The organism is Delftia sp. Cs1-4 (genome assembly GCF_000214395.1).
Classification (GTDB): domain Bacteria; phylum Pseudomonadota; class Gammaproteobacteria; order Burkholderiales; family Burkholderiaceae_C; genus Comamonas; species Comamonas acidovorans.
Map to the genome: position 1 here is coordinate 4063366 of NC_015563.1, position 55428 is coordinate 4118793.

52 protein-coding genes (1 of these 52 only partly in view) are annotated in these 55428 nt (G+C 64.8%); 28 read left to right on the plus strand and 24 right to left on the minus strand.

Features of this window, described 5'->3' with window-relative positions; translation table 11 throughout:
- Positions 1-196: 196 nt before the first annotated feature.
- The gene (locus tag DELCS14_RS17735; RefSeq protein ID WP_043796286.1) at positions 197-1585 is read right to left on the minus strand and encodes a gluconate:H+ symporter; all 1389 of its coding nucleotides are present in this window, start codon (positions 1583-1585) and stop codon (positions 197-199) included.
- Between the two features lie 215 nt (positions 1586-1800).
- Between DELCS14_RS17735 and DELCS14_RS17740 the strand changes: the two genes are divergently transcribed.
- The 8 genes from DELCS14_RS17740 to DELCS14_RS17775 all read left to right on the plus strand — a co-directional run bounded on the left by DELCS14_RS17740 (position 1801) and on the right by DELCS14_RS17775 (position 8940).
- Complete coding sequence (locus DELCS14_RS17740) at positions 1801-2340, plus strand: GNAT family protein (RefSeq protein ID WP_013802891.1); 540 nt, start codon at positions 1801-1803, stop codon at positions 2338-2340.
- 25 nt (positions 2341-2365) lie between these two features.
- The gene (locus tag DELCS14_RS17745) at positions 2366-3154 is read left to right on the plus strand and encodes a nucleotidyltransferase domain-containing protein (RefSeq protein WP_013802892.1); all 789 of its coding nucleotides are present in this window, start codon (positions 2366-2368) and stop codon (positions 3152-3154) included.
- 127 nt (positions 3155-3281) lie between these two features.
- Complete coding sequence (locus DELCS14_RS17750; RefSeq protein ID WP_013802893.1) at positions 3282-4271, plus strand: LacI family DNA-binding transcriptional regulator; 990 nt, start codon at positions 3282-3284, stop codon at positions 4269-4271.
- Between the two features lie 79 nt (positions 4272-4350).
- Complete coding sequence (locus DELCS14_RS17755; protein WP_013802894.1) at positions 4351-5388, plus strand: ABC transporter substrate-binding protein; 1038 nt, start codon at positions 4351-4353, stop codon at positions 5386-5388.
- Positions 5385-6242, plus strand: a complete 858-nt coding sequence (locus DELCS14_RS17760; RefSeq protein WP_013802895.1) for an ABC transporter permease subunit — start codon at positions 5385-5387, stop codon at positions 6240-6242. Before DELCS14_RS17755 ends, DELCS14_RS17760 begins: the two co-directional genes overlap by 4 nt.
- A 2-nt stretch (positions 6243-6244) precedes the next feature.
- Positions 6245-7042: an ABC transporter permease subunit gene (locus DELCS14_RS17765; protein WP_043796289.1), complete on the plus strand. Its 798-nt coding sequence runs from the start codon at positions 6245-6247 to the stop codon at positions 7040-7042.
- Positions 7032-8093, plus strand: coding sequence for an ABC transporter ATP-binding protein (locus DELCS14_RS17770; RefSeq protein ID WP_013802897.1), 1062 nt, complete (start codon positions 7032-7034; stop codon positions 8091-8093). The genes DELCS14_RS17765 and DELCS14_RS17770 overlap by 11 nt, the downstream gene beginning before the upstream one ends.
- Positions 8080-8940, plus strand: coding sequence for a phosphodiesterase (locus DELCS14_RS17775; RefSeq protein WP_013802898.1), 861 nt, complete (start codon positions 8080-8082; stop codon positions 8938-8940). Before DELCS14_RS17770 ends, DELCS14_RS17775 begins: the two co-directional genes overlap by 14 nt.
- A 26-nt stretch (positions 8941-8966) precedes the next feature.
- Here DELCS14_RS17775 and DELCS14_RS17780 read toward each other — a convergent pair whose 3' ends face one another.
- Both DELCS14_RS17780 and DELCS14_RS17785 read right to left on the minus strand, forming a co-directional pair.
- Complete coding sequence (locus DELCS14_RS17780; protein WP_013802899.1) at positions 8967-10196, minus strand: IPTL-CTERM sorting domain-containing protein; 1230 nt, start codon at positions 10194-10196, stop codon at positions 8967-8969.
- Between the two features lie 332 nt (positions 10197-10528).
- Positions 10529-11014: a winged helix-turn-helix transcriptional regulator gene (locus DELCS14_RS17785; protein WP_013802900.1), complete on the minus strand. Its 486-nt coding sequence runs from the start codon at positions 11012-11014 to the stop codon at positions 10529-10531.
- A gap of 114 nt (positions 11015-11128) precedes the next feature.
- Here DELCS14_RS17785 and DELCS14_RS17790 point away from each other — a divergent pair, with 114 nt between their 5' ends.
- Positions 11129-12427, plus strand: coding sequence for a D-amino acid dehydrogenase (locus DELCS14_RS17790; RefSeq protein WP_013802901.1), 1299 nt, complete (start codon positions 11129-11131; stop codon positions 12425-12427).
- 56 nt (positions 12428-12483) lie between these two features.
- On the opposite strand, the gene DELCS14_RS17795 is transcribed toward DELCS14_RS17790, so the two are convergent.
- Positions 12484-13380, minus strand: coding sequence for a LysR family transcriptional regulator (locus tag DELCS14_RS17795; protein WP_013802902.1), 897 nt, complete (start codon positions 13378-13380; stop codon positions 12484-12486).
- A gap of 150 nt (positions 13381-13530) precedes the next feature.
- Here DELCS14_RS17795 and DELCS14_RS17800 point away from each other — a divergent pair, with 150 nt between their 5' ends.
- On the plus strand, positions 13531-14853 hold the full coding sequence (locus tag DELCS14_RS17800) for an arylsulfatase (protein WP_013802903.1): 1323 nt from the start codon (positions 13531-13533) through the stop codon (positions 14851-14853).
- On the plus strand, positions 14850-15872 hold the full coding sequence (locus DELCS14_RS17805; RefSeq protein ID WP_013802904.1) for a tripartite tricarboxylate transporter substrate binding protein: 1023 nt from the start codon (positions 14850-14852) through the stop codon (positions 15870-15872). The genes DELCS14_RS17800 and DELCS14_RS17805 overlap by 4 nt, the downstream gene beginning before the upstream one ends.
- A gap of 63 nt (positions 15873-15935) precedes the next feature.
- Here DELCS14_RS17805 and DELCS14_RS17810 read toward each other — a convergent pair whose 3' ends face one another.
- From DELCS14_RS17810 to nikR, 3 genes are all read right to left on the minus strand, one after another.
- Positions 15936-16652, minus strand: coding sequence for a DUF4198 domain-containing protein (locus DELCS14_RS17810; RefSeq protein WP_013802905.1), 717 nt, complete (start codon positions 16650-16652; stop codon positions 15936-15938).
- Between the two features lie 9 nt (positions 16653-16661).
- Positions 16662-18686: a TonB-dependent receptor gene (locus DELCS14_RS17815; RefSeq protein ID WP_228676786.1), complete on the minus strand. Its 2025-nt coding sequence runs from the start codon at positions 18684-18686 to the stop codon at positions 16662-16664.
- 127 nt (positions 18687-18813) lie between these two features.
- Positions 18814-19308: a nickel-responsive transcriptional regulator NikR gene (nikR, locus tag DELCS14_RS17820; RefSeq protein WP_043796807.1), complete on the minus strand. Its 495-nt coding sequence runs from the start codon at positions 19306-19308 to the stop codon at positions 18814-18816.
- A 247-nt stretch (positions 19309-19555) separates the two neighbouring features.
- Here nikR and DELCS14_RS17825 point away from each other — a divergent pair, with 247 nt between their 5' ends.
- Positions 19556-19915 carry a hypothetical protein gene (locus DELCS14_RS17825; protein ID WP_013802908.1) on the plus strand — a complete coding sequence of 120 codons (360 nt, stop codon included), beginning with the start codon at positions 19556-19558 and terminating at the stop codon, positions 19913-19915.
- On the opposite strand, the gene DELCS14_RS17830 is transcribed toward DELCS14_RS17825, so the two are convergent.
- Complete coding sequence (locus tag DELCS14_RS17830) at positions 19908-21461, minus strand: MFS transporter (RefSeq protein ID WP_013802909.1); 1554 nt, start codon at positions 21459-21461, stop codon at positions 19908-19910. The genes DELCS14_RS17825 and DELCS14_RS17830 overlap by 8 nt on opposite strands.
- A 139-nt stretch (positions 21462-21600) precedes the next feature.
- Between DELCS14_RS17830 and DELCS14_RS17835 the strand changes: the two genes are divergently transcribed.
- Positions 21601-22488: a LysR family transcriptional regulator gene (locus DELCS14_RS17835; protein ID WP_043796809.1), complete on the plus strand. Its 888-nt coding sequence runs from the start codon at positions 21601-21603 to the stop codon at positions 22486-22488.
- 19 nt (positions 22489-22507) lie between these two features.
- Here the strand turns inward: DELCS14_RS17835 and DELCS14_RS17840 are convergent, their stop codons facing one another.
- Positions 22508-23008, minus strand: coding sequence for a DUF2938 domain-containing protein (locus DELCS14_RS17840; protein ID WP_013802911.1), 501 nt, complete (start codon positions 23006-23008; stop codon positions 22508-22510).
- A 114-nt stretch (positions 23009-23122) separates the two neighbouring features.
- Here DELCS14_RS17840 and DELCS14_RS17845 point away from each other — a divergent pair, with 114 nt between their 5' ends.
- Positions 23123-23794 (plus strand): metalloregulator ArsR/SmtB family transcription factor, encoded by a 672-nt coding sequence (locus DELCS14_RS17845; protein WP_013802912.1) that lies wholly within the window; start codon positions 23123-23125, stop codon positions 23792-23794.
- Here DELCS14_RS17845 and DELCS14_RS17850 read toward each other — a convergent pair.
- The 4 genes from DELCS14_RS17850 to DELCS14_RS17865 all read right to left on the minus strand — a co-directional run bounded on the left by DELCS14_RS17850 (position 23791) and on the right by DELCS14_RS17865 (position 26658).
- Complete coding sequence (locus DELCS14_RS17850; protein WP_013802913.1) at positions 23791-24387, minus strand: TetR/AcrR family transcriptional regulator; 597 nt, start codon at positions 24385-24387, stop codon at positions 23791-23793. The two genes, DELCS14_RS17845 and DELCS14_RS17850, sit on opposite strands and share 4 nt — an antisense overlap.
- Positions 24380-25003 carry a dihydrofolate reductase family protein gene (locus DELCS14_RS17855; protein ID WP_013802914.1) on the minus strand — a complete coding sequence of 208 codons (624 nt, stop codon included), beginning with the start codon at positions 25001-25003 and terminating at the stop codon, positions 24380-24382. The genes DELCS14_RS17850 and DELCS14_RS17855 overlap by 8 nt, the downstream gene beginning before the upstream one ends.
- Positions 25004-25078: 75 nt before the next feature.
- Positions 25079-25714, minus strand: coding sequence for a nitroreductase family protein (locus DELCS14_RS17860; RefSeq protein ID WP_012204946.1), 636 nt, complete (start codon positions 25712-25714; stop codon positions 25079-25081).
- A gap of 44 nt (positions 25715-25758) precedes the next feature.
- The gene (locus tag DELCS14_RS17865) at positions 25759-26658 is read right to left on the minus strand and encodes an EamA family transporter (RefSeq protein ID WP_013802915.1); all 900 of its coding nucleotides are present in this window, start codon (positions 26656-26658) and stop codon (positions 25759-25761) included.
- 61 nt (positions 26659-26719) lie between these two features.
- On the opposite strand from DELCS14_RS17865, the gene DELCS14_RS17870 reads away from it, so the two are divergent.
- From DELCS14_RS17870 to DELCS14_RS17885, 5 genes are all read left to right on the plus strand, one after another.
- Positions 26720-27262 carry a MarR family transcriptional regulator gene (locus DELCS14_RS17870; protein WP_013802916.1) on the plus strand — a complete coding sequence of 181 codons (543 nt, stop codon included), beginning with the start codon at positions 26720-26722 and terminating at the stop codon, positions 27260-27262.
- 97 nt (positions 27263-27359) lie between these two features.
- On the plus strand, positions 27360-27575 hold the full coding sequence (locus tag DELCS14_RS30730) for a hypothetical protein (RefSeq protein WP_157158297.1): 216 nt from the start codon (positions 27360-27362) through the stop codon (positions 27573-27575).
- A 378-nt stretch (positions 27576-27953) separates the two neighbouring features.
- Positions 27954-28445, plus strand: a complete 492-nt coding sequence (locus DELCS14_RS17875) for a LuxR C-terminal-related transcriptional regulator (RefSeq protein ID WP_013802917.1) — start codon at positions 27954-27956, stop codon at positions 28443-28445.
- 449 nt (positions 28446-28894) lie between these two features.
- Positions 28895-30208 carry a hypothetical protein gene (locus tag DELCS14_RS17880; RefSeq protein WP_013802918.1) on the plus strand — a complete coding sequence of 438 codons (1314 nt, stop codon included), beginning with the start codon at positions 28895-28897 and terminating at the stop codon, positions 30206-30208.
- 76 nt (positions 30209-30284) lie between these two features.
- Entirely contained in the window at positions 30285-31295 is a 1011-nt protein-coding gene (locus DELCS14_RS17885; protein WP_013802919.1) for a hypothetical protein, read from the plus strand.
- A gap of 56 nt (positions 31296-31351) precedes the next feature.
- On the opposite strand, the gene DELCS14_RS17890 is transcribed toward DELCS14_RS17885, so the two are convergent.
- From DELCS14_RS17890 to gstA, 4 genes are all read right to left on the minus strand, one after another.
- Complete coding sequence (locus DELCS14_RS17890) at positions 31352-33838, minus strand: TonB-dependent siderophore receptor (RefSeq protein ID WP_013802920.1); 2487 nt, start codon at positions 33836-33838, stop codon at positions 31352-31354.
- 98 nt (positions 33839-33936) lie between these two features.
- Positions 33937-34986 (minus strand): FecR domain-containing protein, encoded by a 1050-nt coding sequence (locus DELCS14_RS17895; protein ID WP_228676787.1) that lies wholly within the window; start codon positions 34984-34986, stop codon positions 33937-33939.
- Positions 34976-35512 carry a sigma-70 family RNA polymerase sigma factor gene (locus tag DELCS14_RS17900; protein ID WP_043796297.1) on the minus strand — a complete coding sequence of 179 codons (537 nt, stop codon included), beginning with the start codon at positions 35510-35512 and terminating at the stop codon, positions 34976-34978. Before DELCS14_RS17900 ends, DELCS14_RS17895 begins: the two co-directional genes overlap by 11 nt.
- Before the next feature lie 204 nt (positions 35513-35716).
- Positions 35717-36349, minus strand: coding sequence for a glutathione transferase GstA (gstA, locus tag DELCS14_RS17905; protein ID WP_013802923.1), 633 nt, complete (start codon positions 36347-36349; stop codon positions 35717-35719).
- Positions 36350-36499: 150 nt separating this feature from the next.
- Here gstA and DELCS14_RS17910 point away from each other — a divergent pair, with 150 nt between their 5' ends.
- Together DELCS14_RS17910 and DELCS14_RS17915 are read left to right on the plus strand one after the other, a co-directional pair.
- A complete protein-coding gene (locus DELCS14_RS17910) occupies positions 36500-36823 on the plus strand; it encodes a helix-turn-helix domain-containing protein (RefSeq protein WP_013802924.1) in 324 nt (107 codons plus the stop codon).
- Between the two features lie 92 nt (positions 36824-36915).
- A complete protein-coding gene (locus tag DELCS14_RS17915) occupies positions 36916-37896 on the plus strand; it encodes a GyrI-like domain-containing protein (protein WP_013802925.1) in 981 nt (326 codons plus the stop codon).
- Positions 37897-38207: 311 nt separating this feature from the next.
- Here DELCS14_RS17915 and DELCS14_RS30735 read toward each other — a convergent pair whose 3' ends face one another.
- The 3 genes from DELCS14_RS30735 to DELCS14_RS17925 all read right to left on the minus strand — a co-directional run bounded on the left by DELCS14_RS30735 (position 38208) and on the right by DELCS14_RS17925 (position 42983).
- Positions 38208-38879 carry a hypothetical protein gene (locus tag DELCS14_RS30735; protein WP_013802926.1) on the minus strand — a complete coding sequence of 224 codons (672 nt, stop codon included), beginning with the start codon at positions 38877-38879 and terminating at the stop codon, positions 38208-38210.
- 553 nt (positions 38880-39432) lie between these two features.
- Positions 39433-42207, minus strand: a complete 2775-nt coding sequence (locus DELCS14_RS17920; protein WP_083829097.1) for an NACHT domain-containing protein — start codon at positions 42205-42207, stop codon at positions 39433-39435.
- 152 nt (positions 42208-42359) lie between these two features.
- Positions 42360-42983: a tyrosine-type recombinase/integrase gene (locus DELCS14_RS17925; protein WP_013802928.1), complete on the minus strand. Its 624-nt coding sequence runs from the start codon at positions 42981-42983 to the stop codon at positions 42360-42362.
- Between the two features lie 410 nt (positions 42984-43393).
- On the opposite strand from DELCS14_RS17925, the gene DELCS14_RS30090 reads away from it, so the two are divergent.
- The 4 genes from DELCS14_RS30090 (at position 43394) to DELCS14_RS31420 (ending at position 46902) form a co-directional block, all read left to right on the plus strand.
- Positions 43394-44161 (plus strand): DUF4276 family protein, encoded by a 768-nt coding sequence (locus DELCS14_RS30090; RefSeq protein ID WP_013802929.1) that lies wholly within the window; start codon positions 43394-43396, stop codon positions 44159-44161.
- On the plus strand, positions 44158-44805 hold the full coding sequence (locus DELCS14_RS30740) for a hypothetical protein (RefSeq protein WP_013802930.1): 648 nt from the start codon (positions 44158-44160) through the stop codon (positions 44803-44805). Before DELCS14_RS30090 ends, DELCS14_RS30740 begins: the two co-directional genes overlap by 4 nt.
- 874 nt (positions 44806-45679) lie before the next feature.
- The gene (locus tag DELCS14_RS17930; RefSeq protein ID WP_013802931.1) at positions 45680-46636 is read left to right on the plus strand and encodes a Bro-N domain-containing protein; all 957 of its coding nucleotides are present in this window, start codon (positions 45680-45682) and stop codon (positions 46634-46636) included.
- 143 nt (positions 46637-46779) lie between these two features.
- A complete protein-coding gene (locus DELCS14_RS31420) occupies positions 46780-46902 on the plus strand; it encodes a hypothetical protein (RefSeq protein ID WP_013802932.1) in 123 nt (40 codons plus the stop codon).
- A 39-nt stretch (positions 46903-46941) separates the two neighbouring features.
- On the opposite strand, the gene DELCS14_RS17935 is transcribed toward DELCS14_RS31420, so the two are convergent.
- Positions 46942-47226, minus strand: a complete 285-nt coding sequence (locus DELCS14_RS17935) for an immunity protein Tsi6 family protein (RefSeq protein ID WP_013802933.1) — start codon at positions 47224-47226, stop codon at positions 46942-46944.
- 133 nt (positions 47227-47359) lie between these two features.
- Positions 47360-49519: a methyl-accepting chemotaxis protein gene (locus tag DELCS14_RS17940; RefSeq protein ID WP_013802934.1), complete on the minus strand. Its 2160-nt coding sequence runs from the start codon at positions 49517-49519 to the stop codon at positions 47360-47362.
- A 257-nt stretch (positions 49520-49776) separates the two neighbouring features.
- Between DELCS14_RS17940 and DELCS14_RS17945 the strand changes: the two genes are divergently transcribed.
- The 3 genes from DELCS14_RS17945 (at position 49777) to DELCS14_RS17955 (ending at position 52281) form a co-directional block, all read left to right on the plus strand.
- Entirely contained in the window at positions 49777-50640 is an 864-nt protein-coding gene (locus DELCS14_RS17945; RefSeq protein WP_013802935.1) for a LysR family transcriptional regulator, read from the plus strand.
- 243 nt (positions 50641-50883) lie between these two features.
- Entirely contained in the window at positions 50884-51894 is a 1011-nt protein-coding gene (locus tag DELCS14_RS17950; RefSeq protein WP_228676905.1) for an agmatine deiminase family protein, read from the plus strand.
- A 108-nt stretch (positions 51895-52002) separates the two neighbouring features.
- Complete coding sequence (locus DELCS14_RS17955; protein WP_013802937.1) at positions 52003-52281, plus strand: hypothetical protein; 279 nt, start codon at positions 52003-52005, stop codon at positions 52279-52281.
- A gap of 25 nt (positions 52282-52306) precedes the next feature.
- Here DELCS14_RS17955 and DELCS14_RS17960 read toward each other — a convergent pair whose 3' ends face one another.
- Both DELCS14_RS17960 and DELCS14_RS17965 read right to left on the minus strand, forming a co-directional pair.
- On the minus strand, positions 52307-52960 hold the full coding sequence (locus tag DELCS14_RS17960; RefSeq protein WP_012204925.1) for a response regulator transcription factor: 654 nt from the start codon (positions 52958-52960) through the stop codon (positions 52307-52309).
- Positions 52961-52978: 18 nt separating this feature from the next.
- Positions 52979-55428, minus strand: partial view of a hybrid sensor histidine kinase/response regulator gene (locus DELCS14_RS17965; protein ID WP_013802938.1) — the 3' portion only. Its footprint extends 808 nt past the window's final position; 2450 of the gene's 3258 nt are visible here — the last part of the coding sequence; the start codon falls outside the window, past its right edge; its stop codon occupies positions 52979-52981.

Consider the following 55428-nt stretch of genomic DNA (forward strand, 5'->3'; position numbering starts at 1 on the left):
ACAAGGACAGCACCTCCATCAGTATAGGTGAATTGCCGGCCGCGCGTTGAAGCGGCGCCGGGTACCGCACCTGTACGGGGCGGCATTTTCCCTGTCGCGACTGGGGCAATTCGCAGTCGAACCGGAAGTAGTGCCCTCTCTTGGTGGTTGCGGCGGCATCGAAGCGGCCGCAGGCGGCCCGCCTCATGCCTTTCACCTATCCCAGCTTGGGCAGCAGATTGAACAGGAGCACCATCAGCAGGCCCACAAAGGACACGATGGACTGGACCACGGTAATCGTCTTGGTGGCCTCGCCCATGCTCATGCCGAAGGACTCCTTCACCATCCAGAAGCCCGCGTGGTTGGCATAGTTGAAGAACAGCGAGCCGCAGCCGATGGCCAGCGCCAGCAGCGGCACGTTCAGCGAAGGATCGGAGGCCGCCAGCGGCGCCAGCAGGCCCGCCGCGCCCACGATGCCCACGGTGGCCGAGCCGGTGGACACCGACAGCAGCATGGCGATCATCCAGCCCAGCACCAGCGGAGGCAGGGCGAACTGCTGGGTCATGTGGACGATGGCATCGCCCACCTTGGCGCTGGTCAGGATCTGCTGGAAGGCACCGCCGCCCGCAATGATGAGCATGATGCCGGCGATGGGCTTGAGGCTCTGGCCCAGCGCGTCGCGCAGCTTCTCGGCATCGGCGCCGCGCAGATAGCCCAGGGTGATGGAGGCAAACACCACGCCCAGCAGCATGGCCACCAGCGGATTGCCCAGGAAGGCCGCCGCATGCAGCAGGCCCGAATCCTTGGGCAGCAGCACCTCGGCCAGCGCATGCACCAGCATCAGCAGCGCGGGCAGCAAGGCGCACAGCACGCCCATGCCGATGCTGGGCGCACTGCCCTCCCCGCCTTCCTTCTTGCCTGATGTGAACTGCTCCAGCAGGGCTGCATCGGGGCGCGTGCTCATGCGCGGCGTGATGAAGGCGCCGTACAGCGGGCCACCCAGCACCATCGCGGGAATCACGGCCAGAAAGCCGTACAGCATGGTCGGGCCGACCGTGGTGTGCAGCGTGGCAATGGCGGTGAGAGGGCCGGGGTGCGGCGGCACCATGCCGTGCATGGCGGCCAGCGCGGCGATCACGGGCACGCCCACATAGACATAGGCCGATCCCTTGAAGCGCTCACTGCTTTCCAGCTTGCGCGCCACGCTGAAGATCAGCGGCAGCATGACCACCAGCCCCACCTCGAAGAACATGGGAATGCCGATCACGAATGCCACCAGGGTCATGGCCCAGGGAATCATGCGCTCGGAGGTGCGCTGCAGGATGGCACTGGCCAGCCGCTCGGTGGTGCCGGAGTCCGCCAGGATCTTGCCCAGCATGGCGCCCAGGGCAATGACCACGCCCACCGCGCCCAGCGTCTTGCCGGCCCCGTTGGTGAGGTTCTTGACAATCTCGCCCGGCGCCATGCCGGTGGCAAAGCCCACGCCAATGGAAACCACCAGCAGGGCCAGCAGGGGATGAAGACGGATGCGCGAGACGATCAGCGCGACGAGGACCAGCACGCTGGCCAGCGCGATGAGCAGCAGTTGGGTATCGAATGAAGACATAGGAAGCTTGGAGTTGTGATTCTTGGCCTTGGACCTCGCCTGCGCGCTTGCGGCATGCGGCATGCCGCAAGCGGTGGGCGGTTTCCAATCGCTACAAATCGTATGCCTGGGCCTGTCGGCGGGTTGTAGGTTTCAGGCTTGTTCACAGAGTTCGCGCTGGCGCCGGTCCACAATCGTGTCTGCCGGGCAAGCCCGGCGCTGCCATCCCGGAACCCATGCGCATACACCATCCCCCCGTACCGGAGCTGCCCGGAATCTCCCTTCGCCAGATCGAACGCTCGGACATCGGCGCCTGGTACGCCTACCTGAGGCTGCCCGCCGTCACCGAGCACACCAGTTGGAACCTCGCCTCAGGCGACGACCTGCTGCCGCTGTTCGATGCGTTCGAGTCCCCGTCCGCCGACTCCCAGCGCCGCCTGGCCGTCGTCGATGCCCGCAGTGGCCGGATGGTGGGCAGCATCGGCTTTCACACCATCTCCGGCGTGAACCGCACCGCCGAAATCGCCTACGACCTCGCCCCGGAGTACTGGGGACGCGGCATAGCCAAGGCCCTGTGCGCGACAGTGACCCGATGGGCCTTTCAGGAATACGGCTTCATCCGCATCCAGGCTGCGGTGCTGGAGTCGAACCAGGCCTCGGCCAAGGTCGTGCAGGCCTGCGGGTACCGGCATGAGGGGCTGCTGCGTTCGTTCAGGCTGGTTCGCGGAATGCCCAGGGACTATGCGCTCTATGCGCGGCTTGCGGCAGACGAATGAGCGGGCGATAAGCCAAGGCCTTCCCATGCACTCCTGCAGCGATCCTCACGCGCCCCGCACTCTGGACCTCATCCCCAACGATCCTGTCCAGCCCGAGTTCCAGCGCCTGGTGGACGATGCGCGCGCAGCCATCGCCAGCGACCTTGGCGAGGCGCTGGACAGCCTCTATCTGTATGGCAGCGTGGCGCGCGGCTGCGCGAGGGCGGGCTTCTCGGACCTGGACCTGACGATCGTGCTGGCCCGCCCGCTGTCCAGGCAGGAGAGCGCCCGGCTGGAGCAGCGGCGCCAGGACCTGCAACTACGTCACAAAGAAGTCGCGAAGATCGATTTCGATCTGGGCACTCTGCAAGAGGTGCTGGACCCGGCCCATCTTTACAGCTGGGGCTACTGGCTCAAGCATGAGTGCCGCTGCATCCACGGCGCGGACCTGGCGCAGCAGTTTGAGGCGTTCGAGCCGTCCAGGGCGATTGCACAGGCCGTCAATGGCGACTACGTGCAGGTGCTGAACGACTACCTGCAGCGCATTGCTGCAACCCGGGACGACATGGAGGCCCTGCGCCTGCAACGCGAAGCCGCACGCAAGCTGATCCGGGCCACCAATGTGCTGCGCCCCTGCTCAGGCGGCTTCTGGCCGCGCACGCTGGAGGAGTTCGCCGATTGCTTTGCGCAGCTCCATCCGGAAATGGCGCAGTCCATGGCTTTCTTTCTGGCGCAGTCAAGGACGCCCGAGGCACCCAGAGCTCGTTTCAACGCAGAGCTTTCGGCCTTCATCAGCTGGATTCGGCGCCAGCGGGCTGCATCTACGGCAGTCTAGGTACCGGGCAACGCCAGGGCCTCAGCCGCCAAACGCCTGAACTGCCACAAAAGCTTCAAATCTCCGTCACCGCACCGTCACGCGCAGCGGGTGCAATGTAAACGTTTTCAAGAAATCGTTTACATCCATGAGCATCACCGAGGTTGCACGCCGCGCGGGACTGTCCGTCGCCACTGTTTCGCGGGTTTTCAATTCGCCGGAGGTGGTCAATGCGCAAACGCGCAGCACGGTGCTGCGCGTGGCGCAGGAAGTGGGCTATGTGGCCAATGCCAGCGCACGCACGCTGCGCACGCGCAGCAGCAAGGTGCTGGGCGTGGTGCTGCCCACGCTCACCAATCCGGTGTTTGCCGAGTTCCTGCAGGGCATTGCCTCACAGGCGGCGCTGCGCGGCTATGCGATTTCGCCTTGCACCACCGAATACGACCACGCCGGTGAAGACGCGGCCACCACGCGGCTGCTGGCCAGCGGGGTGGATGCGCTGGTGCTGGTGGTCTCCAACCCTGGCGATTCGGCGGCGCTGGCGCGTGTGCGCCAGGCCGGCAAGCCCTATGTGCTGGCCTATCACCACACCCATGAGCATGCCTGCGTGGGCGTGGACAACACGGGCGCCGTCAGGGAACTGGTGCTGCGCCTGGCTGCGGCAGGCCACAGCCGCATCGGCATGGTCACGGGCCAGTTGCGCGCGTCCGACCGCGCCCAGCAGCGCTGCCGTGGCTATGCGCTGGGCATGCAGGCCGCAGGCCTGTCGCCGCTGCCCGTCTGGGAGGTGCCCTTTGCCGCCACGGCCGTGCAGATGCTGCAGCAGCACCTGAGCGAGCAGGCTCCGCCCACGGCCATTGTCTGCAGCAACGATCTGCTGGCGATACGCACCATCCGCGCGGCATCGCTGGCCGGGTTCCGCGTGCCTGCGGACCTGAGCGTGGTCGGCTTTGACGGGATTGCCATGGCGGGCGATCTCACGCCTTCGCTGGCCTCGATTTCCCAGCCCAACCACGAGATCGGCTCGGCCTGCGTGCGCCTGCTGTGCGATGCGCTGGCGGGCAAGAAAACACTGGCCGCGCAGGACAGCCTGTGCCTGCCGCATGGCTGGCGCAGCGGCGAGTCCTGCCGGCTTTGAAACCAACAACAGCGGCCCGCGCAAGCCAAGGCCGCGCCCTTCCCTTCCCAACGCTCCCCCACCTCTTCGAGTACGCACCATGAAACTGACTGCCCTTCCCTTCAAGCTCCCCTTCAATCCCTCCTTCAAGCGCCTTGCCCTGCTGGCCGCCACCACCGCCGTCTGCGGCACGGCCCTGGCCCAGAGCGCCATCTGCTACAACTGCCCGCCCGAATGGGCCGACTGGGGCACGCAGATCAAGGCCATCAAGGCCGATACCGGCATCACCGTGCCGCCCGACAACAAGAACTCCGGCCAGTCGCTGGCCCAGCTGGTGGCCGAGAAGGCCAGCCCCGTGGCCGATGTGACCTACCTGGGCGTGACCTTCGCCATCCAGGCGCAGAAAGACGGTGTGGTCGCCGCCTACAAGCCCGCCAACTGGGACCAGATTCCCGCCGGCCTCAAGGACCCCAAGGGCGAGTGGGTGACCATCCACTCGGGCACGCTTGGCTTCATGGTCAACAAGGCGGCGCTGGGCGGCAAGCCCGTGCCGCAGTCCTGGGCAGACCTGCTCAAGCCCGAATACAAGGGCCTGGTGGGCTACCTGGACCCGGCCTCGGCCTTCGTGGGCTATGTGGGCGCCGTGGCGGTGAACCAGGCCATGGGCGGCACGCTGGACAACTTCCAGCCCGCCATCGACTACTTCAAGAAGCTGCAGAAGAACGAGCCCATCGTGCCCAAGCAGACCTCGTATGCGCGCCTGCTGTCGGGCGAGATCGGCATCCTGCTGGACTACGACTTCAACGCCTACCGCGCCCGCTACAAGGACAAGGCCGACGTGGACTTCGTGATCCCCAAGGAAGGCACCGTGGTCATGCCCTATGTGATGAGCCTGGTGAACAAGGCGCCGCACACGGACAACGGCAAGAAGGTGCTGGACTATGTGCTGTCCGACAAGGGCCAGTCCATCTGGGCCAACGCCTACCTGCGCCCCGTGCGCGACGTGGCCCTGCCCAAGGAAGTGGCCGGCCATTTCCTGCCCGCCAGCGAGTACGCACGCGCCACCTCGGTGGACTACCAGAAGATGGCCGATGTGCAAAAGGGCTTCTCCACGCGCTACCTGCGTGAAGTGCGTTGAGCCAGGCGGACTGCATCGTGGGCATTCCCTCCCAAGCGCCAGGCGACTGGCGCGCCCGCGCGCTGCTGCTGGCCTGCAGCGCGCCGGCCGTGGCCTTCTTTGCCGCGTTCTGGCTGCTGCCGGCCGGCCTGCTGCTGGCGCTGCCTGCGCGTGAAGGCTGGCGCACCTACTTCGCCACGCTGACCGACGCGCTGTACCTGCAAAGCCTGCTGCAGACGCTGGCCCTGTCGCTGGCCGTGACCCTGGCCACGCTGCTGATCGGCGCGGTGATGGGCATTGCGCTGGCGCGCCACCGCTTCACGGGGCGCGGCCTGCTGCTGTCGCTGCTGACGCTGCCGCTGTCGTTTCCGGGCGTGATCATCGGCTTTTTCATCATCCTGCTGGGCGGGCGCCAGGGCGCGCTGGCCGACCTGTCGGTGGCCCTGGGCGGCGAGCGGATCACCTTCGCCTACGGGCTGCTGGGCCTGTTCCTGGGCTATCTGTACTTTTCGCTGCCGCGTGCCATTGCCTCCTACACGGCAGCGGCCGAGGCGCTGGACCCGCACCTGGAAGAGGCCGCGCGCTCGCTGGGCGGCAATGGCTGGCGCGTGGCGCGCGATGTGTGGTGGCCGCAGCTGCTGCCCACCACGCTGGCCTGCGGTGCCATCGTGTTCGCCACGTCGGTAGGGGCCTTCGGCACGGCCTTCACGCTGTCGAGCAAGTTCGAGGTGCTGCCCATCACCATCTACAACGAGTTCACCAACTACGCCAACTTCGCCCTGGCCGCCAGCCTGTCGATCAGCCTGGGGCTGATCACCTGGCTGGTGCTGTGGCTGTCGCGGCGCTGGGCCGGTCCGGCTGCCTCGGGAATCTGACCATGCGGACCACACAAAAAATGCCACCACTGATGTGGCTGGTGACGGCCACCGTCACCCTGTTCATGCTGGCGCCCATGCTGCTGTCGGTGCTGGCCGGGCTGGTGCAGAACTACGGCCAGGGCCTGTCCAGCGGATTGACCATGCGCTGGCTGGCCGAGGTCTGGGCCGGCTACGGCAATACCGTGCTGATGTCGCTGCTGCTGGCCTGCGCCTGCGTGGCCATGACCTTGATGCTGGGCGTGCCCTGCGCCTATGCGCTGGCGCGCAGCCGCTCGCCCTGGGCCCGGCATTTCGAGGAGCTGCTGACGCTGCCCGTGGCCATTCCGGGCCTGGCCAGCGCCCTGGCCCTGCTGCTGGCCTATGGCAGCGTGGCCGCCTTCCGCCAGAGCTTTGCCTTCATCCTGGTGGGCCATGTGGTGTTCACCCTGCCCTTCATGGTGCGCATGGTGGGCTCGGCGCTGCGCCGCCAGGAGCTGGTGGCGCTGGAGGAGGCTGCGCGCAGCCTGGGCGCCTCGTTCACGCAGCGCTTCCTGGGCGTGCTGGTGCCTGCCGTGCTGCCCGCCATCGTGGCCGCCTGCCTGATGGTGTTCACCCTGTCCATGGGCGAGTTCAACCTGACCTGGATGCTGCACACGCCGCTGACGCGCACCCTGCCCGTGGGCCTGGCCGACAGCTATGCGTCCATGCGCATCGAGGTGGGCTCGGCCTACACCCTCATCTTCCTCATCGTCATCCTGCCCGTGATGTGGCTGCTGCAGGCGCTGGGGCATTTCATCGAGAAGCATTATGGAAAGTAACAGCGTCGCCATCGACATCCGGCAATGCGCCAAGACCTATGCCGACGGAACGCGCGGCCTGCAGGCCACCGACCTGCGCGTGGAGCCCGGCGAGGTGCTGGCCCTGCTCGGCCCCTCGGGCTGCGGCAAGACCACGCTGCTGCGCATCATCGCGGGACTGGAGACGCCGGATGCGGGCAGCCGCATCGCCTTCGGCGACACCGACGTCACCCGCGTGCCCATAGAAAAGCGCCAGGTGGGCATGGTGTTCCAGCACTACGCGCTGTTCCCGCAGATGAGCGTGCAGGCCAACATTGGCTACGGCCTGCGCATACGCGGCGTGTCCGAGCAGGAGCAGCGCCGCGTGGTGGGCGAACTGGTGGACCTGGTGCGCCTGAACGGCCTGGAGCACAAGCGCCCGGCCGAACTGTCCGGCGGCCAGCGCCAGCGCGTGGCCCTGGCCCGCGCCGTGGCCTCGCGCCCGCGCGTGCTGCTGCTGGACGAGCCGCTGACCGCGCTGGACGCCAAGCTCAAGGAAACCCTGCGCGACGAGCTGGCCCAGCTGCTGCGCCAGCTGCGCATCACCGCCGTCCACGTCACGCACGACCAGCAGGAGGCCATGGCCATTGCCGACCGCATGGCCGTCATGCAGGCAGGCCGCATCCTGCAGGTGGGCGACGGTGAGAGCCTGTACCGCCGACCGGCCCATCCGTTTGTCGCCACCTTCCTGGGGCGCGTGAACCAGGTCGAACGCAGCGAAGACGATGCGCGCAGCAACCGGCTGGCGCTGGCCGGCATGGAGCTGGCCTGCCCGGCCGAATGCACGGGCGCGGCCCGGCTGCTGCTGCGCCCTGAAGACATCGAGGTCTGCGCCGCCGGCACGCCGGGCGCCGTGCCGGCATCCGTGGCGCGCCGCGTCTTCCTGGGCGACCGCCTGCAGCTCACGCTGGAACTGGCGGGCCACACGCCGCTGATGGCCGACGTGGCCCGCGACCACGCCGCGCAATCGGGCGACCGCGTGGCCTTGCGCATCGCCCCCCACCAATGGATGCCCAACCATGCCCAAGCCTGAAACCCTGCGCCCCTCCATGACCACCTTCCTGGCCCAGCTCACCGACCTGCATATCCGCGAACCCGGCCGCCTGACCTACCGCCGCATCGATACCGCCCAATACCTGGAGCGCACGGTGCAAAGCGTGCTGGCCCTGCCGCAGCAGCCGCACGCCGTCGTGATCACCGGCGACCTGACCGACTTCGGCCGGCCCGCCGAATACGCCCACCTGCGCAGCCTGCTGGCGCCGCTGGGCACACTTCCCATCTACCTGCTGCCCGGCAACCACGATGACCGCGACGCGCTGCGCACCGCCTTTCCCGAGCACACCTGGCTGCGCAGCGAAGGCTTCATCCAGTACGCGGTGGACATTGGCGATCTGCGGCTGATCGCGCTGGACACCGTGGTGCCGGGCCATAGCGAGGGCGCGTTGTGCGAGGAACGCCTGCAATGGCTGGAGCTGCAACTGGCCGCCAGCGAAGGCCGCCCCGTGGTGATCGCCATGCACCACCCGCCCTTCGAGACCCTGATAGGCCACATGGACAAGATCGGCCTGCTGCAGGGTGCCCAGGCACTCGAAGACCTGGTGCGCCGCCACCCCAACGTGCAGCGCGTGATCTGCGGCCACCTGCACCGCAGCATCCAGGTCGCCTTCGGCGGCACGGTGGCCATGACCTCGCCCGCGCCCGCCCACCAGGTCTGCCTGGACCTGGCGCCCGATGCGGCATCGGCCTGGACGCTGGAGCCGCCCGGCTTCATGCTGCACGCCCTGCCGCACGGCGGCCGACTGGTCAGCCATGCCGTGGCCAGCGGGCAATTCGACGGGCCGCATCCGTTCTGGGATGCGGACGGGCGGTTGATCGACTGAGCCCTGGCCGGCGCGCCCTGGCCGCGTCAGCGGCCCGCGCCGACCCGCTGGCGCCGCCCCAGCCCCATCCATCCGATGGCTGCAGCCAGCAGGCTCAGGACCACAAGGGCTGTGTGCTGCAGCGTCGGCACGGGGGTCACCTGGCCACCGCCGGGGGGAGCCGCCACCGTATTGATGGACGCGGAAGCCATGCACGGCACCGTTCCCACGACCTGCCCTGCTTGCATGCACTGCACCGACGGGTCCCCGGCATTCACGGTGGCCACATTGGTAATGGTTGCGGGCGCCGGGTTGGACACGCTGGCCATCACGGTGAAAACCAGCGAGTCTCCTGCCGCGAACACGGGCACCGTGACTGCCAGCGATCCGGAGCCTGACGCCACGGGACATGGCGTGCTGGCACCGGGCGTACAGGTCCAGATGGCGCGCTCCAGGCCGGCAGGCAGGCTGTCGGCAATCTGCGCCTGGGTGGCGGCCACGGTCCCCGTATTCCTGACGGTGATGGTGTAGCGCACCTCCTGCCCCGCCTGCACCTGGCCTGCGGGCGAGATGCTGTGGGTCAACGACAGGGCTGGATGCACGGCCTCCCTGTGCCAGGACATGACGTTCTGGTTTTGCACGGGCGCCCCGGTCCACGCAACGGACACGCCGTTGCCGGGTATCTCATAGGTGCCCAAACAGGTGTCGCTTTCCCCCGAATAACTGACCTGCTGGGATGTTTCCGAGAACAACGAAGCGCACATCGCGTTGTTCATGGCACCCACCTGTTCCGTGGCCATTTCAAACCGGCTCAGCATATCCACATCATTGGGAGATCCACCCGGGCCAATTTGATTGATGGAGCGGTGCGGATTGTTTCCCGTCAGCCAGCGTTGAAGGTGGATTCTGTTTCTCACGATATTGGACCCACTGTCCGTGGAAACCCTGAATATGAATGCGCGCACATCCGGATCGGAACTGCTGTAGGTGTTCAGTCCGTCCGAGAAACTATAGGAAGTCACCAGCGCCCTTATTTCGCTCTCGTCCAGATTGGGCTGCAAGGGTGCGGCCGTTTCAAACCAGCCGGCCAGACGGGCGGTCCTCGGAAAATCCTGGCATGAGCCGTGAGACCCCAGGGGACAAGCCGTGCGATCCTGGAAATCCGAGTAGGAGGTTCTCATCTCCCCGTAGTAACGGGTCACTTGCGCGCTGGCGAGGGGGCAGGCCGAGAGTGCTGCGCCGGCCATCAAGGCAGCCATGAGGGCGTGATTTTTCATAGAACTCCCAGTGATAGATAGATTTGCGCTATCAAGGTATCACTGGTATTGAACTTTAAAAATCACCAATCCCCTACAGCCACCATCCAATGACAAATATTTGCAATCCCGCCATTGGAATGGAACTCCAAGTTGTCGTCCTGCCTACTTTTCAACGGAGAGCGCCGATGAATGCGGAACTGCATAACAACCCATCTGCCGCCCAATATCTTTCTTGATTGGAATGCACAATACCCAATTTGAATCGAATATATTGTGACAAAAGTTTCAAATAGCAAATGACAGTGATGAATGGCGGTAGATCCGAACCTGGAACGCCGAGGACGGCACCCTCACCGGTCCACAGGCAGCGCCAGCGTCTCCTTGACCTCTTCCATCACCACATAGCTGTGCGACTCGGCCGGCACGGGCAGTTTCTTGAGGATGTCGCCCAGCAGGCGGCGGTACTCGCGCATGCCGCCCAGGCGGGCCTTGACCAGGTAGTCGAAGCTGCCCGAGACCAGGAAGCACTCCAGCACGTCGGGCACGTGCAGCAGTTCCTGGCGCACCTTGTCGAAGACCTCGCCCGACTTGGACGAGAGCTTGATCTCCACGAACACCAGCAGCGTCTTGCCCAGCGCCTCGGGCGAGAGGTGGGCGTGGTAGCCGGTGATCACGCCATCGCGCTCCAGGCGGCGCACGCGCTCCGAACAGGGCGTGGCCGAGAGGCTGACCTGCTCGGCGAGATCGGTCATGGAGATGCGGCCGTCGCGCTGCAGGATGTCGAGGATCTTGCGGTCGGTGCGGTCGAGCACGCGGTTTTCACTTTTGGCGGCCATGGCGGCGATTCCCGGGGCTTATCAATCACTGGAGAGTAGCAATATTTCAGTGGTTTCCACTGCCTCATCGTCAATAGACTTTGATTTCATCTTGTTGATCTGGCGGTGAATCGTATGAAAGTCCTTGTTCTTGGCGGCGGTGTCATCGGCGTGACCAGTGCGTACTACCTGGCGCGCGCCGGTGCCGAGGTCACGGTGCTGGACCGGCAGGATGCGCCCGCGTCCGAAACCAGCTTTGCCAACGCGGGCCAGGTCTCGCCCGGCTACTCCACGCCCTGGGCGGCGCCCGGCATTCCGCTCAAGGCCCTGAAGTGGATGCTGCAGGAACACGCGCCGCTGGCCGTGCGCCTGGACGGCAGCCTGTTCCAGCTGCGCTGGATGGCGCAGATGCTGCGCAACTGCTCTGCCCAGCGCTACGCCGTCAACAAGGAACGCATGATGCGCGTGGCCGAGTACAGCCGCAGCTGCCTGCAGCAGTTGCGCGCCGACACCGGCATCGCCTACGAGCAGCGCACGGGCGGCACCTTGCAACTGTTCCGCACCCAGGCCCAGCTGGACGCCGTGGAGCGTGACGTGGCCGTGCTGCGCGAATGCGCCGTGCCCTTCGAGCTGCTGGACCGCGACCAGCTGGCCCAGGTGGAACCCGCCCTGGCCCAGGCGCGCGACCGGCTGACGGGCGGCCTGCGCCTGCCCAAGGACGAGACCGGCGACTGCCACCGCTTCACCAATGAATTGGCCCGCATCGCCACCGGCCTGGGCGTGGAGTTGCGCTTCAACCAGAACGTGGATGGCCTGGTGGTCGAAGGCGGCCGCATTGCCGGCGTGCGCGTCAATGGCGAGCTGCTGACCGCCGACCGCTATGTGATGGCCTTCGGCAGCTACTCGCGCCAGGCGCTGGAGCCGCTGGGGCTGGACCTGCCCGTCTACCCCGTCAAGGGCTATTCGCTCACCGTGCCGCTGGGCAACCCGGCGCTGGCGCCGCAGTCCACCGTGCTGGACGAGACCTACAAGATTGCCGTCACCCGCTTTGACGACCGCATCCGCGTGGGCGGCATGGCCGAGCTGGGCGGGTTCGACCTGCGCCTGGACCCGCGCCGCCGCGCCACGCTGGAGCTGGTGGTCAACGACCTGTTCCCGGGCGGCGATGTGGCGCGCGCCAGCTTCTGGACCGGGCTGCGGCCCATGACGCCGGACGGCACGCCCATCATCGGCGCCACGCGCTACTCCAACCTGTTCCTGAACACCGGCCACGGCACGCTGGGCTGGACCATGGCCTGCGGCTCGGGCCGCCTGATCGCCGACCTGATCACCGGCCGCAGCCCGGAAATCAGCACGGACGGCCTGGCCCTGGACCGCTACACGCACCGACCGGCCCGGCACCTGGGGGGCAGCTCCACCCCCGTGTCCGCCTGAGCGCAAGACACCTTGAACACTTGAGGCGGCCTGCCCCGGCCCTGCTGAACGGGCCGCTACCCCAGCGTCAGGTCCCGCAGCGCGGACATCAGCGGCGACCAATGGGCCTTGGGGTGGCTGATGAGAAGCCAGCTGCGGCGCGTGCGCAGCTCGGGGATGGGCAGGGACTGCAGGCGCTCGGGATTGCTGCGCAGCACATGGCTGGGCACGTAGCACAGCAGATCGGTCTGGCCCACGATGTCGATGGTGGCCTCGGTGTTGTGCTGGATCTCCAGGGCCACGGTGGGCGCGCCCAGGCCCTGGGCCGCGAAGGCCTCGTCCACCACCTTGCGCACGGCGGCGCCCGGTGCCGGCAAGGCCCAGGAGTAGCCCTGCAAATGCCCGAACCTCAGGCCCTGCTCCAGCGCCAGCTGGAACAGCGGGTGGCGCGGCCGTGCGGCGGCCCATAGCTCGTCCTCGCCGATGACCACCTGGGCGCAGCGCGTGGCATGGCCCGGGTAGGACGGCACCACGGCCAGGTCCAGGCTGCCGTCAAGCAGCGCGCGCTCCAGGTCGTCGGACTTGCCCACGGTCAGCCGCACGCGCAGGCCGGGGCGGCGACGCAGCAGCTCGGCCACGGCCCGGGTGGCGCGGCTTTCCGAAGTGGCCTGCGTGAAGCCCAGGCGGATCAGGCCCACATGCTGGGCCTGGATGTCGCTGGCGGCGCGCATCGTCTCCTCATGCCGCAGCACCAGTTGGCGCGCGGGCTCCATGAACAGCTGGCCGCTGCTGGTCAGCGCCACGCCATGCGTTCCGCGCGTGAACAGCGCCGCTCCCACCCCCTGCTCCACGCGGCGCACGATCTTGGAGACGGCCGGCTGTGTCAGTTGCAGGGCAGCGGCCGCACGCCCGAAATGGCCATGCTCGGCCACGGCCAGAAAGCAGGCCAGCTCGTTATAGGCAAATCCCGTCATGCCATTCCTTGTCAACGAAGAAAAACGAGAAAGCTTGCTACCTTGCCGAGCAAAGCCATTCCAGATGTGCATCGATTTTCGCTGGTTTGGTTATCACCAAGACAGGGCTTGTGGCTAGAGTTTTGGCATGGAAACTTTTTGAGCCACATCATGAACCCACCAAACATCGTGCTCATCGTCGCGGACAACCTGGGCTGGGGCGAGCTGGGCTGCTACGGCGGCGGTGCGCTGCGCGGCGCGCCCACTCCGCGCATCGACCAGCTGGCCTGCGAGGGACTGCTGCTGCAGAACTTCAACGTGGAAAGCGACTGCGTGCCCACGCGCTCGGCCCTGATGACGGGACGCCACCCCATCCGCACGGGTGCCCTGCAATCGGTGCCGGCCGGGCTGCCCCAGGGCCTGACGCGCGGCGAGACCACGCTGGCGCAGTTGCTGTCGGCCCAGGGATATGCCACGGCGCATTTCGGCAAATGGCATCTGGGGGACATTCCGGGCCGTTATCCCTCGGACCGGGGTTTCGACGAGTGGTACGGCATTCCGCGCACCACGGACGAAAGCCAGTTCACCGCGACCACGGGCTACGACCCCCTGGTGGCGCCCCTGCCACACATCATGGAAGGCCGCGCGGGCGCGCCCTCGGACGATGTCAAGGTCTATGACCTGGAATCGCGGCGCAACATCGATGCCGAGCTGGTGGAGCGCTCGCTGGACTTCATGCGCCGCAACCACGGCCGGGACCGCCGCTTCTTCCTGTACCTGCCCCTGGTGCACCTGCACTTTCCCACGCTGCCGCATGCGGATTTCGCGGGCCGCACCGGCCAGGGCGACTTTGCCGACTCCATGGTGGAGATGGACCACCGCGTGGGCCAGATCTCGGACGAGATCGACCGGCTCGGCCTGCGCGAGGACACCCTGTTCATCTTCTGCAGCGACAACGGCCCCGAGTTCCGCCAGCCCTACCGCGGCACGGCCGGCCCCTGGCGCGGCACCTACCACACGGCCATGGAGGGCAGCCTGCGCGTGCCCTTCATCGCACGCTGGCCGGGCCGCATCCAGGCCGGGCGCACCAGCAATGAAATCATGCACGTGACCGACATCTTCTCCACCCTGGCGGCGGTGGCGGGCGCTGCCGTGCCGCAGGACCGGCCCATCGACGGTCTGGACCAGACGGCCTTCCTGCTGGGCGAGCCCCGGTCCGCGCGCGAGGGCTTTCTCTTCTACATCAAGGACCAGCTGCGGGCCGCGAAGTGGCGCGACTGGAAGCTGCATTTCTACTGGGAGCCCGAGGTCAACGAGAGCAAGGGCAAGCTGGAGTCCCCCTACCTGTTCAACATCGTGCGCGATCCCAAGGAGGAGCATGACGTGCTGATCTTCAACACCTGGGTGCTCAACCCCATGCTGACCATGGTCCAGCGCTTCAACGAAAGCTGCAAGGCACACCCCAACACCGCGCCCGGCGCCCCCGACCAATGACCTGCGCACCCCTACCCGCCCCGCAGGCCAGCGGCCGCCTGCCGACCACCCGCCGCCATGCACTGCGCCCCCTGGCCGCCGCAGCCCTGCTGGCCCTTGCACTGCCCACGGCCCGCGCGGCCGAGCCGGCGGCGCACGCGCCCCAGGGCAAGCCCATCACCTGGATCGTGGGCTTTGCGCCCGGCGGCAGCCTGGACGTGCTGACCCGCCATGTGGCCCGGCAACTGGAGGCCAGGGCCGGTGTCAGCGTGGTGGTGGAAAACCGGCCGGGCGCCTCGGGCGCGATCAGCCTGCAGGCGGCAGCCAAGGCGCCTGCAGATGGCCTGACCCTGGTCTCCGTGCCCGGACCGCAGCTGTCCGGCCCACGCCAGCCCGAGGTGGGCCGCGAGCTGACCGCCGTGGCCGTGATGGCCCGGGGCGCCATGGTGCTGGTGGGCCCTGCCCCGGGTGCGGCCGGCAGCCTGGGCGAACTGGTAGCCGCCATGAAAGCCAAACCGGGCCAATGGAGCTACGCCAGTTCGGGCACGGGCACCTCCCAGCATCTGGCGGGCGAACTGCTCAACGCCCTGGCGGCCACCAGCATGGTGCATGTGCCGTACAAGGGCGGCGGCCAGGCCGTGACCGATGTGGTGGGCGGGCAGATCCCCCTGGCCATGCTGGGCGTGACGCCCGTGCTGCCGCACATCCAGTCGGGCCGGCTGAAGGCCTATGCCGTGACCAGCGCCACGCGCATAGACAGCCTGCCTGATGTACCGACCATGCGCGAGGCCGGCGTGCCCGGCTACGAGGCCACCCAGTGGTATGCCGTGGCCGTGCCCTCCGGCACGCCCCCCGAGCGGCTGGCCCAGCTCAATCAGTGGATCAACCAGGCCATACAGTCGCCGGAGCTGCGCCCCACGCTGCAGGCCGCCGGGGCCGTGGCCACGCCCATGTCCCTGCCCGAGATCCAGCGCTTCATGTCCCAGGACAACGCCAAGTGGAAGAAGCTGGCTGCAGACCGGCGCCTGGCGCTGGACTGACCCCACAGCGCCGGGCCACGCCAGGCCGGGCCACGCCGGGCAGGGCCGGGCCGCCAGCCCCTTTCAATGCGCCGAGAACCCCAGCAGGTATTCGTAGCTGAGGCTGGTGGTGCGCGCATCGCCTGCCACGGGCAGGCGCACGATGGCCAGCAGCTGGTTCATGCCGGCACGCGGTGTGACGGTCACCAGGCCGTCGGCATCGGTTGCCAGTGGCGGGCCGCTTTCTCCCAGCGACACGCGCACGCCGGCCCGGGGCTGGCCGTTCAGCAGCACCTGGAATTGCTGGGGCTCGCCCGCGTGGGGCGAGCGGCGGGTCCGGGCGACGATCTCCAGGGTCTGGCCCAGCTTCTCGCGGGTGACCGGGCCCCATTCGAGGATGGTCTTGTGGAACTTGAGCGCATGCACGCCGCTGGTGGCACCGGGGTTCTCGGTCATGGGCTTTTCGACCATCGGCCCCTCGCCCACGCGGCTGAAAAAGCCGTTGTCGAAATGCGCGGCCAGCAGCGCTGCCTTGCGGGCCGGCGTGGCGCGGGCGCCGCCGGGCACGGGCTGCACGGCCACGTCGATGCGGCGGCCGCGCGCGTCATAGGCCTCAACGCTCTTGAGCTTGCCGGCCGCAAAGTTCTCCAGCTGGCCCTCATGGCCGCCGAACTGCACGGTGTAGGCGCCGTCGGCATCGGGCTCCAGCCAGACGTTATGGGCCTGGGCCAGCGGCGCGCAGGCCAGCAGGACCACGAATGCGGCGGTTGCAACGGATGTGAAACAGGGGTTGGATTTCATTTTTCCTCCTCAAAACTGTGTCTGCACGCCGACCTTGAGCGTGCGCGGCGCGCCGGGCGCGAACAGCGGCACGCCGCGGATGACCGAGGCCGACGTGGCATAGGCCTTGTCCCCCAGGTTGGAGACCACAGCGTAGATGCGGCTGCGCGCCGAAGGCAGGCGCCAGCTCAGGCCCAGGTCCCAGGTGGCGTAGCCGCCGTAGAACACGCTGTTGTCGGCCGTGACCGCATAGCGGCCCACGCGGCGCCAGGTCAGCGTGCCCTCCCACTGCGCCAGCGGGCGCCAGGCCAGGCCCACGGTGGCGGTCTGCCGGGGCACGCCGGCCACCTGGTTGCCGACCAGGGCCGGGTTGCCGTTTTCGGTCACGCGCGAATGGGCGCTGCCCCAGGCCAGTTGCAGGTCCAGGTTCCTGCGCACGGCCCACAGCGCGCTGGCCTCCACGCCCGTGCGGCGCGTGGCGCCGAAGTTCTCGTACACGCCGGGCGCCACGTTGCGGATCTCGCCCGAGGACTGCAGGCGATAGGCGGCCACATCCAGCACCAGGCCCGGCATGGGCTTGATCTGCGCGCCCACTTCGGTCTGCCGAAAGATGTTGGGATCGAGCCGCGCGGCGCCCAGCGCGTACTTGGCGAAATCGCTGGCCAGCGCAAATCCTTCGGACCAGTTGGCGCGCAGCAGCACGCCGGGCGCCACCTGCGAGCGCAGGCCCAGCTTGGGGCTGGCATGCGAGGTGCGCGCCAGCGGGCCGCAGGGGTCGCTGCCCGTCTCGGGGCCATTGGGACGGCAGCCGCCCGTGAAGCGATCCCAGCGCAGGCCGGCGGACAGCTGCAGCAGGCTGTGAACGGGCGCATCCACCTCGGCAAAGGCCGAGAGGGTGTTGAGCCTGGAATTGCGGTCGTCAATGGCTGCGCCCGTGCGCTCGCGCCACTGCAGGCCGTCGTAGAACTGGTAGTCGGTGGATTCGCGCACGGCCTCCAGCCCGGCCACCCAGTTGAGCGGGGTCAGCGCCGTGACATGGCGGCCATTGAGGCTGGTGCCGGCGCCGTAGACGGCGCGGTCATAGCTTTCCTCGCGCTGGCGCCACTGCAGTGCGTCGATGGGCCGGCTGAACCAGCGCGTGAAGCTCTGCTGCGTGGTGTAGGCATGGCCCAGCCAGGTCAGCCGGGGCGAAAGCGCGTACTGCACATCGGCCCGCAGCGTGGCGAAGTTCTTGCGCGTGCCATCGTTCATGGCGCGCGGGTCCATTCCTTGCGGAGCGCGCGCGAACTGCCCCGCCGTCAGGTACGACGGCGAGTCGCCCTCGCCGTGGTGCAGCCGTGCCGACAGCGCCACTTCCAGCTGCGGCGTAAGCCGCTTGCTCCAGCGCAGGGATGCCGTGCTGCGCTGCATTTGCGACTGCGCGCGGAAACCGTCCGTGCGGTAGTGCTGGGCCGCCAGGTTCAGGAACTCGCCATCGCCCGGCTTCAGCCCCAGCGCCGCCTGAGCGTCCAGCGTGCCGTGCGAGGCCAGGCTCACGTCGGCCTCGCGGTAGGGGGTGTAGTCGCCCTGCTTGCGCGTCTCTATCGCCATCAGCCCTGCGCGGTTGAAGTTGCCGTACAGCGCGGACACGGGACCCTTGTAGATGCTGATGCGCTCCATCTCCAGCGGCACGATCACGCCCAGGTCCACATAGCCGTCGGCATGCGACATGGCCTCGTTCAGGGGAATGCCGTCCAGCACCACGCCCACGTCGCCGCCATGGCCGCCACCGCCGAAGCCGCGCATGACGATGGCGTCACCCACGCCCGACAGCTGGTAGTTCTGCACGTTCATGCCGGGCACCTGGCGCAGCAGCTCCTGCGGATGGCTGACATGGGCGTTGGCGATGTCCTCTGCCTCGATCACCGTGGTGGTGTAGGCGGCCGAGGCGCCGCGCGCGGTCTGGCCCTTGACCTCGACAGGCTGCAGGCTGGCCGAGGCATCCGTCGCCTGCTGTGCACCAGCCTGGGGAATGGCGGCCAGGCCCAGCAGGCCGGCCGCCGCAATCTGGTGCAAGGCGCAGGGCCGAGAAAGAAATTTCAGAGGATGTGTCATGCAGGTCCAGGAGTTGTATGAAGAAAAAAGCAAACTTCATACCGACCTGCATGACAGAGGCTGGGCAAGGCGCCCGCCCTGGCTTCAATCAGTCGCCGTGAGCGTGTGAATGGGGATGCGGATGCGGATGCGGATGGGAATGGGGATCGGGTTGCGCGTGCTCATGCCCGCCAGGCTCCCCCCGGCGCGCCATCACCACGTTGAGCTGGCCATGGTGCACGCCGCGCTCGGCCGTGATGGTGTCGGCAAATCGCCGCACGGCGCTGGCCGGGCCGCGCAGCATCACCGTCTCTATGCACTGCTCATGGTCCAGGTGCACGTGGGTGGTGGCCATGTGCAGTTCGTGGTGGTCATGCTGCAAGCTGGCCAGGCGCTCGGACAGGTCGCGCTCGTGGTGGTTGTAGACATAGGACAGGTTGGCCACGCACAGGCCGTCGGCGTCCTCGCGCTCGCGCACCTGGGCCAGGTGGGCGCGCAGCACGTCGCGGATGGCCTCGGAGCGGTTGTCGTAGCCGCGCGCGGCGATCCATGCGTCGAAATCACGGGCCAGGTCGTCGTCGATGGAGATGGTGAAGCGTTCCATGGGCAGCAGAAGTGGGGGAAACAAATGGCGGGAACAAAAAAGGTCGGCATCACGCAGGATGTGCCCGGCCATTGTCCGGCCATCCAGGCCGGTGCCCTGCATGCAACACCCGCGCCAATCACTGTCGGCGCAGGCTGGCAATAGCGACAAACCACCACGGTCATGCTTTGTTCACATTCGCGCAATATCCGGTTACCCTGATCGAGGTTGCGCAGTGCGCACCGTCGATCGCTGAAAGGGGCGCGGCATGCAGTATTCATTCGATCAGCTTCTGGACATGCTGCTGTCCCTGCTGGAGGCTGCGCCCGCCTGTTCCTCGCGCGAACAGTCCTTCGAGCAGCTGCGCACGCTGTGGCTTCAGACCCACAGCTATTTCGCGGCCCCCGAGACCGAGCTGCGCCGCATCGGTACACGCCGGCTGGAAGACTTTCACGGCTGGAAGGACCTGGACAAAGACCCCTGCTACCTGGACCACGATCCCGGCAACGGCAGCGCCCTGCGCATCTACCTGCACCGCGATGGCGGCATGGTGATACAGCGCCTGCAGGGCGATGGCCGGCAGATCCTGTTCTCGCGCCTGGGCGTGCAGTTGCAGCCTGCTAGCTGAGCATGCGCCCGGCCTGCAGGGCCAGTTGCTCCGGGGAAGACAGGGCCCGGCCCTTGCGCTCCAGCAGCCACAGCACGGCCAGCGCCGTGACCACCGCCAGCCCCGCCAGCAGCAGCAACAGATCGTGGAAGGCCGCGCCGTACACCTGCGCAAGCAAGCCGTCCTGCCCCGGCAGCGCCTGGGCGGCGCGCGCCAGATCGGCCTGGGCCAGCTGCCCGGCCATCTCGCGCCGCAGGCCCGCATCGGGCGACAGCCCGCCAAGCCGCCCCTCCACCAGCACCGACAGCACGGCGCCCGCCACGGCCAGGGCCACGCCGTCCGCCGAGATGCGCACGGTGTTGAAGATGCCCGTGGCCATGCCCACGCGGTCTGGCGCCACGGTGCTCACGGCCAGCCCGTCCATCAGGCCCCAGGGCAGGCCAATGCCGGTGCCTATCAGCAGCAAGGGCAGCGCCAACGCCGGACCGGCGCCCTGCCCGAAGGCAGCCGCCAGCCACCACAGGCCCGCCGCGGCCAGCAGCAGACCGGCCGCCGACAGCCGGCCCGGGCTGATCCAGCGCGACAACAGGCCCACCAGCAGGGCCGCCAGCAGCGGCACCACCAGCAAGGGCGCCGCCAGCCAGCCCATCATGCGGCCCGCCGCCAGCGGGCTGAGCCCCTCCACGCCAATGAAGCGCCCGGGCAGCATGACCACCAGAGAGATGAACAGAAACGCCGGTGACGCCGCCAGCAGCTGCACGCCCAGAAAGCGTGGCTGCGAAAACAGCGACAGATCCAGCAACGGACGGGCCACGCGCCGCTGCACCGCCACGAAGACCACGAACAGCACGGCGGACAGCGCCAGCGGCCCCAGCACCTCGGCATGGAGCCAGCCGCGCTCGGACACCATCAACACGCCGTAGGTGAAGCCGCCCAGGGCCAGGGTGAACAGGGCTGCGCCCAGCCAGTCGGGCCGGTCGGCAGACACGGCTTCATCGCGCCGCGCGCTGGCCATCACCATGGGCAGGCCCAGCAGCGCCACCAGCCCCGTCCCATGGAACACCCAGCGCCAGCCCAGGCTGTCCACCATCAGGCCAGACACCCAGGGGCCGAAGGCCAGGCCCAGGCCAAAGGTCGTGCCCAGCAGGCTGAAGGCCCGCATGCGCGCCGCGCCCTCGAACAGCGGCGCCAGCGAGGACATGGCCGCCGCAAAGGCCACCGCCCCGCCCAGCCCCTGCAGCAGGCGCAGCCCATCGGCCCAGCGCAGATCGGTTGCCAGGCCCACGCCAAAGCTCAGCAGGCCGAACCAGGCCAGCCCCAGCAGCCACAGGCGGCGCCGGCCATGGATGTCGGTCAGGCTGCCGGCCACCATCATGGCGCTGCCGTAGCTCAGGATGTAGGCATTCATGATCCAGCCCAGCTGGGAGGGCGTGCCGCCCAGCTCGGCATGGATGGAAGGCAGGGCCACGGCCGGGCCCGTGAAGCTCAGGGGAATCAGCAGCCCCGTCAGGCAGACGGCCAGCAGTTGCAGCCATTTGAGGGGGCTGCCGCGAGAGAGGGAAGACATGGTTTGTGCGCCATTTCAAGAAACGACCGCCAGCGTAGGCCCGTCTTCATCTGAGACAATCCATCTTCATTTCCAAACACTTGAGACACCTGAGTCTCAAATCATCTTCTTCACACGCCTCTTCACACAGCACATGGAAATAGATAGCCTGGGCAGCATCGGCCTCTTTGTGCGCGTGGCCGAGCGGCTGGGCTTCTCTGCCGTGGCGCGCGAACTGGGGCTGTCGCCCTCGGCCGTGGGCAAGGCCGTGGCGCGGCTGGAGGAGCGCCTGGGCGTGCGCCTGTTCAACCGCAGCACGCGCACGCTGGCACTGACGGCCGAGGGCGAACGCTTTCTGGAGCGGTGCCGGCGCATCCTCTGCGAGGTCGAGGCCGCCCAGCAGGAACTGCGCCATGCGGGCGAGCGGCCCCAGGGCCGGCTCAAGGTCAGCCTGCCACGCCACTGCGGTTTGTTCGAGCAGGCGCTCTCGGACTTCCTGCTGGAATACCCCGAAGTCGAACTGGACCTGAACTTCTCGGACCATCTGGTCGATGTGATCGGCGACGGCTTTGACGTGGCCATACGCGCCGCGCCGCTGCAGGACTCGGGCCTCAAGCACCGGCGGCTGGGCGGCTTCCGGCGCGTGCTGGTGGGCTCGCCGGCCTATTTCCAGCGCCATGGCAGGCCGGCGCAACCTGCCGACCTGGCCCACCACCAATGCCTGCACTACCGCTATCCGGCCACCGGCCGGCTGGAGCGCTGGCCCTTGGGAAACGACGACGACACCGCCCCGCCCGCGCTGCCCTCCAGCGTGGTCTGCAACAGCGTGGAGATGCGCATCTTCCTGGCGCTGCGCGGCCAGGGCATTGCCTGCCTGCCGGACTTCACCGTGGCCCGCCAGCTGGAGCAGGGCCTGCTGCAGACCGTGCTCGACCCGTTCACCGCCAACGCCCAGGGCACGGTCTGGATGGTCTGGCCCCCGGGCCGCGACCTCTCGCCCAAGGTCAGGGCCTTTCTCGAATTCATGGCGCACAGGCTGTTTGCCTGAACCGGGTCAGCGCATCCGCTCAGCCCCTCAGTTGCGAGACGGCCCAGGCCGCGATGAACAGGCCCAGGCCGAACACCGTGTGCGCCATCAGGCTGCGCAGCCGCGCCACGGCGGGCTTGGGTGTCTTGCGGGCAAACAGCCCCGCCCCCATGCAAGGCTGCAGCGCAAGGAACGGTGCGGCCACGGTGAACACGCCCCAGGCCAGGGCCGGCCACAGCGTGGGCGCCCGGGCCCAGCCCTCACCCGCCAGGGCCAGCAGGGCCGCCGCAAAGGCCACGCCGATCGCATAGTGCGCCACCCAGCCCAGGGCCTTCTCACCCGCCACCGGCGCGGACCGGCCGATTCCGGCATGCACCAGCCGGCCGCGCGGCAAATGGCCCAGCCAGCGGCCCACCATGGCGTAGTCCAGCGAAGGCACGCCCCACAGACGCTGCAGCAGCAGCGCCCACACATCCATCACCAAGGTCGCGCCTGCGCCCGTCAGCACGGCGCGCAGCAGGAATTCCGGCACATCCAGCATGTCTCTTCACTCTCTTGCAGGTTTGCAGCGGCCTCCTTGGATGCCACCGCATGCACAATGAACAATACATTCAATTAATTGATTTAATGTTTGCGCGATGCTAGGCTATCCCCCATGAATCCGTCAAGCAGCCCTGTACCGATCGAGGCCTTCCCCGACTTGGCCGACCTGGCGCGCACCCTGGGTCATGCCCACCGCCTCACCTTGCTGAGCCATGCGGCCGAAGGCGAGCAGCCCGTGGAGCGCCTGGCCGAGCTGTGCGGGCTGTCCGTGGCCAACACCTCCCAGCACCTGCAGCACCTCAAGCGCGCGGGCATGGTGCTCACACGGCGCGAGGGCAAGCATGTGCTGTACCGGCTGGGTGACGGGCCCATCACCGGCATCATCGATGCGCTGCACGACTATCTGCGATTCCGCCACGCCGAGATCCGCGCCGTGGTCTCCGACAGCCTGCGCCAGCGTGACCGCCTGCAAGCCGTTGCGCTGGACGAGCTGCTGCAGCGCATGCAGATGGACGACACCATCGTGCTGGACGTGCGTCCGCCAGCGGAATTCGCCCAGGGCCACCTGCCCGGGGCCGTCAACATTCCCCTGGAAACGCTGGAAGGCGAGCTGGACGCGCTGCCGCCCGACAAGGACATCGTGGCCTATTGCGGTGGCCAGTACTGCGTGCTCTCGGCCAATGCCGTCACGGCGCTGCGCGCCAGCGGCCGGGAGGCGCGGCGCTTCGAGGCAGGCTTCACCGGCTGGCAGCAGGCCGGCCTGCGCGTGGAGGCCGGCGCCTAGCGCAGCAGCCGCGCCAGCCCCTGCTCGAACCGGCCATGCAAGGCCTGCGCGCCCTCGCCCGACAGGGCCAGAGCCAGCGCATGGCCATGCGTGTAATCGATCAGCAAGTCCAGCAGCACGGCGGCAGCGCCCTCGTTTTCGCCGGGCTCGCACTGCTGCACCTCGCCGCGCAGCCGCTGCGTGAAGGCGGCCAGCGAATCGGTGAACAGGGCCGGGTCGCCCAGAATGCACACCGTCAGCGCCGGATGGCGGCGCACGCGCTCCATGTAGCCCGCCAGCAGCGCCTGCACGCGCTGCGCCGGCGCAAGGCCGGGCTGCGGTTCGGCCAGCGGCTGGCCATGCACGCGCTCCACCAGGCTGCGCATCAATTCCTGCTGGTCGCCCACATGGTGGATCACCGACATGGGCGTAATGCCCAGCTGCCGCGCCAGCGGCCGCAGGCCAAAGCCCTGCGCGCCCACGGCCTCCAGCAAGGCCAGCCCGGCATCCAGCACCTGATCGCGGCTGAGCGAGCGCCCGGCCGAGGGGCGCCCGCGCCGTGCAGCCTGTGCAGTCGATACAGCCGGTACAGCCGATACAGCCGGCTCACTCATCGCCGCCACCGTTGCGCACCATGACCCGGCCACCCGCCTCCACCCGGTAGCGCGTGCTCACCATGCCGCTGGGATAGGCCTGGGAGGCCAGGCACGTCAACCGCAGATCGCAGCCGATATCACCAAACAGCGGCCGCCCCGCGCCGATCAGCACGGGCACGCGGGTGATGGTCATCTCGCCAATCTCGCCGGCCGCCAGAAACGCGCGGATCACGGCGCCGCCGTCGATATAGGCACTGCCCCAGCCCTCGGCCCGCAGCTCGGCCACCAGCTGGGCAGGCTGGGCGGACGTGATGCGCAACTTGCCGCGCAGGTGGGCAGGCACATCGCCCGCGCCCAGCGTGCGGCTCATCACCACCACGGGCTTGTCGAACGGCCAGGACTCGAAGCCGAGCACGCTTTCGTAGGTGGAGCGGCCCATGACGATGCCATCCACCGTCTTCATGAAGGCCGCGTAGCCGTAGTCCTCGCCGCCATCGCCCCCGGCCGGCAGCCAGTCCAGCGAACCATCGGGCCGGGCGATGAAGCCATCGACCGAAGTGGCGATGAAGACCTTGCCGAATGCATTGCCGAACGCATTGCCGTGTGCTTTTGCGGGTGTCCTGTCGGGTGCCATGGCAGTCTCTCCATCCAATTAAACATACACCGTATGATAATTAATCTGCGGCACCCTGGCTACCGATGGCCGTGCTCAGGCATAGGCCAGGATGTCGGCCAGCGGCCTGCGCGCCTTCTGGGGGCGTGGCGTGCCTGCCGCGTGGCCCACGGCGACCAGCATCACGGGCAGTTCGTGGGCCTGCAGGCCAAAGCCCGCTGCCAGCAGTTCCGCATCGAATCCCACCATGGGGCAGCTGGCCAGCCCCAGGCCCTGGGCGGACAGCATCAGCGTCATGGCCGCCAGCGAGGCCGAGCGCACAGCCTCGTCGCGCTGCAGTTGCAGGTTGTCCGCGTGCGCGGCCTGGGCCTGGGCAACCCAGCCATCGGCCGTGCGCTGGCTCATCAGCCCGCCGTCCACACTGGGCTGCAAGAACTCCGCCAGCCGCGCATGCGCGGCCAGCGTGCCGCAGACGATGAAGACTGCAGAGGCGTCCTCCACCTTCTGCTGCCCATAGGCGGCGGCCTTCAGGCGCGCCTTGGCCTCGGGTGTGCGCACGGCAATGAAGCGCCAGTTCTGCAGGTTGTAGGCCGACGGGGACAGCGAGGCCTGGGCCACCAGCGCGGCCAGCGTCTCATCGGCCAGCGCGCAGCCCGGCTCGAAACGGTCTGCGGAAATGCGCGAAGCGATGGCCTGCCCGATGGGCATGGAGGAAAGTTCGGAAGAAGTCATGTGAAACGCTCGGTGGGAAAAAGAGGAACCTCGATGCCAGAAACTCAGGCGCCGCGCGAAGCAGACCACTGCACCGCCAGCACGCTGGCCAGCACCACCAGCAGGCCCAGGAAGGACATGCCCGTCATGGACTGCGACAGCAGCGCCCAGCCCAGGACCACGGCAGTGAGCGGGCTCAGCAGGCCCAGCGAAGACACGGCCACCGACGGCAGGCGCCCGATGCCGCGAAACCACAGCACATAGGCCAGCAGCGCGCCGGCAAGACACAGGTAGGCATAGGCGCCCAGCTGGGTGGGCGACAGCGCGGGCAGCGGCGCATCCACCCACCAGGCCAGCGGCAGCAGCATCAGCCCACCAAACAGCAGTTGCCAGCCCGTCAGCGCCAGCACCGGCAAGTCCACGCGCCAGCGCCGCGTGAGCCAGGTGCCGGCCGCCATGCACACCGCGCCCGCCAATGCCGCCGCCATGCCCACAGGCTCGAACACCGTCTGCGGCGACAGCAGCAGCACTGCCATGCCCGCAATGCCGGCCACGGCGGCCCACAGCGTCAGCCGCGCGGGGACGCGCCCGTCCACCCCCCAGGCAAGCGCCATCACCAGCAGTGGCTGCACGGCCCCCAGCACGGCCGCCAGCCCGCCCGGCAGCCGGTAGGCCGCCACGAACAACAGCGCCTGGAACACGCCGATGTTCAGCGCGCCCAGCACCAGCAGCCGCCACCAGCCCGAGCCCACAGGCAGCCGCCGCGTGAACAGCACCAGCAGCAACCCGGCCGGCAGCACGCGGATCAGCGCAGCCGTGAACGGACGGTCTGGCGGCAGCAGTTCGGAAGTGACGATGTAGGTGGAGCCCCAGATGGCGGGCGCCAGCGCAGTCAGCAGGATGTCGCGCCAGGACAGGGCGGGGATGGCCGAGGGTGCGGAAGAAGAGGATGGCGAGGAGGACATGGCATTTATCTTCAATTCAAGACAAATCCATTATGCACGACTTATCTTAAAATCAAGACAAATGCCGAAACCCACCCTCCCCCGCCTTCCCGACCGGGTAGACACCATCCTCGAACAATGGGCGCGCGAACGCCCCGACCTGGACGCCAGCCCCATGGGCCCCATAGGCCGCATCAAGCGCTGCGCCGCCCTGCTGGAGCAGCGGCTGGAAGAGTGCTTTGCCCGCTTCGGCATGACCATGTGGGAATTCGACGTGCTGGCCACGCTGCGCCGCTCAGGCGCGCCCTTCTGCCTCACGCCCACGGCCCTGTTTTCCACGCTCATGGTCACCTCGGGCACCATGACCCATCGCATGAAAAGCCTGGAGACGCGCGGCCTGGTGCAGCGCCTGCCCAACCCGCAGGACGCGCGCAGCATGCTGGTGCAGCTCACCGACCAGGGGCTGGAGCTGATAGACCGCGCCGTGGAAGCGCACCTGGACAACGAGCGCGCCATGCTGGCGCCCATGCCCGTTGCCGAACTGGCCGCGCTGGACCAGCGGCTGTCCCTGCTGCTGCGCGTGCTGGAGGGCGGGCCTGACGAGGGCGCCCGCCCTGCCCCCTGAACTGGCGTATATCCAGGTCGTTGGAACTGGCGACGGTCGTGGTGCTCACGCCCTTCGCCATGACCCGGGAACGCTTTTGGCAAAAGAGGTGCTTCCCTTGAAGCACGTCGCAGGCACCCAGCCGCTTCTCGATAAGCCATGGCAGGAATTGCTTGCCCGCATGTCTCAAGACCTGCGCAACAGCCCGCATCCTGGACTCGGCTGGGCAATGCCAGAAAATCCTGATCACGCAAGCGCGACCCACAGAAGACCATTGGCTTTCCCACAATCTGCTGCAAAAACCTTGGTGTCGAGTTTTTGTAGCCAGATGTAATGATTTCACCAAAGATTTCCACTAAGATGTCCATTCCAACGGTGAAATGGCGATAACAGATTCTCAAACGACTTTGATACTCCCTCAACGCACCACACCATCTTGATAATGGTTTACTAATCTCCCGCCTTGGATACAAAAGGCTGCCACAGGCTGAATGCGCGCGATTTTCAATCGTCCAATGTTCAGGCTTTTTCCGGCTGATCCTTTACCGCACAATTTTCACACGAATGGCATGACGTCAGTTTACTCAGGCGGTAAACAGGCGTTTTAGCGAGTTATTCAATCTTTCAAACGGCACTGTGCAAAGCAGTCTCGCCGAGGCTTCGGCGTGGAATAGCCCTATGGCATCGGCACATAAAAAATGGGAGACATACCATGGATAGATCGGAAATAGTTTTAGCAAATAGCGAATGCCATCTCGATGCTGCGCATCCAACAGCAGATGAAGTCATCGCGTCTGCGCTCACCGCGCGCGAAATCGATGTACTCGAAGCGATGGCCAAAGGCCTCGGCTGCAGGGACATTGCGCACAAGCTGGGCATCAGCGAACACACGGTACGCAAGCACCGCAGCAATATGTGCACGCGGCTGGGCCTGCGCAATGCCGTAGAACTCGTCACGCATGCCAGGCGGCACGGCTGGATGAGCGCTGCCCGCTCACCGCTCCCTCTGTCTCCCCGCGAGCAGGAGGTGATGGTGCACGTGCTGGCGGGCCAGACCAGCAAGGAGATCGCACGTTCGCTTTACCTCAGTGACTTGACCGTACGCAAGCATCGCGAAAACATTCTGCGCAAACTGGGCCTGACAAGCACCGCCCAGTTGCAGACATTCGCGCCAACGGCAACTCGCAATGGCGGCAGCATCTGATATCCAGACCAGCGTGCATCGCCTGTCCGTACCCACCGAATACGACATTGGAAGTATTCCATCCTCCTGATGCAATTGGGCATGATGAGTCCAACGAATACTTATGACGGCTTCAGCAGGCGCCAGTGCATTCCAGGTTTGCGCGGTTGATATGGAATATCCGCGAGAGCCTTGAAAGGCTGCAAAGGCTCATATCCCTTCACCTCTTCGCCTCTACGGTCAGCGTCCGTCGAGGCATCTTCCCGGCGCCCACGTGTCGGATTCCTGCACGCAACTCAAAGGAGTATCCCGCAATGAACCACTCTTCGCGGTCACCACCTGAGATTTCTCCCGGGCACCCCATGCCTTAGGCCCAATACCGGGCAATCATTCTCATTGGCAAAGAAAAGCGCTCATGACTTCAAACCTCATGTCGCTCCCTATTCATTCAATTTCAGGAATTGCACGCCATGTCAGATCAAGCCATGTTCAGTCAGTTGTACAACGCCCTTGTCGATAATCTCGGCACCCCGAATTTCCAGTTGCTTGGCACCCCCAAGGACTTCAGCTGGGGCACGGCTCCAACCGGGCAATGGGACGCGGCGGCCTATCAGGTCGTGAGCGGCATGCCGCAGTGGTCCGCGATCGGTCAGTACGGCAGCCTCGATGCAACGCTCTTCGACGCCGTTCGCCAGATCTTCGGTCACGTGACATTCAAGGTCAGCCCCGAGCAGCAGGCCGATCAGACAGCGCTGGCCAACCTGTGCGTCCAGAAAAGCAATGCGATCGTCAAGGCCAACAGCGACATGAACCAGGTCTACCTGAGTTCAAAGCAGAACGGCGGCATCATATTCGCGGCCCGCTACCCTGACATCAACACGTGGATCAGCAACGCTCCAGAGGCTGCTGCCTACGTTGCCACCATCCAGGCGGCCACCAACGCCTACAACCAGGCGGTCAAGATGAAGATGGAGCTGGAGCGGGCCAGCATGCCCAGCGATCTGCAGCGCGCCATCGACATGATGCAGACGCCGTCGGGTGACCCCGCCACGAACAACGCACCGGCAGGCTGGACCAAGGTGCCGGATGGCGCGGGCATCCTGCGCTGGCAGCCGGACTTCCACATCGACACGAACGGCGCGGACTGGCGCGCATCGCTCAGCAACGGCAGCGCAGGCGCGTTCTCGATCGCGATGAAATCTTCGCAATCGAGCAGCGACTTCAAGTCCTCGTTTGCCAAGGGCTCGACCAGCGTTGGCAACTTCTTCTGGAGCGTCAACGCATCGGGCGGCTGGAGCAAGTCCGACCTGTTCAACCAGGACTCGAGCTCGGCAGTGAAGATCAGCTGCGAGTCCTCCACGCGCGTGAAGGTGAATCCTGGCGACTGGTACCCGGGCGGCTTCATGAGCGAGCTGGCCAAGGCACAGCAGGGGCCGAACGGCCAGGGCTACACCATCGTCGCTCCGTGGGTGGCAAACGGTGGCCCGGGGTCGAGCTCCCTGTTCGGCCCGAACGGCATCGTCGCGGCACGGGTGTCCGAGCTGCTGGTCGTCTACAAGCCTTCGTTCGAGATCACGATGAGCGCCAACACCTATCAGCAGAACAAGCAGGCCTTCGAGGCCAGCGCGGGTGTGCGCATCGGACCCTTCACCTTCGGTGGCACGGGCGGTCACCAGTCCGAGTACACCAAGAGCACCGCACAGGCCAATACCTTCAAGGGAAGCAGCACCTCGGTGAACCCGCAAATCATCGGCGTGATCGTCGACTTCCCGGGCATCCACTGACCTGAAGACCAGCGGGTGGGCGGGACTGGCGGGTCCCGCCCACCCCGCCCACCCCCGTCAACCGGAGACAGCGTTCATGAACGTGATCCATCAGTTCCTTGGCGGCCTGGCTGATCTGGTGCCTCCGCCCCCAAGGGCCCCAAGCGTATCGAGCGGGCCGAAAACCGGCATGGTGTTCAAGCGCTCGGCATCCATTTCGGCGCCGCTGGTGCGGGGGCAGATGCTGATGCCAGTGACCGCGTGGAACTGGCCGGATCCAGTGACCGGCACCATGGCCGACGCGCAGTTTCTCTTTGCAGATACGGTGCCCCAGTCCACTGCCAATGGCGCGCTGTACCAAGCGTCGGGGCGCAGCTTTTCGCAGGGATACAAGACCTTTCTGCAGGTACTCGAAGCCTGCAAATTTCCCTATCAGTCGATGCTTGCAGGCGCCATGCAGAAGATGGCAACGCCTGCGGGCGAACCTGCATACTCGCCCACTCCGGTGGGATGGACCAAGGTGTACGAGACCGGCTACCTCCAGTGGAAACCGATCTGGACACTGCCCAAGAGTTCGTCGGAGTGGAGCGCAGCAGTGGCTGTCGGCACGATCGCAAACCCCGGCACCTTGCGCTTGAATCTCAACGACACATCCGGCGCAGGGCCGCAGGCTCCGGCTTCCCTGCAGGCCCTGGACGCTTCCGGCCGCGTCCTTGCGCTACCCGCAGCTTCGCTGGAGACGGTCACGATCACCTCTGAATGCTGGGACCAAGTGCCGATCTACCCCGGCAGCTGGTACGACGCCTCGATGGTGGCGCTGGGTCGCGGCCTGGTGCCGGATGCAGGCGTATTCTTCGGGCCTGGCGGCCTGATGGCGTGCCGTGTGTCAACTTTCTACGTCGCGTTGAAGCCCCGCTTCGACTTCACTGCCGCAGCGCCTATCCCCGCATCGCTGCGCCAGACGCTGGATGAGGCTGACACCGTGCAGGCCATGGGTGTGACGGTTCAGCGCGCACGCGGAGACGGACAGCCAAACCAGGCCTTGCGCCTCGTGAACACGGACCCTGCCCCCGTCATCGTGGCCGTGAGCCTTGAAACCTTGGCGTGATTCGTCACGTCCACCGCCATATCCACCGTCATGTCCACCGTCACCCCAGCCCCCGCCTACCAGCGGTAGGTGGCCGTGGCCACTGCCTGCCGCAGCTCGCCGTAGCGGCAGCTGCCTGCGCTGCAGTTGCTCAGATAGGCCTTGTTGCCCAGGTTGCGCAGGTTCAGCGCCAGGCTCCAGCGCTGCAGGTCGTAGGCGACCAGGGCATCCACCACCGTGTACGAAGGCAGCGGGGCCGCTGCCGATTCCTGGTAGCCGCGGTTGGAGCCCATGTAGCGCGCTCCAATCCCCACCCGCAGGCCGGTTGCGAAGCGGTAGTCGGCCCATACCGACAGCTGGTTGCGCGACACCGCCTGCATCTGCTTGCCGATCTCCGAAGGCGTGCTGCTGGCCGTGACGATGGCCTTGGGCGTATAGGTATAGGCCGCGATCACGTTCAGGTTCTTCAGCGGCTGGAACGCGGCCTCCAGCTCCAGCCCGCGCACCGCAATCTCGCCGGTCTGCCGGGGCAGGAACTCCGGCGTGTAGGTGATGTAGTTCCTGCGGCGCAGATCGAAGATGGCGGCGCTGTAGCGGCCTTTTCCATCTGTCGGCACATAGCGCACGCCGGCCTCGTACTGGCGCCCGGTTTCGGGCTTGAGCGGCGTATTGGTCTCCGGGTCCATGGTCACCGTGGGCGAGAACGACTCGGAATAGCTCACATAGGGCGCCCAGCCGCTGGGGTGCAGATAGACCAGTCCCGCGCGGCTGGTGAACTTGTGGTCGTTGATGCGCGTGCGGCTGCCGTCGATATGGCTGCTCACCGTGGCCGAGGCGCTGTCATAACGGCCGCCCACCGTAGCCACCCAGTCGCTCCACTTGATCTGGTCCTGCAGGTAGATGCCCGTCTGTGTCAGCCGCGTGCGGGCGTCGAACCAGGGATCACCGGGCACCACATCGTTCGTATACACCGGCGCATAGCCGTCGATGCCCGACACCGTGCCCGCGTTGTAGGTGCGCTGGTCATTGCGCGAGCCCTGGTAGTCCAGCCCCGCCAGAAACGTGTGCTGCCAATCGCCCAGCCGCAGCTTGGCCTGGGCCTGGTTGTCGATGGTCAGCAGCCGCGCCCGCTCCTTGCTGCCGAACGGAAAGCGGTTGAGCCGCCGGAAATTGGCCGGGTCCAGCGGATCGGCAGGGTTGACGGTGGCGAAATCGCTCTGGTTGTAGACCTGCTGGTAGTCCACCTTGATGGCGCCGTAGCGCGCGTTCTGGCGCAGCGTCCAGGTGTCGTTCAGGCGGTGCTCGAACAGATAGCCCAGCATCCACTGGTCCTGATTGAAATGGTCGAATCCCGGCTCGCCCACATAGGTGCCCGGCGAGAACTTGCCGTTGGGATTGGGCAGCAGCGTGCCCACCTCGGGAAAGCTGCCGTAGGAGCTGCCATCGCGTATGCGCAGATAGTGCGCCAGCACGGTCAGCGAGGTATCGGTGGAGGGCTTCCACGTCAGCGAAGGCGCCAGGTACACCCGGTCATTGGGCAGGCCGCTGGCCTGCAGCTCGGCATCGCGCACCATGCCGGTCACGCGGTACTGCAGCGTGCCCTGCGCATCCAGCGCCCCCGCAAAATCCCCGCCCACCTGGCGCCGCCCATGGTTACCCACCTGCACCTGCAGCTCACGCAGCGGCTCGCCCGTGGGCCGCTTGCTGACCACGTTGACCATGCCGCCCGGCCCCGTCTGCCCATACAGCACCGAGGATGGGCCGCGCAGCACCTCGATGCGCTCCGTGCCGTAGTTCTCCGTCTGCCACACGGCCCAGCCGTTGTTGTTGCGCAGCGGCAGGCCGTCCAGGTAGTAGCCGGGCGTCTGCGCATCAAAGCCGCGGATGATGGTCCAGTCAAAGCGCGAATCCGCACCCCAGGGTGACACATTGATGCCCGGCGTATAGGCCAGAGCATCCTTGAGCCGCAGCGCCCCGCTGGCGTTGATGAAATCCGAAGTCACCACCGAGATCGACTGCGGCGTCTCCTCCAGCGGCGTATCGGTCTTGGTGGCCGTGGCGCTGCGCCGGGCCACATAGCCGGGCACCGGCCCCGTGGCCGTCTCGGCATCCACCTCTCCGCTCACGGTCACCGTGGGCAGGCGCGGCACCTCCTGGGCCGAGGGGGATGGCGCCGCAGGCGCGGGCTGGGGCGCCGCCCGCAGCACATAGCCACTGGCCGTCCTGGCCAGCGCATAGCCGCTGCCACGCAGCAGTACGCCAAAGCCTTCTTCCACGCCATGGCGGCCCTGCAGCCCGGGGGAGCGCAGGCCGCGCAACTGATTGGCATCGATGGCAATGGCCACGCCCGCCTGCAGCGCAAAGCGGTTGAGCGCATCGGCCAGCGGGCCGGCCGGCACGTCATAGACCACGGCCAGTGCCGGGGCCTGCGCCCATGCAGCGCCCGTTCCCGCAGCCGCCAGCGTGGCGACCGCAGCGGCTATGGCAAGCCTGGAGAACAGCCCCGGCAGCGGCATCGGTAGCGGCAGACGGCGGGCGCGGCCCCTGTGGGTAGGCAATGGCATGGCGGAGGATTCCTTCCTTGGTTCGTTGGTGTCTTCCAAGGCTTGACGCACGAACTTCGCAAAGACGAACCGGCCCGGCAAAAAAACTGAAAAAAACTTCAGCCCCCAGGCGCATCCACCAGCACCAGCCACGGCGTCAACGTGCGAATGCGCAGCTCGGGAAAACTGCTCATCAGCAGCTGCAGCGCGCGGTCCGTATCGTCAAGCGGCAGCACGGCGCTCACGCGCAGGTGGTGGATCTGTGCGCTGTCGTAGCGGATATGGCCAGGCCGGTGGCGGGCCAGCGCATCCAGCACCTCGGCCAGCGGCTGGTCGCTCACCACCAGCTGGTGCTGGCGCCAGGCATCCGCCAGGCCCCGGGCGTCCATGGCCTGCACGGACCCCAGGCCGTGGTCCGTGATGCGCACGCGCTGGCCGGCATCCACCGTGGCGGAGTCCTGGCCGCCCGCAGCGGCCTGCGCCGCCACGCGCGACTCCAGCACGCTCAACACCGTGGCATCGGCCTGCCGGTCCACCACAAAGCGCGTGCCCAACGCACGCAGGCTGCCCTGCGCGGTCTCCACCACAAAGGGGCGCGATGCATCACGGGCCACATCGACCAGAATCTCGCCCTGCACCAGCTCCACCGTGCGGCGCTGCTCGTCATAACGCAGGTTCACCGCGCTGCCGCTTGCCAGCGTGATGCGCGTGCCATCCGCCAGCGCCCGGGTCTGCCACTGGCCTGTGGCCGTGCGCAGGTCCGCCATCAGATAGCCCGGTGGCCAGGCCTGCAATGCCACCCATGCCGGCAGGGCCAGCACGGCAGCCAGCATCAGGGCCGCACCGGCACGCCGCGTGCGCCGAGCACGGCGTGTCTGCCCATCCTGCTTTCTTCCAGCGCTGCCCGACGCATCCAGCGCCGCACGGGCTGGCCGGCTGCCGGCCGGGCCGCTGCGCGCAGCCTGCAGGCGGTCCAGAAACTGCTCCATGTCCAGGGCGGCGGCCGCATGGCGCGGGTCGGCACGCTTCCATGCTTCAAAGCCCGCGCGGGCCGTGGCGCATTCGGCCTCGTCATCGCCCGTCAGCGCCACAAGCCACTGCGCCGCCTGCTCGGCCAGGGCATCGTCATCCGGCCCTGCGCCGGGCATGCGCTCCGCTCTACCGGACATGCTCGGCCACGGCAGGGCAATGGGCGCGGCAGTGCAGCAGCGCCTGCACCAGGTACTTCTGCACCATGCGCGTGGAAACACCCAGGCCCTGTGCAATCTCGGCCTGCGGCTGCTCGTCCAGGTAGTGGCGCAGAAACGCCTCGCGCGGGCGCTCGGCCAGCCCCTCCAGCGCAGCGCCAATCTGCTCCAGCGCCTGCACCGCCATCAGGATTTCTTCGGGCGCCGGATAGCCGGGCAGGCTTTGCGCCACCAGCGCCAGCTCATCCAGATAGGCCTGCGCCATGGCCTGGCGCCGCGCCCGGTCCACCAGCAGCCGCCTGGCCGTGGTCGTCAGGTAGGCGCGTGGCTCCGCCATGCCCAGCAGCACATCGCGCGACGCCAGGATGCGCACAAACGTGTCATGCGCCACATCGGCCGCATCAAACGCATTGCCCACCCTGCGCCGCAGCCAGCCGCGCAACCAGCCATGGTGGTCGGCATAAAGGGCAGCCATGCGTTGCTGCAGCGCGGATTCGGTGGAAGACACGGTTTCTTCTGCGCTGCGCCCGGGGCAAGGCGGCAGCCGCAGCGGCGGAATTGAGAATGAAACGCATTCTATCGAGACAGGACGCATGCGTATCAGTCTGCGGCGTGCCCGCAACGGGCGCGGTGGCAGGCATGGACCGGCGGGCAACGGTGCGGCGGATACGGCCAAGCCAGTCCAGCGCACCGCCATGTGCCCTGCCCCGCCCTATCGCAGACCTTCCGCCTGCAGCGACTGGCGCACGGCAGGCCGCTCCCGCATCCGCGCGTACCAGTCTGCAAGATGCTCCAGGCCATCGAAGCGAATGCTCGTCTTGTAGACCGACTCCAGCCACGGCGCCTGCCCCCACTGCGTAAGCGCGTACAGATAGGCATCGGCCACGGTGAAGCCATCGCCCATCAGATAGCGCTTGCCGGCCAGCTGCGCGTTCACCCAGGCATACCGCTGCTCCAGCTTGGGCCTGGCCGTCTCCACGCCGTACTTTCCCGCTGCCACCGCATACAGCAGCGGGATGAAGCCCTTGTGGATTTCCGAATTCAGAAAGGCCAGCCACTCCTGCAGCCGATAGCGCTCCAGGCTGCCATGGGCCGGCGCCAGAAGCGACGCAGGCCGCAGGTCCGCCAGGTACTGCAGGACGGCGGGCCCTTCCCGCAGCAGGCTGCCGTCGTTCAATTCCAGCAGGGGGACATAGCCAAACGGGCTGAGCGCACGGAAGTCCCTGCCGTCTTCCGTCTGGTGGGTCTTGTGGTCCACCCGGACCAGTTGGAAATCAAGCCCCAGCTCGTTCAGGACAATGTGCGGCGCCAGCGAACAGGCGCCCGGCAGGTAATACAGCTTCATGGAATTTCTCTGGTGATGGAACAAGAGGCCTGTGCGTTCAGGCACAGCCCCTGGCCAATGTCATGCACCAGGGATAAATCTGGAAGAAGGCAATAAAACTGCCCATAGGTTAAAAAAATATACCTGCCGCCTGCCTATCATGAATGTGCTATGAAATCCAACATATCCGGCTGCTCCGTGGAAGAAGCCATGCGCCTGCTGGGCGGCCGCTGGAGGCTGCTCATCGCCTCCTACCTCATCGACGGCCCCCGGCGCTTCAACGACCTGCGCCGCGACATGCCCGGCATTTCCCAACGCTCCCTCACCCTGGACCTTCGCGCGCTGGAGGAAGCGGGCCTGGTCAAGCGCACGGTGTACCCCACGGCGCCGATCAAGGTGGAGTACGAATTGACCCAGGATGGGGAACGGCTCAAGCCGGTGGTGGGGGTGATGAAGGAGTTTGGGTTGTGGGTGAAGGGGAAGGCGCCGGCCTGACGAGAGCTGCGCCGGCTGGTTGTCTACATCCACCCCCCTGCCGACAGGCAAGCCCCATCGCCGCATGAACGGTGATTTCCAGAACAACGACCATGACGAACAAGCCTTCCGAGCAGGCATCCCGCGCCGAGTACGCGCGACGGATCAATCGCGTGCTCAACTACATCGATGCCCACCTGGATCAGCCTCTGGATGGCGCACATCTGGCCGACATCGCCAATTTCTCGCGCTTCCACTTTCACAGAATTTTCGCGGCATGGATGGGAGAAACGCTGGGCAGCTATGCGCAGCGCCGACGGCTCGAGAAAGCGGCATTCCGGCTGTCCTGCGGCAGCAAGGAGACCGTGCTTGAAACCGCGCTGGCCACCGGCTTCCAATCGGGCGAAGCATTTGCGCGCGCCTTCAAGCTCAAGTTTGGCTGCACGCCATCGGCCTGGCGCTCCACCACGCTTGAGCGGCTGAAGACCCAGGCGGCCGCCATCGGGCAGCCGCCAGGCAGCCAGCAGAGCAATCCTGATCAGGTCTTCGGCAATCTCCATCAGACAGACCCATGCGCGTTCGGCGAACCTCAGGGCTCTTGTCACCTGAAGGAAGAAATCGCCATGGACGTCCGCATCATTGATCTACCCAAAGCACATGTCGCCTATCAACGCTTGATCCGCCCCTATGGGCCAGCCATAGGCCAATTCTGGCGAGGCACCATTGCGCCGTGGATGCATTCCAATGGCCTCAGCGATCAAACGTGCTACGGCATAGGCTATGACGACCCCTCTCTCACACCCGCCAACAAATGCCGCTATGACGCCTGCGTGGAAGTCCCCGCGCATTTTGTCGCCAGCGGCCAGGTGGACACCCAATCCCTGCCGGGCGGCCGTTACGCCGTGGCAAGGTTCAAAGGAAAACCCGAGGGTCTGGCCAACGCCTGGATGTGGCTGACGCGCGAATGGATGCCGTCCAGCGGCATGCAATGCGACGACCGGCCTTGCTTTGAGATGTTTTCTGCGGTCACCGCCATGGATGCCGACACCGGCGAGTTCTGCTGCGACATCTGCATTCCGGTGCGGGCGCTGTAAAGCGACTCAAGCCGGTTGAGGCTTGACGAATGTGTTGGGTTAGCTGGTTGAATCCACCACCCGCTGCAGCCGTTCAACCTTTGCCGTCAGGTGTCGGTTTTGCAGCGGTTGCTGCCACTCATGCCCTAATCGTGAGCTTTCGGTCACAGCCGCATAGCTTTAAATCCGAGCACCAAGGCACAAACTGGCCCAGCGACGGGTTTCAGGTGAGTAACCGACGGTGACCCGGGAATCCCTAGAATTCCGCTATTGCAACCAATTAATAGCGCTGCTAAAAAAATAATAATGTCACATTCAGTGGCTTGTCTTCTTTAATGCCTTTTTGGTTTAATAATTACGGGGTTAAATTTCATTTTTATAGCTAACATCTTAATGTCTTTTGGTCTCGGCTCAATAAGTTTTCTCCATCTTCTACTGAGACCTCCATTGATTTTTTCATCTAAATCAAATACTAACTGAGAGCAAAAATGTTCATTTAAATTGGTTAACCATTTTTCCGGAACGCCTAGCATTCTAAATATCTTATTGGCTCTTACCGGATTGGCTGAGATAAATAAAAGCACCAAAGGTACGAGCATTGCAGTAACAAAAATACCCAAATACAAAAATTCACCTTTGTATAAAAGAAAAAATATACCTACCATTAAGGAAAATATCCAAAATACTAAACCAAAATAATTAACTCCAGAATTTATACCTCTTTTGAGATTGTATTGCAATCCTTCTATGCAATTCAAATGCTCTCTCAAAAAATAGGATTGTTGCGGCGTTAATTTCTCTGGCCTTTCCAAAAGTAGTACTCTATTGTTTTTTTTGATAAATGAATTTATCGAAACCGTAAGAACACCATTGGGAGTTGCTTCTATGACCTCTTTGTCAGAAATGGCAAATGCTGCATGACTAAACCGGCTTATTGTGAATAACCTAATACCCCAACTCGTGAACGAACAAGCGGAAGAAACTAATATATCGCCTTCTTTCATGGAGATTCCCTATAATAAAAATGTGCTAAGCAAGCCGACCATCAAAGGCGGATCGGCTTGATTCAATGCATTATACCTGTCGAAATTTCTTAACCCATTGCTTTTCATTAATCAGTGTCTGCTTTACGTCTGCGGCATCAGAAATAATTTGATCAACGACACCATTTTTCGACTTTTTTTCTGAAATTGATCAATCGCATCTTAAAAATTCCAATTAACCACTCAGAACATGTCGTAAACGCACTTGCTTCATGGCCTTTGAATACCAGGCAAAAAACTGGCCAAAAATAGTTGCTCGAGAGAAAATACTTTTCTTATTGATGAATCAACTGAATAAATGCCGCTATTTTTTAAAATAGCATTGGCAAAATGCGACAAACATGGCAAAGAACACGAATCCAGCAGACGTGTTGTGAATATTCGGTGAATGCGGAGTAGAATTACGCCTACTCATCCTTAAAGACGTCTCACCCGTTAGATAGGCACGATGAAGCTGACCAAGGACAGTGCAATCCATTCATCATGCCCCGGATTTGGCAAGCCACAGCTGCAGCTATCGGGTACGCGAGTTGCGCGAGCGAACGTCGACAAGCACGATGGGAAATCGGTCACATCTTGCACGCAGGTATACGCCATGATCTTTCACAAGGCCCTCGTCGACATATCGAAACATATGAAGGGCTGAAACGTCATGCACCACGCTGAGCCCCATAGGGGCGTCGTTCAAGGTAATCGGATTGACTGGCGCGACCCCAATTCGAGTGCCCTTGTTCTTGCCCTGCAGTTGCAAGGCACACAAGCGCTCCAAAGTGTCGAACCCGCAGCTGATCGTCATGTCTGCCCGTACATGCATTGCGGCAGCTTTCTCGAGTGTGGCCATCCACTCTGAGGAAAAGTCTGCTTCGGCCTTGTCGATAAGTAGGTTTCCTTTGGTGGTATCGGTCCGCGCCATACGCAGGCAGCGCTCGATCACCGCGCCAACAATCTGGGTACGTAACTGATCCTGGCCACGCTCGGCTTCGTTGCAGTCCGCCAACAGGGAAAGCGCAGCGACTGCGGCAGCGCCAACATTACCCTGTTTGACGAGGCCCACCATGATGGTATTTAGGCGTGCAGGCGCTAGGGCTCCCGGTATGCGTTTCCGAGTAGCGTGGTGCAGGATAACTGCGCTCCACGCATCCACGGCCGCGACATCTCCAGACAACGTGTGTGTTGTGATCTGGTGGCTGATTTCCTCGAATGAGGCAAAGAACTCGAGGTAGCCCAAGGCGATGGGTCCCGCAGCACCTTGCAGGGTGGCGTACCAGTCCAGAATGAATTCTTGATCAGGTGCCAAGCGTAGAAAGGCGGCAACATCGTCGGTTAGGCTGTTGGAATAGTCAGTATGCGCCGCTGGCGACGGCTTTACTAGACGCATGCGTTCTGCGACCAGGAACTCCTGAAAGGACCGGTGTGCGAAGAAGAGAACACCGGACTCTTTCTCCTCCGTCAAGGTCGAGACTATGTACTCATTGCGTTTTCCCTCCTGATCAGAGCTGTTCCCGTTGGGCAGGTCATGGAAAAGCAAGTCTGGTAGTTCGCGCCGGTAGAAGCTGCCTTGTGTACCGTCAGGCTTGCGCCAAGCCCACCAAGCGAGTTCGCGCTGGAACTGCAGGCGGGCCTCCAAGGCGATGGGCCTACGCGCGGCCTTCTGTACCGTGTCGCGTTGGACCATATTGCTGATGAAATGCTCATACAAGCGGTGCGCATTGAAACCTCGCAGATCGAAGTTGGGATCAGCGGCTGCATCCGCAACGAGTTGCACATGGACGGGACGGCGTAACAGATCCTCGGGTACCTGCGCAAAAATCTCTTTGCGACGCCTCTCGATAAAGTCCGATTGGTAAGAGTAGCGCTTGCTATTTTCGTGCTTGATTTGGTTGACCTGCAGGCTGGAGGTCAGAAGCTGGGAGGTTTCTTCTGCGTTGAAGAAGGCCATCTTCCACTCATGCCAAGAAGGATAGTCCGCGCTTGCGACGAGTTGGCCGCCAACCTTGGTCATGCCGCGAAAGACCATATCTCGCTCATCGGAAGGCAGCGCATTGGGTCGGCCCAGCAGCAACACCTTTGCCTTGCCCACCAACAGCTTGTTGAATTCGCGGAAATTGTTGAGAAAGTCCGCCGCTGTCATGGCGTGCTTCATCTCGTCGAATCCATCCAGAATGATGAACAGACGGCCCTGCTTGTTCAAGTACTCCAAAGTCGCATACTGGTATCCCACGCATGGAAAACGTGAGGTGAACTCCTTGCCGAAAAGTCCCTCGAGCTGGGTCTCATGCACCACCTCACCTAGACGCAGAAGGATGGGCATGCGGGCAGTGGGATCGGCTAGGTGCAGATTGGCACAGTGAGCGGCAAGGCGCTTGGCAAAGCTGGACTTGCCTTGGCCATATCCACCCAGGATCGCTCGACTTGGCCCTTCATCGCTTCGTAGCCAGTTTTCGACGATCTGGATGGCCGGTTCTGTGAAGCCCTCTAGTCGCGCTTCGACGTATTCGGTCAGATCAGTGGGCCGCAGCGCAGCCAGATGCGTAATGTAGGGCTTGATGCCGAAGACCGACTCGGCCAACTGGTCGTAGGTCTGGTGCGAGGCGCCACGCCAGGCATCGATGAATTCCTGTGCGTCGGTGGAGACCCCGCTGCGACTGACGATCAGGATTCGGTCGATCCCTCCCCTGTCTAGCATGACTTGGTACAGAGGAAAGATCTGAGAGGACACATAGCTCTTGTCTAGCCGGCTGCTGTAGTCCTTGCATTCCACAGCCCAGATCTCGGTCTTTCCGAAGTCTTCGCGTGTGAAGTGGATGTCCATTTTGGTGCCGGACTCGCGGACTTCCACTCGCAAGTTGGGATACTTGGTCCTGAGTAGATCGCACACTAGATCTCTGAATCGATCACCACGCTCGGTCGTGCTAGGCAGCTTTTTTTGATTCGCGTCAGGTAGAGACATGCTGGCAAGAGAAGGGCAAGAATGGGCGTCGCTTCCACGACGTAGGCACCACAGCAGTGCCAACTGCTTTCTAATACAAAAAACATCTCCCGAACGCATGCCACAGCAATGTCGACGGCGCACGTCCAGTTTGGGCACTGGTCGAATGACCCCTTTGCAGCGGGCGCGATGTATGCTTCGGGTCAACGCGAGCCAACGGAGCAGCGTGAAATCGGTCCTTCGAAACGGTGCGCAGTAAATCGAGTAATCGACTGGCGGCTTCCAAAGATGAAGCGGTCGTCCACGACTGGAAGCGTTCACCGGCCGGTGTTGGTCGTCGCGCTCACTCGCACACTGCATCGTGAATGGCGCAGATCAGCCTGAGGCTATCGTTTGGAAGTCGGCAGCGGCCGACTGCTCCTGGTCGCGATCTCCAGGTCGGCCGGTACCAGCTAGCCACCGTTCAGCGCGGCCGAACCAAGCTTGCGCCCGTGCGGCCTTCACTGAGCACCTCAGATTTCCGTCTGCTCTGAGATTTCTAGGGCGTCATCAACCTCGATACCGAGGTATCTCACTGTCGACTCGAGCTTGGAGTGCCCTAGAAGCAGTTGAACAGCCCTGAGATTTTTGGTGCGTAGATATATCAGCGTTGCCTTTGTTCTGCGCACAGAGTGCGTGCCGTACTCAGCTCGGTCCAGGCCGAGCTCCTCGACCCAGTGCCCGAGGATCCGAGCGTACTGTCGGGTGCCCAAATGAGGCGACTCGTGCAGCCGGCTGGGGAACAGGAAGTCCTCGGACTTCAGGCGCGCCTGTTTGATCCAAACCTGCAATACGTCCCGCGTTGCCTGAGTGATTTCGAACTGGACCGGCCGCCGTGTCTTCTGCTGCATGATGACGGCGCGCGTCGCCACCTGATCGCCATGGCACACGTCCCGAACCTTGAGTGCGACGAGGTCACATCCGCGCAGCTTGCTGTCGATGCCGAGGTTGAACAAGGCGAGTTCACGAACCCTGCCGTCCATTTGGAGCCGAACGCGTAGCGCCCAAATGCCCTTGAGTTTGAAGGGCACCTTTTGGCCGACGAGCTTGCCCTTGTTCCATGGCTCGCGATGAATGAAGTTGCCTGTGGTTCCCATGATGGTCTCCCATCAAGTAAAGAACACTACAGAATGCACTTCTCAACGGACCGAAGTCGCCGCGTTGCCGGTGCTCTACGCCGGCTACGCGGGAATTTTCGACGTCGGTTAACTTTGCGTGCTTGTGAAATGTCAGTCTCGGCCAGAAGCGGGGGCTCACCATAGGCCGCGTGCAAGCTTGCGGTCCAGGCCGATAGCGCGCTTGCAACACGAGGTTTTTTGCTGCATTGCTCGCCAAACAAACTCAAGGCCGGCGCACATCCAGACTTTTTCCGGCCAGTTGCGTTGGATGCGTGTCGGCTAAAATATCATGCCTCGATGCTGCCGAGAAGCTATAGTTAAGCTTCAACCGCGCGAACCATCTGCTAGCCTATTTACCAATAGACTAGTGCCACCCTAGGTAATATCCGATGAAAAAAGCAGGGTTGACTATATTCGTCGAGGGTCCAACGGACGAGATTATCGTTCGATACATCCTCGAGGCCGCAGGCGTATCCGACTCAGTTACTATTAAAGCGCACCATGGACCTCAATCAGTTGGTGCAGCAATTAAGGATTTAAACAACTGCGGCACTGAAAAATTCTTAGCCCTTATAGATGCTGATGAGATGAGCACAGCCGATTCGCGCGAGTTGGCGCGATCGAAACTCAAGCATCCCAATATTCCCGTATATTGTGCCATCCCAACGATTGAGGCTTGGCTTTTTGCTGATATTGACAAGGCACGAGATGAGGCCCGAAGCGAACAAGCAACCAGAATTCTTGAGCGAGCACCGCTGCCGGAAAGCATTCCATACCCGAAGGTATTGGCAGGCCATGTTTTTAGAAAAGCCCCTCCGCGCCAAGCATATGCCTTCCTACAACGCATAGATGTTTCGAAGGCCGTCGCTCGCTCGTCTTCGCTTCGAAGTTTTCTTGCCGGCGTGTTTGAGAATCTTGGCCACCCCGTGGTGGACGAAACCCAGCAACTAACAGGCTCAGTAAATCGCGACGTGTTCTCTACTCTCTTGCGAGAGCTTCCAAGTTCAACTGTTGTCTGGAAGACTATTGACGGTTCTACTATCGATGCAGCCCGATTGGCAAGAGAGGTCGTGGAGGGGACAGACCTCGGGAAACAGTACATCACTGAGGTTCTTCGGATTGCTCGCGACATGATCGCTCGTAAAGCTCGCCCATGACAATTGTCTTTGTCACAGCACACGATCCGCAGACTGAGGCCAATTTGTCAATCGCCCGGTTGATCACCGCGCCTGACGATTTGAATATATTTGGAGAGGATGCCACGCGTGCAAACCTAATTCAGATACTTTCCACCGCTGCGGGTTCTCGGCCGTTGTTTTGCATGTCCCATGGAAGTAGAGATGCGGTACTTGATGATGTGCACGTAGGCGCCCTACAAGCGAAAGATGCGAGGTTACTTGAAAGCCGCAAAGTCTTCGCGTGGGCATGTCATACTGGCGCCCGATTAGGGCATTCCGTTGGCCAGTCTGGCGGTATCTGGTGGGGTTACGATTGCGCAATAACAGCGCCCGATAATCGAGTCAAATATGCCAAAATCTTTGCCACTATTTTCTCTGAAATTAAAGAATCATTTGCAGCATGCGAGAATGAAGAAAGCGCTTATGCATTAATTCAGCGAATTCGCGAATTGTGCGAAGCGGCATTGGAAGCGCTAGATAAAATGGGCGCGAAATATGATGAAGATTCTTTCTCACTTTATTCATGCTGCAATCAAATCTGGTCTCGTCTCTCGGTTTGGCTGGCTCATCAGACTAATCCGTGTCGACATCCAATGGCACCTTCACCGTTCATAGAACTCTAGTCCAAGGCATCCACGGCAAGACGTCGCTCGCGGAGCTTGAAGGTAATTACCGGCAGCGCAACCACGCCCACTGTCACCCGAGAAGCCCGGCCCCAGTGTCGCGTGTTCGAATCTCCGTCCGTACGTGAGCCTAGAGCATCGCCTGTTTGGCCGGCATGCGTCTGCCGTGAATCGGGAGCATGGCCCCGCGTGGGCGACAGGCAGTCCATTCAACTTGCCAAACGGCAGGTTTAGGGTGTCGAGTTGGCCCTACTTGAGGACTGCAACGGTTCGACAGGAGTCAGCGGTTCAGTGCGGAATGGGTCCTTCGAGCCGGTGCCCGGCGCGCCGAAGAATCGACTGGCCGCTTCAAGCGTGAAGCGGTCGTCCACCAATGGAAGCCTTCAACGGCCGGTGTTGGTCGTCGCGGTCACTCGCACACTGCACCGTAAATGGCGCAGATCAGCCTGAAGCCGTCGTTAAAACGTCTGCGGTGGCCTACTGCTGACGCACAGGCCTTGAACAACTAACCAAAACAGGTGACGTTGCCCTCGCAATTCACTGCAAAGCCCCGTCCCTGCACCCTCCATCCAGCACACCTACGTAACAGCTTTGGGCAGCTCCCGCACGCCCACACCTGCTACGATCCCCTCCGGTGCTCAACACACCTCATAGGCGGAAGTCACTCCCGTAAGTTCAGTGGCTTTTTTTCGTCCATACGTTTCGTCTTGCCCCGAGCTCCGGAGCAAGGCTTGCTTATGGCCGGGTGGCGCGCAGCTATACAAGACCCTTCGGGGGAAATCTGCGGGCGGCCCTATGACCGTGTTGAAGCACCCGGCCGCCTCTCTCAACAGGAGGCGAAGTTGGTAGTCCAACGAATCATAGGAGGCCAGTCATGGCTACGCAGACCCCGTCCGTCCGTGGTATTCCTGCAGACGACATCACCCCCCAAACCCTCCACTTCGGCGACATCCCGATCCGCGCGTTCTCCAAGAACGGCGTGACCTGGTTCCTGGCCAAGGATGTGTTCACCGCCCTGGGAATCTCCCGCCACAAGCTGACCACCGGCAAGCTCGCTGAGGACCAGCGCTGCACCGTCCGCCTTGCCAGCGAACCCGGCCGCAAGCCCAGGCGCGAAGCCGTGGCGGCCGTCAACGCGGACGGCTTGCATGCACTGATCCAGGCCAGCCCCTCACCTGAAGCCAAGCGCTTCAGGCGCTGGGTGCAGCGCAAGGTGCTGGGCGCCAAGGATGCCCCGGCCAAAGACAGCAAACCCAAGTACAAGACCAAGCCCAGGCGCGATGCCAAGCACCCGCCCCAAAGCCTGATCCCGGGGCCTGCACCCAAGGTCTTGCGCCGCATCCGCACCTGCGATGACCTGTCTTTCACACGGCGCAATGCGAAGGGGGAGCGCATTCAGTGGTTTGTGCCGCCGCGCGTGAACAGCGGGCATGAGCACTATGGGATTGGAGAGATCTGGTTCAGCGAGGTGGTGGAGCTGGCCCGCCACAACCCCCGGCATGCCTATGACGCCATGCGGTTTGCGGGGCCGGAGATGGCGCGGTACTGGAACCATGGGCACCCTGACGGGTTCTTTGACCGCATGGCGCGTTGGGCGCTGGGGGCCATTCTTGCCAATGCGCAGGAGCCCGCGCTGCCGTTCGAGCTGCCCTGCCTGGGCTTTGCGCCGCTGGAGGGCATGGAGGCCATGCTGGCGACTGCGGCTGCGCCCCGGCCGCTGCCGGACCATGTGCAGGAAGCCATAGACAGGCAGGCCTGGCAGGAGGCGGCCGAGTGCCAGCGGCATTACTACGAGCGCCGCCGCCGTGACCTGATGGCGCGGCACGACTGACGCGGGCGTCAAATGCCACTCCTTTACCCCAGGAGTGGCCAGCGGCTGGCCGGGAAGTGTTCCGGCGCCTTGATTCCGAAGTGGGTGAAGCCTGGTATTGCGAAGTGACCAGGGCAGGCCAGAACACCCCGCAAAGGCTGTGGATGAGCGATGTGCCCGGCTTCATTGACCGCCGCGACTATTTCAAGACCGCCGAGATCAGCGGCAACAGCTACATCGCCAAGAGCCGCCTGGGCCGGGTGGTCTTCGAGACTCCGCTGGCGTAGCGCCCAACTGCCCCGGCCATTTCCTTTGCTGGAGCGCGCTCAGGGCAAATCGATCTTCAGCCCGCGCCCGGTCTGCACGGCCACGTAGTGCGCATCCTTCAGGGCCCGGGCCAGCTCTGGATCGGTCTCGTCGAACTCCTTGACCGCCATGCTGCCGATGGTGATCTGGTGCAGCCTGGAGCGATCCAGGCCCCGGTCCAGCAGCACCGCACGCACGTATTGCAGCTGTTGCGCCAGGTGTTGGAAGACATCGTGCCCTGGCAGGGCCAGGGCACGTTGGGCCACCAGCGCCAGGGCGTGGTCGATGTATTCAAGGGGCGTCAATGGGATTCAACCGGTTCATGGAGTGGCTGCAGAGCATGCCAGAGCGCCGCGGGCCCGAGAGGGCAGGCCGCTGGAGCCAGGGGCTCCAGGGGCACCAGGGGCATCAGGCTCCCCTGGCCTCACCCGATGGTTCTCAGAAATTGTCCCAGTCGTCATCGGCCGTGGAGGCCATGGCGACGGGCTTGGCGGCGGCCGTTTTTGCCGGGGCGGCCGATGCTGCGGGCTTGGCCGCGGCAGCGCTGGGCGCCAGCGCCGGGGCACGGTGGATTGCGGCGCTGGTGGTTGGCGCGGCGCTCGCTGCGCGGGCCGCAGTCTGCAGCGGCGCACCATTGCCGCCCGGCAGTCTGAAGACCGAGACCACGCGCACCAGTTGATCGGACTGGTGGCGCAGGCCTGCGGCGGCGCCTGCCATTTCCTCGACCAGGGCGGCGTTTTTCTGCGTGGTCTGGTCGATGTGGGTGATGGCCTCGGCCACCTGGGCGACGCCGCTGTTTTGCTCGGCGCTGGCGTGGCTGATGTCCGAGATGAGCTGGGTAACCTTGCGGATTTCCTCCATGGCCTGCTCCATGGTTTCCCCGGCAAACGCGGCCTCCTGGTTTCCGGTGTGGATTTCGGCGACGCTGTGGCTGATGAGCTGCTTGATTTCCTTGGCGGCCTCGGCGCTGCGGCCCGCCAGGGCGCGCACTTCCTCGGCCACCACGGCAAAGCCCCGGCCATGCTCGCCCGCGCGGGCCGCTTCCACGGCGGCGTTGAGGGCCAGGATATTGGTCTGGAAGGCAATGGAGTCGATGACGCCGATGATGTCGGCGATCTTCTTGCTGCTGGCGTCTATGCCCTGCATGGTCTGCACGACCTTGCGCACGGCCTGCCCGCCTTCGGTGACGACGCGCTGGGCCTCGCGCGTGATGCGGTCGGCCGATTGCGCGTGGTCCGCGTTGTGGGCCACGGTGGAGCCCAGCTCCTCCATGGCGGCGGCGGTCTGCTCCAGCGCGCTGGCTTCGCTTTCGGTGCGGGCGGCCAGGTCCTGGTTGCCCTGGGCGATTTCCGCGCTGGCCAGGGCCACGCTGTGGGCCTGTTCGTTCACGCTGCCGACCACGCGCGTCAGGCCCGTGCTGGTGGTGTTCATGGCTTCCAGCAGGTGGCCGATTTCATCCTGGCGGTCGCTGGCAATGCGCACGGTCAGGTCGCCATCGGCAATGGCGTAGGCCATGTGGCTGGCCTGCTTCAAGGGGCGCACGATCATGCGGCGGATGAGCCAGAACCATGCCGCCGACAGCAGCAGCACGGCGCCCAGGCCCATGAGGGCGAACTGCAGGACCAGGCTGCGGGTCTCGGACACGGCTTCGTCCACGTAGGCGCTAGTGGCAATGACCCAGTTCCAGGGTGCGTATTGGCTGAAGATGACCAGCTTGTCGCGGGCCTGGGTTTCGCCCGGATTGGTCCAGGGATAGGCCATGCTGCCCTGCTTGCGGTCCAGCATGTCGCGGATGAAGAAGCGGCCATCGCCGTCCTTGGAATCGCTCATGTTCTGGCCTTCCAGGGCGGGATGCACGACCAGTTGGCCGCGCTGGGGGCCGTCTTCGGCATTGAGCACGTAGTAGTAGCCGGTCTGGCCCACCTTGAGCGCGCGGATGGAGTCCTTGAAGTGCTCCAGCAGTTGCGAGAAGTCCTGGCCCACGAAGGCGATGCCCACGGTGGCGCCGGAGGCGTCCTTGAGCGGGCGGTATTGCGTCATGTACTGGCGGCCGAACAGGTGGGCCAGGCCCATGTAGCTTTGGCCGGCCTGGATGGCGGCATAGGCGGGATGGGCGCGGTCCAGCCGGCTGCCCAGCACGGCCGCGCTCTGGTCGCCTTTCTCGTTTTTGAGCGTGGTGGCAATGCGCACGAAGTCACCCTGCCCCTGGGCCGCAAACACGGTGGCCACGGCGCCGGTGCTGCGCGTGAAGGCCTGCAGGTGCGCATCGTTGCCGTTGAGCGGCTGGCCGTCCAGGCTCAGCACGGGTTCGCCGCCGCTGGTGTCCAGGCTGAGCGTTCCCTGCAGGCTGCGCGCCAGGCTGTCGGCCAGGAACTGGGTGCGCTGGCGCAGCTCCTTGTCGGTGGACTCGACGAAGTTGTGCAGCATCTGGACGCCCTGCTGCATCTCGTTGTGCATTTTTTTCTGCAGGGACTTGCTCACATCCCAGGCAATGCCCAGCACCAGCAGCGCCAGGATGGCGGCGACCCAGACAAAATTGGTGAGTGACAGCTTTGCGCCCAATCCTTGGCGGCGCCAGAAACGTTGACCGATGTGCATTGATGCATCTCCTGTGCGGCGTTGTGCGCCGCTGTTGTGCGCGCACAGGCGGGGATTGCCTGCGTGCCAAGCCATGCTGACCAAAGTCAAGCCCTGGTGATTCATGGGCCGAAGCGTATCGACGCTGCCGCATGCGGGATTTGAGATGGGTCAAGGAAGTAACCAAGTGTTGCAACGACAGCGTCCGGCCCATCGCGCCCCGGCTTCAGCTGGGTGCGTCGACAATTCCGGTTCCACCGCTTTGTCTGCCGTGCCCCATGTCCAATGCCCGCCTCCCCTCCTTCCGGTTCCTGATCGGCTTCGAGGCCGCAGCCCGCCTGGGCAATTACTCGCGCGCGGCAGAGGAGCTGTGCATTTCCCAATCCGCCGTGAGCCACCAGATTGCGCAGCTGGAGCAGCAGTTGGGCCAGCCGCTGTTCCGCCGCAAGGGGCGCGGTGTGGAGCTGACGGTGGCGGGCCGACTGCTGCTGGACAGCGTGGGCAAGTCGCTGGACCAGATCCGCCACGGGCTCAGCCGCATAGAGACCTATATGGACGACAGCCTGGTCACCATCGTCTGCCCCGCCCCCGTGGCCAGCGGCTGGCTGCAGCCGCGCCTGGACGGCCTGCTGCAGCGCCACCCCCAGCTGTGCCCCATCGTCTCCATCGACGAGACGGCGCGCTACATCGACGAGCTGGATGTGGACATCGCCATTACCCGCGAGCCGCTGCGGCAGACCGATGTGCTGCAGGTGCCGCTGCTGGCCGACGAGCTGGTGGCCGTGCGCGCACCCGGGCCGCACACAGGCGCCGGCCTGCTGTGCCTGGAGGAAGACCTGACCAGCGACCGCACCGGCCCCTTCATCCGCCAGCACCTGGGCCAGTTGCGCAAGACCGCCATCTACGACGACGCGCGCCTGCTGCTGGACGCGGCGCTGCGCGGGCGTGGCTGCGCCGTGGTATCGCGCCTGCTGGCGGACGAGGCACTGGGCACGGGCCGGTTGCAGTTGGTGGAAGGCATTCCACCCTTTGCACTGGGCCGCCTGTGGATGTCGCGCATCGAGGGCGAGCCGCGCATGGCGCTGGTGCGCGAGGTGTTTGACTACCTTGTGGAGCAGGCGGTGCCGCTTGCCAAATCATGAGCTGGGTTGATTGATTACGGCAAAAGATATCAATTTTCAGAATGAATACGGGCTCGGACAATCGCAGCATTCCCCCAAGCACCTGCTGAAGACACCATGCCTTACGCCCTTTCCCGCCGCTGCCTGCTGAACTGCCTGGGCCTGTCGCCCGTGGCGGCCCTGGCCGGCACCGCCTCCGCCCGCTCCACGGCAGCCCGTGCCGAAGGCAGCCGCCAGGACCCGGACAGCCTGGAGACCTGGCACATGCCCGACGAGGGCGACCCGCACCAGTCCACCTGGATGTCCTTCGGCCCCAGCGAGAAGGTCTGGGGCCGCCGCCTGCTGGAGCCCGCGCGCGAGCACCTGGCCGGCATTGCGCGCGCCATTGCCGCCTTCGAGCCCGTGAACATGCTGGTGCGCGAGCGCGACTACGACCTGGCCGCGCGCCTGTGCGGCAACCGCGTCAAGCTGCATGTGCAGCCCGTGGATGACCTCTGGATGCGCGACACCGGGCCGGTCTTCGTGCGCCAGCTGGGCAGCGGCACTGGCAGCAGCAAGGGCGAACTGGCGGGCGTGGATTTCAACTTCAACGGCTGGGGCGACAAGCAGGCGCATGACAACGATGCCGAGGTGGCAGGCTTTGTCACCGAAGCCGCCAACGTGCGCTACCTGGAGACCGAGCTGGTGCTGGAGGGCGGCGGCATCGAGGTGGACGGCCAGGGCACGGCCCTCATCACCGAAAGCTGCGTGCTCAACCCCAACCGCAATCCGGGCCTCTCGAAAAGCGCCTGCGAGGCCGAACTCAAGCGCCTGCTGGGCCTGCGCAAGATCATCTGGCTGCCCGGCATTGCGGGCCGCGACATCACGGACGGGCACACCGACTTCTATGCGCGCTTTGCCTCGCCCGGCGTGGTGGTGGCGGGCCTGGACGACGACCCGGACTCCTACGACTACGCCGTCACGCGGCGCCACCTGGACATACTGCGCCAGGCCACCGATGCGCGCGGGCAAAAGCTCAGCGTGCAGGTGCTCAAGGGCCCCTCGTCGGTGCGCAGCAAGCTGGAGTCCAGAGAGTTCGCGGCCGGCTACATCAACTTCTATGTGTGCAACGGCGCCGTGATCGCCCCGCAGTTTGGCGACGCCCGCGCGGACGCCAACGCCCGCTCCCTGCTGCGCGAGCTGTTTCCCCGCCGCGAGGTGGTGCAGCTGGACATCGATGCGATTGCCGCCGGGGGTGGCGGCATCCACTGCACGACGCAGCAGCAGCCGCGTTGATGCGCGCCGTACGGCAATAAGAATCGTCTTAACCTGGGCTGCGCAAGGCCGGGCAAGACTGGAGAGCGGTATATCGATCCGTTTTTTCCAGAAATGCAGCCAAAGAGAATGTCCCAGAAACTGTGCGACCCGTGCTACGAATTGCTGAGCAATACAAGCCTGTCAACGCCCCACCCCGGACTGAGGTTCCGCTTTTACTCACTGGAGCAGGACGCCAATTTCGTGAACTATGGCTGCGTGCATTGCCAGGCGCCCCTGGCGATGAAGACAAGCCGGCGCGGGGCACTTCTGGGGTTTCGCCTGATGCCGTCCGAACCGTACTATCCCCTGGGTGAGGGGGACATCGAGGACGGCGGCCCGGCGCAAGGCCAGGCGCTGGAAGGGTGACCGGCTTGTGCAGCCCGCAGGCCGGTCAGTCGAAAAGATGGTGCTCGGCGCAGAAGGCCGCCAGGTCCTGGTTGCTGTCCACGTTCAGCTTGCGCATGGCGGAGTTCTTCTGGAGGCTGACGGTCTTGACGCTGCGCCGCAGGCGTGCGGCGATTTCGGTGATGGACTCCCCATTGGCGAAATGCCTGAGGACTTCGAACTCGCGCGGCGAGAGGCTGTTGGCGCGCTCGGCCAGGAAAACGGACCGTTCCTGCCTGGGCGTGTCGGCCTGGAATGAGGGCGAATAGTAGCGGGCATTGAGGCGGACACACTGCAGCGCCGCCATGATCTGGGTGAGCGGGTCTTCCTTGAGCAGCACACCGGCGACGCCGGCGTCATACAGGGCCGAGATGATCATGGGGTTGGAGACGGTCGTCAGTACCAGCACCTTGATGTCCGGGAAGTGGCGTATCAGATAGTCCACGTAGCGCAGGCCGTCGCCATAGACATCGTCCCCCGGCATGGAGTAGTCGGTCAGAACCACGTCCAGCGGGTTCGATCTGGCGTATTGCATCAAGGACGATGGCGTGCTGAACGTGGCCACGACCTGGAGATTGGGGTCCTGCTCCAGGAAGTCCTTGACGCCAAGCAGGACCACGGCGTGGTCGTCCACGACAGCAATGCGCAGTTTCAGTTTCATGGGATCGCAAGCAAAGGGTTAGGGCTGGGGCAATTGCGCCATCATGGCGCGAAGGTCGGCCAAGAGGTCGTCCAGCAGGACTGACAGCGCGGCCTGCAGGCCGGGCTCCCGGGTGCCGTTCGGGAGCTGGTCCTCCAGCGACTGGGTGCGCGCGGCAAGCTCCTGCATCCTGGCCAGCAGCAAGGCGCCGCGCATGCGATGCAGCGCCTGCGCGGCCAGGTCGGGCCGGCGCTCATCCAGGCCACGGGCCAGCATTGCGATGTCGTCGGTCATGCACTGCACGAAGACCTGCCGGTGCGTCTGCAGTACGTTGGGCTCCAACAGGGCCGCAGGCTGCGGGGTGTCCCCCGCCGGGGTATCGGCCTGGGCAGGCGCCGGACGGAGCCGCTTTTTCGGCGCGAATTTCTCCAGGGTGCGGACCAGCGTGCGCAACGGGATGGGCTTGACCAGCCAGGCATTCATGCCGGCATTCAGGCAGCGGTTTTCCTCGTCCAGCATGGCATTGGCGGTCACGCCGACGATGGGGCAGGCAACGCCCTCCGCACGCAGCCGCTCCGCCAGTTCGTAGCCGTTGAGGTAGGGCATGTTCACGTCCGTCAGCACCAGATCGTGCGGGCTGATGTCCCACAGCGCCAGCGCCTCCTCCCCATCGTCGGCGACCGTGACTTCGCAGCCCAGGCTCTCGAGCTGGCCGCGCAGCGTCACCTGGTTGACGGGATTGTCCTCGGCGACCAGCACGCGCAGGTCGAACAGGGGCAGATCGGAGCCGGAGCCGGCCGAGCGCTGTGCGCCGCCGAGCACTTGCGCAATGCCCAAACCGATGCTCAGAACGTTGTGCCCGTCAATGCCCCGGTTGTCCGGCGAGGAAAGGTTCAGGTGCGGTCCCGTCCATCCGGGCGCGGGGCTGTCCGCCGGCAACAGGACGTCCAGCAGCAGTTCATCCTTGTCTGCGGCCACCGGGGCGGCGCCCGCCGCGCGGGCCTGGCCGGCCCAGCGCTGCAGCCAGGCACAGATGTTGTCCGTCAGTTCCGGGTGGGGAGTGCGCACCGCGATGCGGGCACCCTTGAGCTCGGGCGCCTCCTCCTCCTGCGCGACGGTCTCCAGCCCCAGCTCGAACCAGAACCGGCTGCCCAGGCCGGGCTCGCTCCAGACCTCGATGGAGCTGGACATCATCCGGGCCAGGCTCCAGCAGATGGACAGGCCCAGGCCCGCTCCACGGGCGGTGCGGCTGCTGTTCTTGACCAGATAAAAGGGCGTGAAAAGCTCGCCATGCAGGGACTTTTCTATGCCCACGCCCGTGTCGCAGACCTCGAACACCAGCCGGACCGGGGAGGCCGTGCCCGGCACGCTGCGCAGGCGGACGATCACATGGCCGGCCTCCGTGAACTTGATGGCATTGCTGATGAGATTGCCCAGGATCTGGCGGATGCGCACCGCATCGCCCAGCACCGACTCGGGCACCTGCGCGTCCACGCAGGAAAACAGCAGCAGGCCGTTTTGCTGCGCCATGGCGGCATAGGAGCTGGTGCAGTTTTGCACCAGCTCCCGGGGATTGAACGGGGCCTTTTCCAGTTGCAACTGGCCCGCCTCGATCTTGCTGGTGTCCAGGATGTCGCTGATGATCTGCAGCAAGATGGACGAGGAGGCCTCGATACGGTCCACATACTTGCGCTGCAGCTGCGTGAGCTCGGTCAGGCCCAGCAGTTCCAGCGTGCCCAGCGCGCCATACAGCGGCGTGCGGATCTCGTGGCTCATGGTCGCCAGAAAGGTGGACTTGGCCTCGTTGGCCTCGTCCGCCGCGATTCTTGCCCGCTCCAGATTGCTCTCGATTTCTGCGCGCGCACTGACGTCGGCAAACACGCACAGCGTCACATCCTGGCCCAGGTAGCGGGTGGGCGCGTAGGCCACGTAAAGCGTTCGGCCCTGCGCGGTGACCAACTGCTCCATGGTTCCTGCGGCCCTGGCGTTGACAATTTCGTCCAGCGCCGCCCTGTTTTCCGGCGAGCCGGGGCGCAGGTAGCCATCGGCCGAGTGCAGCCACTCCTGCACCAGCGAGTTGCTGAAGATGATCTTTCCACTGCCGTAGGCCACAAGGCAGACAGCCACGGGGGCGGTTTCGATCAGCGTCCTGTTGAATTGATTGCTCTCGACGATGACCCGCTGCGCTTCCTGGGCAGGCGCAATCACCTTGCGGTTGAACCAGCGGGTATAGGCAATACCGGCCAGCAGGCTCAGCAGCAGGGCCAGCACCAGGCCGGCAGAGGGCGCGAACAGCCGGCCCTGGAAAAAGGTGGCGTAGTCCACCTGGTAGTAGCCGGTCCACCGGCCGGAGGCATCCTCGGTCTTGAGGATCAGGCCATTGCGCGTGTACCGCATCCCCGCCTCGTCCACCTGCGGCACCGGGCCGGTGCCCATGAGCACGCCGAAATCCCGATGCTCCAGCCAGAAAAGATGCCTGGGCAGCGTAT

Bases quoted from the DNA above. Each gene is read 5' to 3' on its own strand.
- DELCS14_RS17930 (WP_013802931.1), top strand. From the start codon at position 45,680: ATGGCTACGCAGACCCCGTCCGTCCGTGGTATTCCTGCAGACGACATC.
- DELCS14_RS17830 (WP_013802909.1), bottom strand. From the start codon at position 21,461: ATGTCTTCCCTCTCTCGCGGCAGCCCCCTCAAATGGCTGCAACTGCTG.
- DELCS14_RS17880 (WP_013802918.1), top strand. From the start codon at position 28,895: ATGTCAGATCAAGCCATGTTCAGTCAGTTGTACAACGCCCTTGTCGAT.
- DELCS14_RS17895 (WP_228676787.1), bottom strand. From the start codon at position 34,986: ATGTCCGGTAGAGCGGAGCGCATGCCCGGCGCAGGGCCGGATGACGAT.
- DELCS14_RS17890 (WP_013802920.1), bottom strand. From the start codon at position 33,838: ATGCCATTGCCTACCCACAGGGGCCGCGCCCGCCGTCTGCCGCTACCG.
- DELCS14_RS17875 (WP_013802917.1), top strand. From the start codon at position 27,954: ATGGATAGATCGGAAATAGTTTTAGCAAATAGCGAATGCCATCTCGAT.
- DELCS14_RS17840 (WP_013802911.1), bottom strand. From the start codon at position 23,008: ATGCTGGATGTGCCGGAATTCCTGCTGCGCGCCGTGCTGACGGGCGCA.
- DELCS14_RS17750 (WP_013802893.1), top strand. From the start codon at position 3,282: ATGAGCATCACCGAGGTTGCACGCCGCGCGGGACTGTCCGTCGCCACT.
- DELCS14_RS30740 (WP_013802930.1), top strand. From the start codon at position 44,158: ATGACAATTGTCTTTGTCACAGCACACGATCCGCAGACTGAGGCCAAT.
- DELCS14_RS17955 (WP_013802937.1), top strand. From the start codon at position 52,003: ATGTCCCAGAAACTGTGCGACCCGTGCTACGAATTGCTGAGCAATACA.
- DELCS14_RS17910 (WP_013802924.1), top strand. From the start codon at position 36,500: ATGAAATCCAACATATCCGGCTGCTCCGTGGAAGAAGCCATGCGCCTG.
- DELCS14_RS17945 (WP_013802935.1), top strand. From the start codon at position 49,777: ATGTCCAATGCCCGCCTCCCCTCCTTCCGGTTCCTGATCGGCTTCGAG.
- DELCS14_RS17855 (WP_013802914.1), bottom strand. From the start codon at position 25,003: ATGGCACCCGACAGGACACCCGCAAAAGCACACGGCAATGCGTTCGGC.
- DELCS14_RS17805 (WP_013802904.1), top strand. From the start codon at position 14,850: ATGACCTGCGCACCCCTACCCGCCCCGCAGGCCAGCGGCCGCCTGCCG.
- DELCS14_RS17765 (WP_043796289.1), top strand. From the start codon at position 6,245: ATGCGGACCACACAAAAAATGCCACCACTGATGTGGCTGGTGACGGCC.
- DELCS14_RS17785 (WP_013802900.1), bottom strand. From the start codon at position 11,014: ATGGCCGCCAAAAGTGAAAACCGCGTGCTCGACCGCACCGACCGCAAG.
- DELCS14_RS17790 (WP_013802901.1), top strand. From the start codon at position 11,129: ATGAAAGTCCTTGTTCTTGGCGGCGGTGTCATCGGCGTGACCAGTGCG.
- DELCS14_RS31420 (WP_013802932.1), top strand. From the start codon at position 46,780: ATGAGCGATGTGCCCGGCTTCATTGACCGCCGCGACTATTTCAAGACC.
- DELCS14_RS17960 (WP_012204925.1), bottom strand. From the start codon at position 52,960: ATGAAACTGAAACTGCGCATTGCTGTCGTGGACGACCACGCCGTGGTC.
- DELCS14_RS30090 (WP_013802929.1), top strand. From the start codon at position 43,394: ATGAAAAAAGCAGGGTTGACTATATTCGTCGAGGGTCCAACGGACGAG.
- DELCS14_RS17870 (WP_013802916.1), top strand. From the start codon at position 26,720: ATGCCGAAACCCACCCTCCCCCGCCTTCCCGACCGGGTAGACACCATC.
- DELCS14_RS17845 (WP_013802912.1), top strand. From the start codon at position 23,123: ATGAATCCGTCAAGCAGCCCTGTACCGATCGAGGCCTTCCCCGACTTG.
- DELCS14_RS17810 (WP_013802905.1), bottom strand. From the start codon at position 16,652: ATGAAATCCAACCCCTGTTTCACATCCGTTGCAACCGCCGCATTCGTG.
- DELCS14_RS17825 (WP_013802908.1), top strand. From the start codon at position 19,556: ATGCAGTATTCATTCGATCAGCTTCTGGACATGCTGCTGTCCCTGCTG.
- DELCS14_RS17770 (WP_013802897.1), top strand. From the start codon at position 7,032: ATGGAAAGTAACAGCGTCGCCATCGACATCCGGCAATGCGCCAAGACC.
- DELCS14_RS17940 (WP_013802934.1), bottom strand. From the start codon at position 49,519: ATGCACATCGGTCAACGTTTCTGGCGCCGCCAAGGATTGGGCGCAAAG.
- nikR (WP_043796807.1), bottom strand. From the start codon at position 19,308: ATGGAACGCTTCACCATCTCCATCGACGACGACCTGGCCCGTGATTTC.
- DELCS14_RS17780 (WP_013802899.1), bottom strand. From the start codon at position 10,196: ATGAAAAATCACGCCCTCATGGCTGCCTTGATGGCCGGCGCAGCACTC.
- DELCS14_RS17755 (WP_013802894.1), top strand. From the start codon at position 4,351: ATGAAACTGACTGCCCTTCCCTTCAAGCTCCCCTTCAATCCCTCCTTC.
- DELCS14_RS17865 (WP_013802915.1), bottom strand. From the start codon at position 26,658: ATGTCCTCCTCGCCATCCTCTTCTTCCGCACCCTCGGCCATCCCCGCC.
- DELCS14_RS30735 (WP_013802926.1), bottom strand. From the start codon at position 38,879: ATGAAAGAAGGCGATATATTAGTTTCTTCCGCTTGTTCGTTCACGAGT.
- DELCS14_RS17915 (WP_013802925.1), top strand. From the start codon at position 36,916: ATGACGAACAAGCCTTCCGAGCAGGCATCCCGCGCCGAGTACGCGCGA.
- DELCS14_RS17850 (WP_013802913.1), bottom strand. From the start codon at position 24,387: ATGAGTGAGCCGGCTGTATCGGCTGTACCGGCTGTATCGACTGCACAG.
- gstA (WP_013802923.1), bottom strand. From the start codon at position 36,349: ATGAAGCTGTATTACCTGCCGGGCGCCTGTTCGCTGGCGCCGCACATT.
- DELCS14_RS17795 (WP_013802902.1), bottom strand. From the start codon at position 13,380: ATGACGGGATTTGCCTATAACGAGCTGGCCTGCTTTCTGGCCGTGGCC.
- DELCS14_RS17920 (WP_083829097.1), bottom strand. From the start codon at position 42,207: ATGCAGTGTGCGAGTGAGCGCGACGACCAACACCGGCCGGTGAACGCT.
- DELCS14_RS17925 (WP_013802928.1), bottom strand. From the start codon at position 42,983: ATGGGAACCACAGGCAACTTCATTCATCGCGAGCCATGGAACAAGGGC.
- DELCS14_RS17885 (WP_013802919.1), top strand. From the start codon at position 30,285: ATGAACGTGATCCATCAGTTCCTTGGCGGCCTGGCTGATCTGGTGCCT.
- DELCS14_RS17950 (WP_228676905.1), top strand. From the start codon at position 50,884: ATGCCCGACGAGGGCGACCCGCACCAGTCCACCTGGATGTCCTTCGGC.
- DELCS14_RS17800 (WP_013802903.1), top strand. From the start codon at position 13,531: ATGAACCCACCAAACATCGTGCTCATCGTCGCGGACAACCTGGGCTGG.
- DELCS14_RS17860 (WP_012204946.1), bottom strand. From the start codon at position 25,714: ATGACTTCTTCCGAACTTTCCTCCATGCCCATCGGGCAGGCCATCGCT.
- DELCS14_RS17740 (WP_013802891.1), top strand. From the start codon at position 1,801: ATGCGCATACACCATCCCCCCGTACCGGAGCTGCCCGGAATCTCCCTT.
- DELCS14_RS17735 (WP_043796286.1), bottom strand. From the start codon at position 1,585: ATGTCTTCATTCGATACCCAACTGCTGCTCATCGCGCTGGCCAGCGTG.
- DELCS14_RS17775 (WP_013802898.1), top strand. From the start codon at position 8,080: ATGCCCAAGCCTGAAACCCTGCGCCCCTCCATGACCACCTTCCTGGCC.
- DELCS14_RS17745 (WP_013802892.1), top strand. From the start codon at position 2,366: ATGCACTCCTGCAGCGATCCTCACGCGCCCCGCACTCTGGACCTCATC.